Source organism: Saccharopolyspora sp. NPDC000359 (assembly GCF_040300525.1).
Lineage (GTDB): Bacteria > Actinomycetota > Actinomycetes > Mycobacteriales > Pseudonocardiaceae > Saccharopolyspora.
Map to the genome: position 1 here is coordinate 1 of NZ_JBEPDU010000036.1, position 55,852 is coordinate 55,852.

At 71.8% G+C, this 55,852-nt stretch carries 60 protein-coding genes and 1 pseudogene (1 of these 61 cut by a window edge); 50 read left to right on the forward strand and 11 right to left on the reverse strand.

What is annotated here, in order from left to right; genetic code table 11:
- Positions 1-250: 250 nt before the first annotated feature.
- Positions 251-739: a transcriptional regulator BldD gene (bldD, locus tag ABT324_RS22110; protein WP_010311046.1), complete on the reverse strand. Its 489-nt coding sequence runs from the start codon at positions 737-739 to the stop codon at positions 251-253.
- Between the two features lie 288 nt (positions 740-1,027).
- Between bldD and pyrR the strand changes: the two genes are divergently transcribed.
- The 16 genes from pyrR (at position 1,028) to ABT324_RS22190 (ending at position 16,342) form a co-directional block, all read left to right on the forward strand.
- The gene (gene pyrR, locus ABT324_RS22115) at positions 1,028-1,618 is read left to right on the forward strand and encodes a bifunctional pyr operon transcriptional regulator/uracil phosphoribosyltransferase PyrR (protein WP_351180651.1); all 591 of its coding nucleotides are present in this window, start codon (positions 1,028-1,030) and stop codon (positions 1,616-1,618) included.
- A complete protein-coding gene (locus tag ABT324_RS22120; RefSeq protein ID WP_351180654.1) occupies positions 1,618-2,550 on the forward strand; it encodes an aspartate carbamoyltransferase catalytic subunit in 933 nt (310 codons plus the stop codon). The genes pyrR and ABT324_RS22120 overlap by 1 nt, the downstream gene beginning before the upstream one ends.
- Positions 2,551-2,935: 385 nt before the next feature.
- Positions 2,936-4,234 carry a dihydroorotase gene (locus ABT324_RS22125; protein WP_351180657.1) on the forward strand — a complete coding sequence of 433 codons (1,299 nt, stop codon included), beginning with the start codon at positions 2,936-2,938 and terminating at the stop codon, positions 4,232-4,234.
- Positions 4,234-4,806: a PH-like domain-containing protein gene (locus tag ABT324_RS22130; protein WP_351180660.1), complete on the forward strand. Its 573-nt coding sequence runs from the start codon at positions 4,234-4,236 to the stop codon at positions 4,804-4,806. The genes ABT324_RS22125 and ABT324_RS22130 overlap by 1 nt, the downstream gene beginning before the upstream one ends.
- Entirely contained in the window at positions 4,803-5,924 is a 1,122-nt protein-coding gene (gene carA / locus ABT324_RS22135) for a glutamine-hydrolyzing carbamoyl-phosphate synthase small subunit (protein WP_351180663.1), read from the forward strand. Before ABT324_RS22130 ends, carA begins: the two co-directional genes overlap by 4 nt.
- Entirely contained in the window at positions 5,924-9,244 is a 3,321-nt protein-coding gene (gene carB, locus ABT324_RS22140) for a carbamoyl-phosphate synthase large subunit (RefSeq protein WP_351180666.1), read from the forward strand. The genes carA and carB overlap by 1 nt, the downstream gene beginning before the upstream one ends.
- Entirely contained in the window at positions 9,241-10,089 is an 849-nt protein-coding gene (gene pyrF / locus ABT324_RS22145; protein WP_351180669.1) for an orotidine-5'-phosphate decarboxylase, read from the forward strand. Before carB ends, pyrF begins: the two co-directional genes overlap by 4 nt.
- Positions 10,090-10,293: 204 nt before the next feature.
- Positions 10,294-10,797 carry a YbaB/EbfC family nucleoid-associated protein gene (locus tag ABT324_RS22150; RefSeq protein WP_351180672.1) on the forward strand — a complete coding sequence of 168 codons (504 nt, stop codon included), beginning with the start codon at positions 10,294-10,296 and terminating at the stop codon, positions 10,795-10,797.
- A gap of 11 nt (positions 10,798-10,808) precedes the next feature.
- Positions 10,809-11,132, forward strand: coding sequence for a hypothetical protein (locus tag ABT324_RS22155; protein ID WP_351180674.1), 324 nt, complete (start codon positions 10,809-10,811; stop codon positions 11,130-11,132).
- Positions 11,129-12,271, forward strand: coding sequence for a WXG100 family type VII secretion target (locus ABT324_RS22160; protein ID WP_351180676.1), 1,143 nt, complete (start codon positions 11,129-11,131; stop codon positions 12,269-12,271). The genes ABT324_RS22155 and ABT324_RS22160 overlap by 4 nt, the downstream gene beginning before the upstream one ends.
- A gap of 27 nt (positions 12,272-12,298) precedes the next feature.
- Complete coding sequence (locus tag ABT324_RS22165; RefSeq protein WP_351180678.1) at positions 12,299-13,003, forward strand: hypothetical protein; 705 nt, start codon at positions 12,299-12,301, stop codon at positions 13,001-13,003.
- Positions 13,004-13,013: 10 nt separating this feature from the next.
- Positions 13,014-13,700 carry a hypothetical protein gene (locus ABT324_RS22170; RefSeq protein ID WP_351180681.1) on the forward strand — a complete coding sequence of 229 codons (687 nt, stop codon included), beginning with the start codon at positions 13,014-13,016 and terminating at the stop codon, positions 13,698-13,700.
- Between the two features lie 39 nt (positions 13,701-13,739).
- Positions 13,740-14,003: a hypothetical protein gene (locus ABT324_RS22175; RefSeq protein ID WP_351180684.1), complete on the forward strand. Its 264-nt coding sequence runs from the start codon at positions 13,740-13,742 to the stop codon at positions 14,001-14,003.
- Between the two features lie 137 nt (positions 14,004-14,140).
- Positions 14,141-15,190 carry a serine/threonine-protein kinase gene (locus tag ABT324_RS22180; RefSeq protein WP_351180687.1) on the forward strand — a complete coding sequence of 350 codons (1,050 nt, stop codon included), beginning with the start codon at positions 14,141-14,143 and terminating at the stop codon, positions 15,188-15,190.
- On the forward strand, positions 15,190-15,699 hold the full coding sequence (locus ABT324_RS22185; RefSeq protein WP_351180690.1) for a hypothetical protein: 510 nt from the start codon (positions 15,190-15,192) through the stop codon (positions 15,697-15,699). The genes ABT324_RS22180 and ABT324_RS22185 overlap by 1 nt, the downstream gene beginning before the upstream one ends.
- Before the next feature lie 115 nt (positions 15,700-15,814).
- Positions 15,815-16,342: a DUF3558 domain-containing protein gene (locus ABT324_RS22190; protein ID WP_351180693.1), complete on the forward strand. Its 528-nt coding sequence runs from the start codon at positions 15,815-15,817 to the stop codon at positions 16,340-16,342.
- A gap of 73 nt (positions 16,343-16,415) precedes the next feature.
- On the opposite strand, the gene ABT324_RS22195 is transcribed toward ABT324_RS22190, so the two are convergent.
- Positions 16,416-16,631 (reverse strand): hypothetical protein, encoded by a 216-nt coding sequence (locus ABT324_RS22195; RefSeq protein WP_351180696.1) that lies wholly within the window; start codon positions 16,629-16,631, stop codon positions 16,416-16,418.
- 201 nt (positions 16,632-16,832) lie between these two features.
- On the opposite strand from ABT324_RS22195, the gene ABT324_RS22200 reads away from it, so the two are divergent.
- The 15 genes and pseudogenes from ABT324_RS22200 (at position 16,833) to ABT324_RS22265 (ending at position 27,696) form a co-directional block, all read left to right on the forward strand.
- Complete coding sequence (locus ABT324_RS22200; protein ID WP_351180699.1) at positions 16,833-17,645, forward strand: helix-turn-helix domain-containing protein; 813 nt, start codon at positions 16,833-16,835, stop codon at positions 17,643-17,645.
- Entirely contained in the window at positions 17,645-17,869 is a 225-nt protein-coding gene (locus tag ABT324_RS22205) for a DUF397 domain-containing protein (protein ID WP_351180702.1), read from the forward strand. Before ABT324_RS22200 ends, ABT324_RS22205 begins: the two co-directional genes overlap by 1 nt.
- 379 nt (positions 17,870-18,248) lie before the next feature.
- Positions 18,249-18,749, forward strand: a complete 501-nt coding sequence (locus tag ABT324_RS22210) for a hypothetical protein (RefSeq protein ID WP_351180705.1) — start codon at positions 18,249-18,251, stop codon at positions 18,747-18,749.
- Positions 18,730-19,323: a DUF3558 domain-containing protein gene (locus ABT324_RS22215; protein WP_351180708.1), complete on the forward strand. Its 594-nt coding sequence runs from the start codon at positions 18,730-18,732 to the stop codon at positions 19,321-19,323. Before ABT324_RS22210 ends, ABT324_RS22215 begins: the two co-directional genes overlap by 20 nt.
- A gap of 11 nt (positions 19,324-19,334) precedes the next feature.
- Positions 19,335-20,621 (forward strand): hypothetical protein, encoded by a 1,287-nt coding sequence (locus ABT324_RS22220; RefSeq protein WP_351180711.1) that lies wholly within the window; start codon positions 19,335-19,337, stop codon positions 20,619-20,621.
- Positions 20,622-20,640: 19 nt separating this feature from the next.
- On the forward strand, positions 20,641-21,051 hold the full coding sequence (locus ABT324_RS22225; RefSeq protein WP_351180714.1) for a hypothetical protein: 411 nt from the start codon (positions 20,641-20,643) through the stop codon (positions 21,049-21,051).
- A 19-nt stretch (positions 21,052-21,070) separates the two neighbouring features.
- The gene (locus ABT324_RS22230; RefSeq protein WP_351180717.1) at positions 21,071-22,030 is read left to right on the forward strand and encodes a hypothetical protein; all 960 of its coding nucleotides are present in this window, start codon (positions 21,071-21,073) and stop codon (positions 22,028-22,030) included.
- 67 nt (positions 22,031-22,097) lie between these two features.
- Complete coding sequence (locus ABT324_RS22235) at positions 22,098-22,871, forward strand: ESX secretion-associated protein EspG (RefSeq protein ID WP_351180720.1); 774 nt, start codon at positions 22,098-22,100, stop codon at positions 22,869-22,871.
- 436 nt (positions 22,872-23,307) lie between these two features.
- Positions 23,308-23,625, forward strand: coding sequence for an integration host factor, actinobacterial type (gene mihF, locus ABT324_RS22240; protein ID WP_150068243.1), 318 nt, complete (start codon positions 23,308-23,310; stop codon positions 23,623-23,625).
- Positions 23,622-24,224 carry a guanylate kinase gene (gene gmk, locus ABT324_RS22245; protein WP_351180722.1) on the forward strand — a complete coding sequence of 201 codons (603 nt, stop codon included), beginning with the start codon at positions 23,622-23,624 and terminating at the stop codon, positions 24,222-24,224. The genes mihF and gmk overlap by 4 nt, the downstream gene beginning before the upstream one ends.
- A gap of 120 nt (positions 24,225-24,344) precedes the next feature.
- Positions 24,345-24,638, forward strand: coding sequence for a DNA-directed RNA polymerase subunit omega (rpoZ, locus tag ABT324_RS22250; protein ID WP_093154160.1), 294 nt, complete (start codon positions 24,345-24,347; stop codon positions 24,636-24,638).
- Positions 24,635-25,885: a bifunctional phosphopantothenoylcysteine decarboxylase/phosphopantothenate--cysteine ligase CoaBC gene (coaBC, locus tag ABT324_RS22255; protein ID WP_351180725.1), complete on the forward strand. Its 1,251-nt coding sequence runs from the start codon at positions 24,635-24,637 to the stop codon at positions 25,883-25,885. Before rpoZ ends, coaBC begins: the two co-directional genes overlap by 4 nt.
- Before the next feature lie 96 nt (positions 25,886-25,981).
- Complete coding sequence (gene metK / locus ABT324_RS22260; RefSeq protein ID WP_351180881.1) at positions 25,982-27,163, forward strand: methionine adenosyltransferase; 1,182 nt, start codon at positions 25,982-25,984, stop codon at positions 27,161-27,163.
- 171 nt (positions 27,164-27,334) lie between these two features.
- Positions 27,335-27,442: pseudogene (locus ABT324_RS33425) on the forward strand (TMEM164 family acyltransferase); the annotation flags it as partial.
- 17 nt (positions 27,443-27,459) lie between these two features.
- On the forward strand, positions 27,460-27,696 hold the full coding sequence (locus ABT324_RS22265; protein ID WP_351180728.1) for a TMEM164 family acyltransferase: 237 nt from the start codon (positions 27,460-27,462) through the stop codon (positions 27,694-27,696).
- Here ABT324_RS22265 and ABT324_RS22270 read toward each other — a convergent pair.
- Entirely contained in the window at positions 27,683-28,138 is a 456-nt protein-coding gene (locus tag ABT324_RS22270; RefSeq protein WP_351180731.1) for a tRNA (cytidine(34)-2'-O)-methyltransferase, read from the reverse strand. The two genes, ABT324_RS22265 and ABT324_RS22270, sit on opposite strands and share 14 nt — an antisense overlap.
- A gap of 180 nt (positions 28,139-28,318) precedes the next feature.
- Here ABT324_RS22270 and ABT324_RS22275 point away from each other — a divergent pair, with 180 nt between their 5' ends.
- Positions 28,319-29,137 carry an MOSC domain-containing protein gene (locus ABT324_RS22275; protein ID WP_351180734.1) on the forward strand — a complete coding sequence of 273 codons (819 nt, stop codon included), beginning with the start codon at positions 28,319-28,321 and terminating at the stop codon, positions 29,135-29,137.
- Here ABT324_RS22275 and ABT324_RS22280 read toward each other — a convergent pair.
- A complete protein-coding gene (locus ABT324_RS22280; protein ID WP_351180737.1) occupies positions 29,134-29,382 on the reverse strand; it encodes an SDR family NAD(P)-dependent oxidoreductase in 249 nt (82 codons plus the stop codon). The genes ABT324_RS22275 and ABT324_RS22280 overlap by 4 nt on opposite strands.
- 45 nt (positions 29,383-29,427) lie before the next feature.
- Positions 29,428-30,441: a LacI family DNA-binding transcriptional regulator gene (locus tag ABT324_RS22285; protein WP_351180740.1), complete on the reverse strand. Its 1,014-nt coding sequence runs from the start codon at positions 30,439-30,441 to the stop codon at positions 29,428-29,430.
- Between the two features lie 211 nt (positions 30,442-30,652).
- Between ABT324_RS22285 and ABT324_RS22290 the strand changes: the two genes are divergently transcribed.
- Positions 30,653-32,680, forward strand: coding sequence for a primosomal protein N' (locus tag ABT324_RS22290; RefSeq protein WP_351180743.1), 2,028 nt, complete (start codon positions 30,653-30,655; stop codon positions 32,678-32,680).
- A gap of 40 nt (positions 32,681-32,720) precedes the next feature.
- On the opposite strand, the gene ABT324_RS22295 is transcribed toward ABT324_RS22290, so the two are convergent.
- Positions 32,721-33,974 (reverse strand): bifunctional class I SAM-dependent methyltransferase/N-acetyltransferase, encoded by a 1,254-nt coding sequence (locus ABT324_RS22295; RefSeq protein WP_351180746.1) that lies wholly within the window; start codon positions 33,972-33,974, stop codon positions 32,721-32,723.
- A gap of 196 nt (positions 33,975-34,170) precedes the next feature.
- Here ABT324_RS22295 and ABT324_RS22300 point away from each other — a divergent pair, with 196 nt between their 5' ends.
- Positions 34,171-34,536, forward strand: a complete 366-nt coding sequence (locus ABT324_RS22300; protein ID WP_351180748.1) for an iron chaperone — start codon at positions 34,171-34,173, stop codon at positions 34,534-34,536.
- Positions 34,537-34,589: 53 nt separating this feature from the next.
- Positions 34,590-35,147, forward strand: a complete 558-nt coding sequence (locus ABT324_RS22305) for a GNAT family N-acetyltransferase (RefSeq protein WP_351180750.1) — start codon at positions 34,590-34,592, stop codon at positions 35,145-35,147.
- On the opposite strand, the gene ABT324_RS22310 is transcribed toward ABT324_RS22305, so the two are convergent.
- Entirely contained in the window at positions 35,141-36,160 is a 1,020-nt protein-coding gene (locus ABT324_RS22310) for a polysaccharide deacetylase family protein (protein ID WP_351180753.1), read from the reverse strand. The two genes, ABT324_RS22305 and ABT324_RS22310, sit on opposite strands and share 7 nt — an antisense overlap.
- 209 nt (positions 36,161-36,369) lie before the next feature.
- On the opposite strand from ABT324_RS22310, the gene ABT324_RS22315 reads away from it, so the two are divergent.
- A complete protein-coding gene (locus ABT324_RS22315) occupies positions 36,370-37,947 on the forward strand; it encodes a putative glycoside hydrolase (RefSeq protein WP_351180756.1) in 1,578 nt (525 codons plus the stop codon).
- A gap of 122 nt (positions 37,948-38,069) precedes the next feature.
- The gene (gene ggt / locus ABT324_RS22320) at positions 38,070-39,863 is read left to right on the forward strand and encodes a gamma-glutamyltransferase (RefSeq protein WP_351180759.1); all 1,794 of its coding nucleotides are present in this window, start codon (positions 38,070-38,072) and stop codon (positions 39,861-39,863) included.
- A gap of 513 nt (positions 39,864-40,376) precedes the next feature.
- On the opposite strand, the gene ABT324_RS22325 is transcribed toward ggt, so the two are convergent.
- The gene (locus ABT324_RS22325) at positions 40,377-41,285 is read right to left on the reverse strand and encodes a DUF4231 domain-containing protein (protein WP_351180762.1); all 909 of its coding nucleotides are present in this window, start codon (positions 41,283-41,285) and stop codon (positions 40,377-40,379) included.
- A gap of 235 nt (positions 41,286-41,520) precedes the next feature.
- Between ABT324_RS22325 and def the strand changes: the two genes are divergently transcribed.
- The 4 genes from def to ABT324_RS22345 are packed head-to-tail and all read left to right on the forward strand — an operon-like array spanning position 41,521 to position 44,895.
- Positions 41,521-42,066, forward strand: a complete 546-nt coding sequence (gene def, locus ABT324_RS22330) for a peptide deformylase (protein ID WP_351180765.1) — start codon at positions 41,521-41,523, stop codon at positions 42,064-42,066.
- Positions 42,066-42,989: a methionyl-tRNA formyltransferase gene (fmt, locus tag ABT324_RS22335; RefSeq protein WP_351180768.1), complete on the forward strand. Its 924-nt coding sequence runs from the start codon at positions 42,066-42,068 to the stop codon at positions 42,987-42,989. The genes def and fmt overlap by 1 nt, the downstream gene beginning before the upstream one ends.
- On the forward strand, positions 42,986-44,404 hold the full coding sequence (locus ABT324_RS22340; protein WP_351180771.1) for an RsmB/NOP family class I SAM-dependent RNA methyltransferase: 1,419 nt from the start codon (positions 42,986-42,988) through the stop codon (positions 44,402-44,404). Before fmt ends, ABT324_RS22340 begins: the two co-directional genes overlap by 4 nt.
- A gap of 38 nt (positions 44,405-44,442) precedes the next feature.
- On the forward strand, positions 44,443-44,895 hold the full coding sequence (locus ABT324_RS22345) for a nucleoside deaminase (RefSeq protein WP_351180774.1): 453 nt from the start codon (positions 44,443-44,445) through the stop codon (positions 44,893-44,895).
- A gap of 3 nt (positions 44,896-44,898) precedes the next feature.
- Here the strand turns inward: ABT324_RS22345 and ABT324_RS22350 are convergent, their stop codons facing one another.
- A complete protein-coding gene (locus ABT324_RS22350; protein ID WP_351180777.1) occupies positions 44,899-46,227 on the reverse strand; it encodes an APC family permease in 1,329 nt (442 codons plus the stop codon).
- 105 nt (positions 46,228-46,332) lie between these two features.
- Between ABT324_RS22350 and ABT324_RS22355 the strand changes: the two genes are divergently transcribed.
- From ABT324_RS22355 to ABT324_RS22390, 8 genes are all read left to right on the forward strand, one after another.
- A complete protein-coding gene (locus ABT324_RS22355) occupies positions 46,333-46,749 on the forward strand; it encodes an OsmC family protein (protein ID WP_351180780.1) in 417 nt (138 codons plus the stop codon).
- A gap of 95 nt (positions 46,750-46,844) precedes the next feature.
- Entirely contained in the window at positions 46,845-48,251 is a 1,407-nt protein-coding gene (locus tag ABT324_RS22360) for an amino acid permease (RefSeq protein ID WP_351180783.1), read from the forward strand.
- A gap of 117 nt (positions 48,252-48,368) precedes the next feature.
- A complete protein-coding gene (rpe, locus tag ABT324_RS22365; RefSeq protein ID WP_351180884.1) occupies positions 48,369-49,049 on the forward strand; it encodes a ribulose-phosphate 3-epimerase in 681 nt (226 codons plus the stop codon).
- A gap of 59 nt (positions 49,050-49,108) precedes the next feature.
- Positions 49,109-50,131: a bifunctional diaminohydroxyphosphoribosylaminopyrimidine deaminase/5-amino-6-(5-phosphoribosylamino)uracil reductase RibD gene (gene ribD / locus ABT324_RS22370; RefSeq protein ID WP_351180786.1), complete on the forward strand. Its 1,023-nt coding sequence runs from the start codon at positions 49,109-49,111 to the stop codon at positions 50,129-50,131.
- Between the two features lie 35 nt (positions 50,132-50,166).
- A complete protein-coding gene (locus tag ABT324_RS22375) occupies positions 50,167-50,814 on the forward strand; it encodes a riboflavin synthase (protein ID WP_351180789.1) in 648 nt (215 codons plus the stop codon).
- Entirely contained in the window at positions 50,814-52,106 is a 1,293-nt protein-coding gene (locus ABT324_RS22380) for a bifunctional 3,4-dihydroxy-2-butanone-4-phosphate synthase/GTP cyclohydrolase II (RefSeq protein WP_351180792.1), read from the forward strand. Before ABT324_RS22375 ends, ABT324_RS22380 begins: the two co-directional genes overlap by 1 nt.
- Positions 52,103-52,600, forward strand: coding sequence for a 6,7-dimethyl-8-ribityllumazine synthase (gene ribH, locus ABT324_RS22385; protein WP_351180795.1), 498 nt, complete (start codon positions 52,103-52,105; stop codon positions 52,598-52,600). Before ABT324_RS22380 ends, ribH begins: the two co-directional genes overlap by 4 nt.
- Positions 52,597-53,028 carry a PH domain-containing protein gene (locus ABT324_RS22390; protein ID WP_351180798.1) on the forward strand — a complete coding sequence of 144 codons (432 nt, stop codon included), beginning with the start codon at positions 52,597-52,599 and terminating at the stop codon, positions 53,026-53,028. The genes ribH and ABT324_RS22390 overlap by 4 nt, the downstream gene beginning before the upstream one ends.
- Before the next feature lie 45 nt (positions 53,029-53,073).
- Here ABT324_RS22390 and ABT324_RS22395 read toward each other — a convergent pair whose 3' ends face one another.
- A complete protein-coding gene (locus tag ABT324_RS22395) occupies positions 53,074-53,448 on the reverse strand; it encodes an FKBP-type peptidyl-prolyl cis-trans isomerase (protein WP_351180801.1) in 375 nt (124 codons plus the stop codon).
- Positions 53,449-53,545: 97 nt separating this feature from the next.
- A complete protein-coding gene (locus ABT324_RS22400; protein WP_351180804.1) occupies positions 53,546-54,877 on the reverse strand; it encodes an aminotransferase-like domain-containing protein in 1,332 nt (443 codons plus the stop codon).
- Between the two features lie 127 nt (positions 54,878-55,004).
- On the opposite strand from ABT324_RS22400, the gene ABT324_RS22405 reads away from it, so the two are divergent.
- Positions 55,005-55,852: the 5' portion of a branched-chain amino acid transaminase gene (locus ABT324_RS22405; RefSeq protein WP_351180807.1), read on the forward strand. Its footprint extends 73 nt past the window's final position; the window shows 848 of its 921 coding nt (coding positions 1-848); the start codon lies at positions 55,005-55,007; its stop codon lies off the right edge, out of view.

Consider the following 55,852-nt stretch of genomic DNA (forward strand, 5'->3'; position numbering starts at 1 on the left):
CTGGCTCCGGCGCCCCGCCCTGGGCTCACCCCCCCCCCGCCGCCTCCGGCGCACCCACTTCATTCGCCCCCCCCCCCCCCCCCCCCCCCCCCCCCCCCCCCCCCCCCCCCACGCCCACACCACCCGTTCGGTCCCCTCGGCGAAGGGCACCCTGGCACCCGTTCGGGTGACGGGCGCGCGGGTGCAGCTGAACGCGAAGGGCACCTGCCACCTGTGCGGTGGAGGTGCCCTTCGCGTTGTGCGGAAGTTCTCACTCCTCGCGGGCCGGGCGGGCCTCCGGGGGAAGCACGCCCCAGTCGATGAGCTGCTCGGTGAGCTCTCCTGGCGTCATGTCGTAGATGATGGCCAGGGATCGCAGGTCCTCGGTGCGGATGGACAGCACCTTGCCGTTGTAGTCACCGCGCTGGCTCTGGATGGTTGCCGCGTAGCGGGCCAGCGGGCCCACCTTCTCCGCGGGCAGTTGCTGCAGCCGTTCCAGGTTGATCACGACTTTGGTGGCGGGCTCGGCACCGGATGGCACCCGCCCCTCCGGAAGCAGTTCCGCGACCGGAACCCCGTAGAAGTCGGCCAGCTCGGCCAGCTTCTGCACGGTCACCGCACGGTCGCCGCGCTCATAGGACCCGACGACCACGGCCTTCCACCGCCCGCCAGACTTCTGCTCGACGCCGTGCAGCGACAGACCCTGCTGCTGGCGGATAGCGCGGAGCTTGCTGCCCAGCGCCTTGGCGTAGTCGCCCATGTGGCGTTTCTCCGTTCGTTCGCCCCGTCAGCCGATAGTGCCGACCGGGGAGCAAAGCTCAGATCGATACGGAGAGTAATGTTCGCTCGCCAGCGTCACCAGGTCAAGTTGGTCTTTGTTGGCAATGGGGCGAGTCCCACCACACCACCCGGTCGATTGACCGGAGAACGCTGATAGCGTACGGGTCAGCCCGGTGGTCCGCTGGAGTTCGCGCAACGGCGACTGCGGGGCAGGTCACACACCATCCTTTAAGGATCCGTCCAGTGAGGCGGAGAAGGAGGTCGCACCGTGGCGTCACGCCAACCGGCGGGCGCGGCGGACCCGGTCGGGCAGCGGGAGCTGCTCTCCACCGGTGACGTTGCGCGCACGATTGCCCGGATCGCTCACCAGATCATCGAGAAGACCGCCCTGGACACCGGCGGCAGCGACGTCGTGCTGCTGGGCATCCCGACCAGGGGGACCCCGCTGGCGCGGCGGCTGGCCGCGAAGATCAGCGAGTTCAGCGGGGTGACGGTGCCCACCGGCACCCTGGACATCACGCTCTACCGGGACGACCTGCGCAAGCGCCCGAACCGCCCGCTGGAGCCCACCGACCTGCCGGTCGAGGGCATCGACAACGCCCTGGTCGTCCTCGTCGACGACGTGCTGTTCTCCGGCCGCACCGTGCGCGCCGCGCTCGACGCCCTGCGCGACCAGGGCCGCCCCCGCGCCGTGCAGCTGGCCGTGCTGGTCGACCGCGGGCACCGCGAACTGCCGATCCGCGCCGACTACGTCGGCAAGAACATCCCCACCTCGCGCTCCGAGGACGTCGCCGTGCAGCTCGCGGAGTCCGACGGCGAGGACCGCGTGGTGCTGCGGCGCGACGGGGGGAACGAGTGATGCGCCACCTGCTGTCGACCGAGGGCTTGGACGCCACCACCGCGACCAGCGTCCTCGACACCGCCGACACGCTCAAGCAGACGCTGCTGGGGCGCGAGGTGAAGAAGCTGCCGACGTTGCGCGGGCGCACGGTGGTGACCCTGTTCTACGAGAACTCCACGCGCACCCGGGTCTCCTTCGAGGTCGCCGGGAAGTGGATGAGCGCCGACGTGATCAACGTCTCGGCCAGCAGCTCGTCGGTGGGCAAGGGCGAGTCGCTGCGCGACACCGCGCTGACGCTGGCCGCCGCGGGTGCGGACTGCGTGATCATTCGGCACCCGGCCTCGGGCGCCGCGCACCGGCTGGCCGGGTGGCTGGACGAGGTCGGCACCCAGGTCGTCAACGCCGGTGACGGCATGCACGAGCACCCGACCCAGGCGCTGCTGGACGCCGCGACGCTGCGGGAGCGGCTGGGCGAGCTGTCCGGCCGCCGCATCGCCATCGTCGGTGACCTGCTGCACAGCCGGGTGGCGCGCTCCAACGTGCACCTGCTGCGCACCCTGGGCGCCGAGGTGGTGCTGGTGGCGCCGCCGACGCTGGTGCCCGCGGGCGCCGACCAGTGGGGCGCGGAGGTGCGCCACGACCTGGACCCGGAGCTGCCGAAGCTGGACGCGGTGATGATGCTGCGCGTCCAGGCCGAGCGCATGCACGGCGGCTTCTTCCCGTCGGCCCGCGAGTACTCGATCGCCTACGGGCTCAACCAGTCGAGGCTGGACAAGCTCCCGGAGCACGCGGTCGTGCTGCACCCCGGCCCGATGCTGCGCGGCATGGAGATCGCCCCGGCGGTGGCCGACTCCCCGCGAGCCGCCATCACCCAGCAGGTCAGCAACGGCGTGCACGTCCGGATGGCGGTTCTCTACCACCTCCTCGCAGGAGAGGAGCTCGGAGCATGAGTGCACAAGTCATGCACGCCCCCACCCCCGGGGACCGCGCAGCAACCCGCCTCGGAGAGGCCAAGCAGCGCGAGGTCGCTACCAGCCCCAGCGACTGGGCGGAGCTGGATGTGAGTCGTCCTGTCGTCGAGGGCGCCCTGCTCACCCGCATCGATGGGAACCGCGAAGCGACCCGGCCGTGGCGGGCTGCGAAGCGCGAGGTCGTCCCCGGGCACGACGACTGCTGTGCGGCGGTGCCGGCGCTGGAAGCGGGTCGTCTTGTCGCAACGGGAGGCCCGCGCAACCGCACCTCAGGGGACCGTGACGCAACCCAACCACGGACACCCCGGAACGCGAGATCGCCCCAGCCCGCAACCACCACTGCGAATCCCGGGGAGGCGGAACTGTGAGCCGCTTGCTGGTGAAGGAAGTCCGCCCGTACGGCGAGGGCGACCCGGTCGACGTGCTGGTCGAGGGCGAGGTCATCGCCCGGGTCGGGGCGGGCCTGGAGGTCGACGCCGACGAGATCGTGCACGCCGGTGGCGCGGTGCTGCTGCCGGGCTTCGTGGACCTGCACACCCACCTGCGGGAGCCGGGCCGCGAGGACGCCGAGACCGTCGAGACCGGCTCGGCCGCCGCGGCGTTGGGCGGCTACACCGCCGTGTTCGCGATGGCCAACACCGATCCGGTCGCCGACAACGCGGTGGTCGTCGAGCACGTGTGGCGGCGCGGCCGCGAGGTCGGCCTGGTCGACGTGCACCCGGTCGGTGCGGTGACCGTCGGGCTCCAGGGCGAGAAGCTCGCCGAGCTGGGCACCATGCGCCGCTCGGCCGCCGAGGTCCGCGTCTTCTCCGACGACGGCCACTGCGTGCACGACCCGCTGATCATGCGCCGCGCGCTGGAGTACACCAAGTCCTTCGGCGGCCTGGTCGCGCAGCACGCCGAGGAGCCGCGCCTGACCGTGGGCGCGCAGGCGCACGAGGGCGCCAACGCCGCGCGGCTGGGCTTGGCCGGGTGGCCCGCCCCGGCGGAGGAGGCGATCGTCGCGCGCGACTGCCTGCTCGCCGGGCACACCGGCGGCACGCTGCACATCTGCCACGTCTCCACCTCCGGCACCGCCGACATCCTGCGCTGGTGGAAGTCGCGGGAGACCGCCGGGCGGGTGTCGGCCGAGGTCACCCCGCACCACCTGCTGCTCACCGACGACCGGCTGGCGACCTACGACCCGGTCAACAAGGTCAACCCGCCGCTGCGCACCGACGCCGACGTGCTGGCGCTGCGCCAGGCGCTGGCCGACGGCACCGTGGACTGCGTGGCCACCGACCACGCGCCGCACGCCGCGCAGGACAAGGACTGCGAGTGGTCCGCCGCCAAGCCCGGCATGCTCGGCCTGCAGACCGCGCTCGGCATCGTGGTGCGGACGATGGTGCGCTCCGGCCTGCTGGACTGGCGCGGGGTCGCGCGGGTGATGAGCGAACGCCCGGCCGAGATCGCCGGGCTGGCCGACCAGGGTCGGCCGGTCGCGGAGGGCGAACCGGCCAACCTGGTGCTGGTCGACCCGGACGCCGAGTGGACGGTGCGCGGCGCTGAGCTGGCCAGCCTGGGGCAGAACTCGCCGTTCGACGGCATGCAGCTACCGGGCCGGGTGGTCGCGACGTTGCTGCGCGGACGGCTCACCGCGCACGAGGGCAAGGTGAGGCGCTGATGGAACGCACCCTGTGGGTGGTCGGACTGGTCGCGCTGGCCGCGCTGGTGTTCTTCGGGATGTGGCGGGGGTGGCACAACCGGGCCCGCCGCCAGGCCGCTGAGCTGCCGGACTTCCCCGCCCCGCCGGGCGAACCAGGCTCCGAGCTGCGCCCCGCCGCCACCGGCATGTACGTCGGCACCACCAGGGCCACCGACTGGCAGGACCGTATCGCGGTCGGCGACATCGGCCACCGTGCCAACGGCAGCGCGCACCTGCACGCCACCGGCCTGCTGATCAAGCGGACCGGGGCCAGCGACCTGTGGATCCCGGCGGAGTCGGTGGTCGACTGCCGCCTGGACCACAAGCTGGCCAACAAGGTGGTGCCCGGCGCCGGGCTCGTCGTGGTGACCTGGCGGCTCGGCGAGGTGCTGCTGGACACCGGCTTCCGCGGCGACGACAAGGACGCGCAGACCGAGTGGGTCGAGGCGATCCGCGCCCTGGCCCCCGCCGACGAGGCCGTGGACCCGGCGCCCGCACGACCCGAAGAATCGACCGGCGGCTCGGCTGAGTCGCGGCAGGAGGAGAAATGAGCGACCAGACCCCGGCCGCGCTGGTGCTGGAGGACGGCCGGATCTTCCGGGGGGAGGCCTACGGGAAGGTGGGCCGCACCCTCGGCGAGGTCGTGTTCACCACCGGCATGACCGGCTACCAGGAGACCCTGACCGACCCCTCCTACCACCGCCAGATCGTGGTGCAGACCGCGCCGCAGATCGGAAACACCGGGTGGAACGACGAGGACGACGAGTCCGCGCGCATCTGGGTCGCCGGCTACGCCGTGCGCGACCCCGCGCGGCGGCCGTCGAACTGGCGCTCCCGCCGCTCCCTGGACGAGGAGCTGGCGCGACAGGGCATCGTCGGCATCGCCGGGATCGACACCCGCACCCTGACCCGGCACGTCCGCGAGCTGGGTGCGATGCGCGGCGGCATCTTCTCCGGCCCGGAGCTGGGCCGCGACGACGAAATGGTCGCCGCGGTCGAGGCCAGCGCGGAGATGGTCGGCGCCTCGCTGGCCGGTGACGTCACCACCGCCGAGCCCTACGTGGTCCCGGCGATCGGGCAGAAGCGGTTCACCGTGGCGGCGCTGGACCTGGGCATCAAGTCCAACACGCCGCGGATGATGGCCGAGCGCGGCATCGAGGTGCACGTGCTGCCGCTGGCCTCGACCCTGGACGAGGTGCTGTCGATCGGCGCGGACGGGCTGTTCCTGTCCAACGGCCCCGGCGACCCGGCCACCACCGACGCGCAGGTCGAGCTGACCCGCCAGGCGCTGGACAGGAAGCTGCCGCTGTTCGGCATCTGCTTCGGCAACCAGATCCTCGGCCGCGCGCTGGGCCGCGGCACCTACAAGCTGCGCTACGGCCACCGGGGCATCAACATCCCGGTGATCGACGCCGAGACCGGCAAGGTCGCGATCACCGCGCAGAACCACGGCTTCGCCGTGGAGGGCGAGCCGGGCGAGCAGTTCGACACCGACTTCGGCCGCGCGGCGGTCAGCCACCACTGCGCGAACGACGGTGCGGTCGAGGGCCTGCGGCTGCTCGACGGCCCCGCGTTCAGCGTCCAGTACCACCCCGAGGCGGCGGCGGGCCCGCACGACGCCGCGCCGCTGTTCGACAAGTTCGTTGACCTGATGACGGAGACCCGCTGATGCCGAAGAGGACTGATATCAAGCACGTGCTCGTCATCGGGTCCGGGCCGATCGTGATCGGTCAGGCCTGCGAGTTCGACTACTCGGGCACCCAGGCGTGCCGGGTGCTGCGGGAGGAGGGCATCCGGGTCTCGCTGGTGAACTCCAACCCGGCGACGATCATGACCGACCCGGAGTTCGCCGACGCCACCTACATCGAGCCGATCACCCCGGAGTTCGTGGAGAAGGTGATCGCGGCCGAGCGGCCGGACGCCATCCTGGCCACGCTGGGCGGGCAGACCGCGCTGAACACCGCGATGGCCCTGCACGAGCGCGGGGTGCTGGAGAAGTACGGCGTCGAGCTGATCGGTGCCGACGTGGAGGCGATCCAGCGCGGCGAGGACCGCCAGCGCTTCAAGGACATCGTGCGCACCGTGGGCGGCGAGGTGCCGGAGTCGGCGGTGTGCAAGTCCATGGCGGACGTGCGGGCGTTCGTCGACGCGCACAGCCTGCCGGTGGTCATCCGGCCCAGCTTCACCATGGGCGGCCTGGGTTCGGGCATGGCGCACACCGAGGACGAGCTGGAGCGGATGGCCTCCTTCGGGCTGTCGGAGTCCCCGGTGCACGAGGTGCTGATCGAGGAGAGCGTCCTCGGTTGGAAGGAGTACGAGCTCGAGCTGATGCGCGACCACGCCGACAACGTGGTGGTGATCTGCTCGATCGAGAACATCGACGCGATGGGCGTGCACACCGGTGACTCGGTCACGGTGGCGCCGTCGATGACGCTGACCGACCGCGAGTACCAGCACATGCGCAACGTGGGCATCGCGGTGCTGCGCGAGGTCGGGGTGGACACCGGTGGCTGCAACATCCAGTTCGCCATCCACCCGGAGACCGGCCGGATGGTCGTCATCGAGATGAACCCGCGGGTGTCGCGTTCCTCGGCGCTGGCGTCGAAGGCGACCGGGTTCCCGATCGCCAAGATCGCCGCGAAGCTGGCGGTGGGCTACACGCTGGACGAGATCCGCAACGACATCACCGGCGAGACCCCGGCGAGCTTCGAGCCGACGCTGGACTACGTGGTGGTGAAGGTGCCGCGGTTCGCCTTCGAGAAGTTCCCGGGCGCGGACCAGGAGCTGACCACGACGATGAAGAGCGTCGGCGAGGCCATGGCGGTGGGCCGCAGCTTCTCCGAGGCGCTGGGCAAGGCGCTGCGCTCGATGGAGACCAAGGCGGCGGGCTTCTGGACCAAGCCGGACCCCGAGGGCACCACCGTCGAGTCCACTTTGGAGCAGCTGCGCACCCCGCACGACGGCCGCCTCTACAACGTGGAGCGCGCGCTGCGGCTGGGCGCCACGGTGGAGCAGGTGCGGGAGGCCTCGGGCATCGACCCGTGGTTCGTCGACCAGGTCGCGGCGTGGGTGGAGCTGCGCGCCGAGGTGGTCGAGGCCCCGGTGCTGGACGCGGCGCTGCTGCGGCGGGCCAAGCGGGCCGGGCTGTCGGACCGCCAGATCGCCGCGCTGCGGCCGGAGCTGGCTGGTGAGGACGGCGTCCGCGCGCTGCGGCACCGACTGGGCGTGCGGCCGGTGTACAAGACGGTGGACACCTGCGCGGCCGAGTTCGCGGCCCGCACGCCGTACCACTACTCGGCCTACGAGTCCGACCCGGCGGCGGAGACGGAGGTCACCGAGCAGCGCGAGCGGCCGAAGGTGATCATCCTCGGCTCCGGCCCGAACCGCATCGGCCAGGGCATCGAGTTCGACTACTCCTGCGTGCACGCCGCGATGGCGCTGCGTGAGGCCGGGTACGAGACCGTGATGGTCAACTGCAACCCGGAGACGGTCTCCACCGACTACGACACCTCGGACCGGCTCTACTTCGAGCCGCTGACCTTCGAGGACGTGCTGGAGGTCGTGCACTCCGAGCAGCAGTCCGGCACGGTCGCGGGCGTGATCGTGCAGCTGGGCGGCCAGACACCGCTGGGCCTGGCCAAGCGGCTGGCCGAGGCCGGGGTGCCGGTCGTGGGCACCCCGCCGGAGGCGATCCACCTGGCCGAGGACCGCGGCGCGTTCGGCGACGTGCTGGCCGGGGCGGGCCTGCCCGCGCCGAAGTACGGCACCGCGACGTCCTTCGAGGGCGCCAAGCGGATCGCCGACGAGATCGGCTACCCGGTGCTGGTGCGGCCGTCCTACGTGCTCGGCGGGCGCGGCATGGAGATCGTCTACGACGAGGCCTCGCTGGAGGACTACATCGCCCGGGCCACCGAGGTCACCCCGGAACACCCGGTGCTGGTGGACAACTTCCTCGACGACGCCATCGAGATCGACGTGGACGCGCTGTGCGACGGCACCGACGTCTACCTCGGCGGCGTGATGGAGCACATCGAGGAGGCGGGCATCCACTCCGGCGACTCGGCGTGCGCGCTGCCGCCGATCACGTTGGGGCGCCAGGACATCGAGATGGTGCGGCGGTCCACTGAGGCCATCGCCCGCGGCATCGGCGTGCACGGCCTGCTCAACGTGCAGTACGCGCTCAAGGACGACGTGCTGTACGTGCTGGAGGCCAACCCGCGCGCCTCGCGGACCGTGCCGTTCGTGTCCAAGGCGACCGCCGCGCCGCTGGCCAAGGCCGCCGCGCGGATCATGCTCGGCGCCAAGATCGCCGACCTGCGCGCGGAGGGCATGCTGCCGGGCGAGGGCGACGGCGCGGACCTGCCGATCGACGCGCCGGTGGCGGTCAAGGAAGCGGTGCTGCCGTTCCACCGGTTCCGCACCCGCGAGGGCATCGGGGTGGACTCGCTGCTCGGGCCGGAGATGAAGTCGACCGGCGAGGTGATGGGCATCGACACCTCGTTCGGGCAGGCCTTCGCCAAGTCGCAGGCCGGCGCCTACGGGTCGCTGCCAACCTCCGGCAAGGTGTTCGTCTCGGTGGCCAACAAGGACAAGCGGTCGCTGGTGTTTCCGGTCAAGCGGCTGGCGGACCTGGGCTTCGAGATCCTGGCGACCAGCGGCACCTCGGAGGTGCTGCGGCGCAACGGGATCCCGTCGACGGTGGTGGCCAAGCACATCGAGAAGGTCGACGGGGAGCGCGACATCGTCGAGCTGGTCAAGGCCGGCGAGGTCGACATGGTGATCAACACCCCGTACGGCAACCCGGGCCCGCGGGTCGACGGCTACGAGATCCGCACCGCAGCGGTGTCCCGCGACATCCCGTGCATCACCACGGTGCAGGGCGCGGCCGCCGCGGTGCAGGGCATCGAGGCCGCGATCCAGGGCAACATCGGGGTCCGGCCGCTGCAGGCGCTGCAGGCGGCGCTGCGGCAGGGCGGTGAGCAGCGATGACCGCCCCGCTGCGGGCGTCCTTCGGCCAGCGGCTGACCGACGCGGTGCGGGCCCGCGGCCCGCTGTGCGTGGGCATCGACCCGCACCCGTCGCTGCTGCTGGCCTGGGACCTCGACGAGTCGCCCGCCTCGCTGGAGCGGTTCGCGATGACCGCGGTGGAGGCGCTGGCCGGTGAGGTCGCGCTGCTCAAGCCGCAGTCGGCGTTCTTCGAGGTGTACGGCTCGGCCGGGATCGCGGTGCTGGAGAAGGTGGTCCGCGAGGCGCAGCAGGCCGGTGCGCTGGTGCTGCTGGACGTCAAGCGCGGCGACATCGGTTCGACCATGACGGCTTACGCGATGGCCTACCTGGACGAGCACGCCCCGCTGGCGGCGGACGCGATCACCATCTCGCCGTACCTGGGCTACGACGCGCTGGCCCCGGCGATCGGCATGGCCGAGCAGACCGGTCGCGGCGTGTTCGTGCTGGCCCGCACCTCCAACCCGGAGGCGGCGGGGCTGCAGCAGTCGATCCACGGCAGCGGTGACTCGGTCGCCCAGTACGTCGTGGACTCGGCGGCGGAGACGAACCTGGGCAGGACCCCGACGGGTCACGTCGGGGTGGTGGCGGGTGCCACGATCCAGCCCGGCGAGCTGGACTTCTCCCGGCTCAACGGCCCGATCCTGGCCCCCGGCCTGGGAGCCCAGGGGGCGACGGTGCGAACCCTGCGGGAGGTCTTCGGCGAAGCCCTGCCGAACGTCCTGCCCACGACGTCCCGCGACGTGCTCCGCCACGGCCCGACCCCGCAGGCCCTCCGGTCCGCGACCCACCGGATCCGCGACGAGGTGGCAGAACTCCTCCGCGGCTGATCCAGGGTGCAGGGCACCTTTCGCCGGCATGGTCGGCGAAAGGTGCCCTGCACGGTTCTGCGCGGTCGCCAGGGACGACCTCGCTGCGCCGGGAGTTCCCGGCACCGGGTGATTCGCTAGCGTGAAGGAGAACCGGGAAGGCCCGGGCCCGCGGTCGGCGGTCAGCTAATCTCGAACACAACAGTCGAGCCCTGGGGGTATTCGGTGACCGCTTCAGATCGCATCCAGGAGATGATGCGTCGTTTCGAAGAGCAGGCGCAGAAGGCGTCCGAGCTCCAGTCGGCAATCCAGGACATGCAGGGCACGGCCAGCAGCGCGGACCGCTCGGTGACGGTGACGGTGGCCGCGTCCGGTGCTGTGCTCGACCTCAAGCTCGCGCCGAACGCCGTCCGCCAGTCGGCCAACGAGCTGCAGCAGCAGATCATGGCCACGATCCGGCAGGCGACCTCGAACGCCGCCGAGCAGATGAACAACGCCGTGGCGCCGATCCTGGGGGACCAGTACGACCAGTTCCAGCAGGCGTTCAGCGCGCAGGCTCCAACGCTCCAGCCACCGGCCGACGACGGGGCCACCCCTGAACCGCCCGCGGCTGCGGCTCCCCAGCGGGAGCAGGCACCGGGGTCGACGGCACCCAAGGGCGCACCGCGGCGCGCCGCCGCCGTCGACGACGATGACGACGACTTCTCCTCGAATTCCTTCCTGCGCTGAAGGGGGTTGCGGTGACTGACCTGAAGATGACGCCGGAGACCCTGCAGGGCCATGGGCAGGGCTCCGAGAGCCTGGCCGAGAAGTTCGGTCAGCTCGCCGACCTGCTCCACCAGGCGAGGGTGGACGACCAGTGCTTCGGTCCCATCGGTGAGGCGGTGGGCATCAGCAGCAAGTACTTCGAGAGCCTCGACCAGTGCCGGGAACTGGCGACCAAGGCCCAGGAGTTCCTGAAGAGCACCAAGCAGGCGCTGGACGACACGATCAGGGACTACGCCGACACTGAGCAGCAGATCTCCGAGCTGCTGGAGAAGGCGGGGGAGGACCTGGCGGGATGAGCGGGCCTGGCGACTTCCAGTCGTTGAACGAGGGCGACGGCAACTCGAAGAACTGGTTCGAGCAGGCCGCCGGTCGCGGTTCGTCGTTGGTGGGGGCCGGGCAGGACCTCGCCGACGCCTCGTCCCCGCCGGAGTGGGGTGTGGCGTCGGTTTCGGCCCGCGCCGAGCTGCTCACCTCGATGGCCAGCCCGGGGCAGGCCCTGATGGACAACGGCCTGGGCTTCCTGGTCTCGATCGTGCTCAGCCCGCTGATCGAGCTCGCCGAGTACGCGGTCGGCGACCCGGAGCAGATGCGTGCCACCGGTGAGGGCTGGGAGAAGGTCGCGACCTGGCTCGACGAGGTCGCCGAGCAGGAGAAGAACCGCGCCCAGGCCACCGCCGAGACCTGGGTCGGCAAGGACGGCGACGCCTTCCGCAAGCAGATGACGGAATTCGGCGACGGTGTCACGGCTTTGGCGCAGGACGTCCGCGACCTCAAGGGCACGCTGGACATGATCGCCGACATCTTCGACATGTTCGTCGAGTTCTTCATCCAGGTGGTCACGGAGCTGATCATCGGCCTGATCGTCCAGTGGCTGGCCGCGCTGGCGGCGTCCTGGATCACCGCTGGTGCCTCGGTGGGGGCGGCCAGCGCCGGTACCGCCGCCCAGGTCGGGGTTCAGGGCGGCCGCATCAGCGCCCGGATCGCGCAGGTGCAGGGCAAGCTCTACCAGCTGTTCCAGAAGCTGGAGCAGTTGTTGGTGCGGTTGCGCGGACCGCTCAAGAGCGTGCTGGACCGGGTCCACAACGTTCGCGGTGGCCAGATGCTGACCAACCACCTGGGGCGGCAGAACCCGGTGTTCGGCGTCGCGAAGCAGTTCGACCCCAACACCTTGGCGTCGACCACGTCGAACGTGTTCATGCGGGGGGCCACCGGCGAGAGCGCGCTGGCCGCCAACGTGAGCCAGCGGGTGATCGGCAGCGTCCTCGGCGGCCAGACCACTGTCGGGCGGGCAGCCATGTCGGCGGGCATGGACGTGGGCACCGACGCGGCCATCGAGCAGGGCGCCAACCACGTCTACGACACGGGCAAGGGCTGGTTCCAGGGTGACCTGTCCGAGGAAGACCGCCGAGCAGCTCAGGAGAAGGGTTTCTCGTGACGGTCGCGATGAGTGCGGAGTGATGCGGTGAGCAAGCGGGTCGGTGGGGTGCTGGCAGCTCGGCAGGGGTGGTGCCAGCCCGACGAGGTGGTCCGCTTCGCGGTGTCGGGCAACCTGTCCAGCACCCGGTTCGACGTCCACGGCCTGTCGTGGGAGGGCCGAGCGGGCGGTTCGGCGGCCGGTCGCGTGGTCACCGCGGTCGAGGACGTCGTGAACGCGTCGTCCGACCACGACAACCGGCTCCCCCCGCCGAGGATCGTCTGCTTCGGTCCCGGTCCGCAGTCGGAGATCATGCGGGCCACCCCCGCCGACGGTGCTGATGTCCCTGCCACCTGGGTGCTGACGTCGCACCGCTTCGCCCTGCTGGCGGAGGTCCCTCCTGCGGAGGACGCCGAGGAGGCCGCGGACTCGATCTGGCAGAAGGCCCGCAAGTTCGGTGCCGGGGTTCGGGACTTCTCCCGCGACGTGGTGGACGTCCTGCAGGACAAGAAGCTTGGTGACTACGCGGCGGGTGAACCGGTTCCGGTCGCGCCAGTCGCCGTCCGCGCGGAGTGGCCGGTGCAGCAGGTCCGGGCGGTCAGCCGGACGAACCGGAAGCTCCCGATCGGGTACGCCCCGCGCCAGGTCCCCGCGCTGCGCGTCGAGCTCGCCGACGGATCCGGCGTGGAATTGATCTCGCCGACGGAGGAGAACGTCGCACGCCTCGAAGCGATGGCGTTCGGACGGCAGTAGGAAGGCTCTCGTGCTGAAAGACCCGTTCAAACTGGAGAAGCTCGCGGCGCAGACGTGGTGCCGACAGGGCGAAGGACTGCTGATGCGGATCGGGCCGCGGTGGGGGCACGTGGCCTCCGACATCGGTGGCCGTCGACGAGCTCCGCACGAGCACGGCGGGCGGATCCCCCAGCAGAGCGCTGCGGTCCCGGACTGGCCGTTGCCCACCGAGGCGATCGCCACCGGGCGCTACCACGGGGACGAGTGGGTGCACGACCCGTCGATCTGGGCTTGGGCGCACGCGCCGAACCCGGCAGCCGCCGCGGCCGGAGTCGCCGACGGGCTCGCCGCGGGCGGCGCCGATGCCTGGTTGGTCCTGTCGAACCAGCGCATCGCGGTGGTCATGGCGGCGTCCGCGGCGAAGAAGCCGGAGCCAGCGGCGGAACAGCAGTCCGGGGGCTGGTTGTCGCGCGCGAAGTCGTTGGCCAAGGACGCCCAGTCCTTGGTGCAGTCGGAGGAGGAATCGCTGCTGACGCTGTGGGAAGGGCCCAGCGCGGTGATCCGACACTTCGGCGCGTTGCCGATGGGGCGCGATCTCGACCCCGCGTGGTTCGGGCAGGTCGCCTTCCAGGACCAGTCGACCCTGCTGATCCGGATGGACAACAAGGCCGCGGCGGAATCCGTCGTGTCCGCTGGGAATTCCTTCAAGGGGGCGTAGCGGGTGGCTGCTGAGGCGTGGCGGTGGACCGCTGGACGGGTGTCCGCTGTGCTGGTGCCGTGGTTGGTGATGGCCGGTGGGCTGGCGCTGATCAGGATCGAGCGAGAGGGGGCGCTGTCGTGGGTCGGGCTGGTTGTCGGCCTGATCGCCGCCGGGTACAGCTCGTTCTTCTGGGGCAAGTTCAGCGACAGCGACGGGGTCGCACGGGTGCGGCTCTCCGCGTTGGCCTGGGTCGCGCGGATCATCTGCCACGCGTTCTCCCTGCTTTTCCTGCTGGTCGCGCTTGTGTTCGTGCTGGTGTGAGCCGCCTCCGCCGCTAACCTGCCGGGCCGCTGCTGTCAACCCGTCTGCTCCGTAGTCGCGGTCCCCCGGACGTTCCGCCGGTGGGGTTTCCCGTTCGGCTAATGTCGGTTCTGGGAGCGCGATGACCGGAGGGGTCGATGGGTGAGGCACCTCTGCTGGGCGGGCGGTACCGGTTGGGTGCCCGCATCGGCAGTGGCGGGATGGCCGACGTGCACCGGGCGATGGACACCCGGTTGCAGCGGGTCGTGGCCGCGAAGGTGTTCCGCTCTGGTGCAGACGCCGCTGGGCGCGAGCGGTTCGCCGAGGAGGCTCGGACCCTCGCCGGGCTCAGCCACCCCGGCCTGGTCACGGTGCACGACTTCAGCGCCGGGCCCGACGAGCTGTACCTGATCATGGAGCTGGTCGAGGGCCGCACCCTCGCCGACGAGGTGCACTTCGGTCCGCTGCCGCCGCAGCGCGTGGCCGAGGTCGGTTCCCGGCTGGCCGACGTGCTGGCGCACGTGCACGACAACGGCATCGTGCACCGCGACGTCAAGCCCTCCAACGTGCTGATCGGTGGCGACGGCAGCGTCTACCTCGCCGACTTCGGCATCTCGCGGCTGGCCGCAGCGACCGCGCGCCGGACCAGCTCCGGAGTGCTCATCGGCACCGCCACCTACATGTCGCCGGAGCAGGTCAGCGGCGGCGAGGTCGGCTACCCGGCCGACGTCTACGCGCTGGGCCTGGTGCTGCTGGAGAGCGTGACGGGCCGCGTCGAGTACCCCGGGTCCGGGGCGGAGAGCGCGGTCGCGCGGTTGGTGCGCGCCCCGGAGGTCCCGCTGTCGCTGCCCACCGGACTGCACCGGGCGCTGCTGCTGATGACCGCGTCCGACCCGGCCAAGCGCCCGACCGCGGCCGAGTGCGCGGACCTGCTGGCGGGCCGGTCCACCGACATCATCCCGCGCATCCAGGGGGAGCCACCGCGCCCGGCGACCCAGCTGCTGCCGAAGCCCGAACCGCCGCGCCGCCGCAACCTGAAGCCGTGGCTGATCAGCGGCGCCGGGCTCGGGGTGCTGCTGGTGGCGTTGCTCGTGTTCCTCGCGCTGCCCCCGCTCCCGGATGCGCCCGCGCTGCCGCCGGTGTCCGGCCCGGCCGGGATGGAGCGGCTGCCGGAGGACCTCGCCAACCTGGAGGGACTGATCCGCTGATGAAGCGCCTCCTGCTGCCGGTCCTGCTGGTGGCGCTCGCCGGTTGCGGCAGCGCGCCACGCGCGATGGATCCGCAGATCCGCGAGCAGCTGCTCGGGCACGTGGAAGCGGTCAAGACCGCAGCGCAGCACAACGACCGGCCCGCCGCGGAGGCCGCGCTCGGCGACCTGCACCGCGCGATCGCCGAAGCCCAGGCCCGCGGCGAGCTCGCCACGGAGAACGCCCGGACGCTGCTCGCCGCGACCGAGCGGGTCGCCCAGGACGTCCGCACCATGCCGCTGCCGGAACCCCCGGCCCCGGTCACCGTGACGGTCGAGCCCGCCCCGCCACCGGTCGTCGCACCACCCGCCCCGGAGCCCGGCCAGCACGGGCGGGAGCGGGCCGAGGAGCAGGCCAGGAAGTGGCAGGAGATGCGCGAGGCCTGGGAGCACAACCGCGAGGCGTGGCGGGAGGCCCGCGACGACCACGGCCGCCACAACGGGAAGAACAACGGGAACGGCGACGACTGAACGGGAAAGTTCCCGGACGCCGCGCAAGTGGTTGCACCAATTTCGCGGGGTGTGGCAGGGTTCGCTCGCACTGATCCGGTGCGGGCGGTCGCCCGCGACCCCGAGGAGGCGGAAGTTGCGCGAGGGACTCGCTGCGGGCGTGATCGCGGTAGGCCTGCTGCTGGCGGGCTGCAGTTCCGGCGCGACCCCGACCGACCAACCGGACGCCCCGGACCGAGCGGCCCCGGCGAAGTCCCTGAGCACGTCCGACCCGTGTGCCCTGCTCACCGACGACCAGCGCCAGGCCCTGTCCCTGGACCAGGAACCGAAGCCAGCGGACCGGGACGGCAAGCAGGGCTGCGAGTACGGCTCGGGCACCCCGGACGGCCCCGGCTGGTCGGCCTTCGCCGCGGTGGACACCGCGACGACCTACCAGCAGTTCACCGGGGACAACCAGGGCGCCCAACTGCTCGACGTCGCGGGCTACCCGACGGCCAAGGTCAACGACCCGTCGGGCTGCACCCTGGTGGTCGACGCGGCCGACTCCGGGACCCTCCGCGTCTCAGCCCTGGTCCGCCCCGGCGCCCCGGTCGAGGTAGGCGGCAGCTGCGACGCGGCGACCAGGGTCGTCGAGGAAGCCCTGAAAACCCTCCCGTCGGCGTAGCCGCCGATTTCGCGCGAAATCGCCATCCTCACGCGTCGGGTAGGTGTTGGAATGTGAGGCAGGACCTCGGAGGTCATTCCTGGCCGCAGAGGGCTTCCACGACGTCGCGGGCGTCGGAGCGGAAGGCCAGGTCGAGGAAGTAGAGCTTGTCGGCGAGGTCGGTCAGCTGGGCTCGGCTCGCCACGATCTCCGCGTCTCCCTGTTTGATCGCCACCTCATCGCGGATCAGCATGGTGACGACGACTTCGTCCCGGCGTCCGTCGGCCGGGATGTTCCAGCGAGCACACATGTTTCAGCCCTCCCGTGTCGGATGTTCGCTTGCGAGAAGGACTCTCCGGAGTTCCCGAGAGGGCACGCAACGATTCTTTCGGGTGACTGGGAGTGCTTGCCCCGCTGGAAACCAGTGATGGTGATCGGGGGAACTCAGATCGATTCCGAAACGGGGAGAGGCATGAACGGACGGCCAGGAGTCCCGGTCCGGGTGCGGCGGGTGTCGAGCGAACTGCGGGAGCTGCGGCTGCGGAGCGGCCTGCCAGCGGAGGAAGTCGCCGGTGCACTGGGTTTCTCGATGAGCAAGCTGAGCCGGATGGAGCACGGTCAACGCGGACTGCATGCGGATGACGTGGCGGCCTTGCTGGGCTTGTATCGAGTCCCGGCGCAGCGCCGCGAGGAGCTGCTCGCGCTGGTTCGCAGCGGCTCCGATCCGAACTGGTGGCAAGTGCAGGACGGCCGCTTGCCAGCGATGTGGTCGGACGTGATCAGGTTCGAGAAGGAAGCCATCGCCATCCGCAACTACGAGACGATGTTTGTCCCGGGCCTGCTCCAGGCTGCGGAGTACGTGGGGGCAATCGGTAGGGGTACCCAGCCCGACATCGGCGTTGACGAACTGGACACCCTCGTATCGGCTCGGTTGGGGCGCCAAGCGTTGCTGAGTCGGGCGGATGCTCCAGAGCTTGAAGTGCTGATCGAGCAGATCGTTCTTGAACGCCCGGTCGGCGGTGCGGACATCATGTACCGGCAGCTGCGACACCTGATGAACTCCGCGGAGTGCGACAACGTCACGATCCGCGTCCTTCCCACTGCGCTGGGAGCTCATCCTGGGATGGAAGGGCCGTTCGTGCTGCTGGAGTTCGCCAGCGAACCGACGCTTGTCTACCTGGAGCACCGGGGGAACAGTGCGTTCGTGGAGACCGCTGAACACGTCGCGTCAACAACGCTGACCTTGGAGTGGTTGCGCGACAGGGCCTTGTCGCCTGAGGATTCGGTCGGGCTCATCGCGGCCATCGCGCAGAGTCTCACCTGATGATCGACGAGGAGCGCACTGTGGTAGTCGATGACCTTCTCGGTGTTCGTTGGCGCAAGAGCAGCCGCAGCAGCATGCAGGGGAACTGCGTCGAGGTGGCGTTCATCGGCCGGGCCGTCGCGGCACGAGATTCCAAGGACCCTGACGGAGGCAAGCTGGTGCTGGACGCGGCGGTCTGGGGCTCCTTCCTCGGCGGCCTGCGGCGCGGGCGGTTCGACGCGTAAGCAAGCAGTGAAAACAATGCGGCATCCGGGCGACTCGGCCCGGGTGCCGCATTTTGTTGAGAATTCAACCATGATCTCTGGTAAGTTGACCGCCGTGCTTGCCAGGCCTGAGCGGGGCGACGGAGCTGCTGCGTGTGGGGCCCTGACCTGGTGCTTCGGGCTGGTTGCGAGTTGGTAGGGCTGAGCTGGCCTGTAGCTGACCTGCTGGAACTTCGAAACCCCTCCGCCGGTTCCGAGATCAGCTTCACTCGGATGTCGCAGTCTTCTTTGACCGACTTCGCCCCGAAACGACACCTCTGTGCGTTAACGTTTGCCCCGTTGGCAAGTGGATGGCCGTCGCCGGACCCCGCGACGGTTGGCGAACGAGGGGAGTTCGACTGTGTCCGAGGGGGACGGCGACCAGGTCCAGCTCGACGCAACGGACCAGGCGTACATGCAGCACCGGATGACCAGCGGTGGCCTCCAGGGCTTGTTCCCGGCGCATCAGGTCGGCGCCATTGCGGAGAGCTTCGCTCGTGCGGAGTCCAAGGCTGCCTTGGCTCAGTCGCAGGCGGCTGGCGGATCGATGATGATCGATCCCGACCAGGTGGACAACCTCGCCCGGTTCTTCCGCGAGGAAGCTCAGAACATGCTCGACCGACGTGACGCGGTGGCCGAGCTCGCCCTGGTCAACCCTGCTGGAGGGGATCCGGTCAGCACCCAGGTGGCCCCGGTTTACAGCCAGGTGGCTGCGGGCGGGGGCGGCGGCTATCTCGAGAACTACGAGAAGCTTGCCGAGTTCTTCTTCGCCACTGCGGAGAAGTTGACGGAAAGCGCCGGCCTTCAGCGCACGAACGATCAGAATTCTGCGGAGAGCATTGGTGGGGGAAGCCTTGCGTAAGGCTCTAGCGGTCAGCTCGTTGGCTCTTGCCCTTGTTGTCGCCGGTTGCGGTAGCAACCCGTCAGACAGCACGGGAGGTGGCGATGCCACGTCCGGGCAGGAGATGACAGAATCTTCGGCCACGTCGAAGCCCTCCGGGCCGCCGCGTACTGGGCCTGCGAAGGTGACCGATGTTGCGGACAAGTGCTCCATCGTGAACCAGCCCCAGTGGCAGAGTGAAGGGGCGGACCAGGCCCCGCGCGAGCTGGAGCTGAATGACCGGCTCGGTTGCAAGTACCAGCAGGGCCAGGCTGGCTCTGCTGGGTGGAGCGTGTTCGTCGCGGTGAACGGCGAAAGCTCCTATGACGAAGAGGTCAGCAAGCTGACCCAATCCACTGCCGCGGTGGACTTGGGCGGGTACCCGGCTGTCAAGTACGAGCTCGCTACGAACTGCATCCTGTACGCGAACATCTCTGACCAGGGTCTTCTGGTGGCGAATGCGGGAAGGAACAGCTCCAGCGCCACTGACGTGAACTTGTGTGAGCGGGCTGAGAAGTTCGCTCAGCTTGCAATCCAAAATCTTCCGGACGCGTGAGTGGGTGGGAAATGGTAGACACCAGGCACATCGAGCCTTCGGACTTCGAAGGTGCTTCGCTGGAGCAGATGCGGAGCTGGGTGGCTAACGGCTCGCCGGACGACCTGTACGGCAAGTCCGAAGGCTGGCAGGCGGAGGACAAGTTCCTCCAGGAGCTCAAGGTCCGCGTCGAGGAGAAGCTCAAGAGCGTCGGCGCGTACATGCGGTCGGAGTCGGGCGAGGCCATGCAGAACCAGGCCATGCCAGTCGTGCTCTGGACAGAGGTCGCAGCTGAGAACGCCAAGGCTCAGTCGCAGTTGATGACTGACCAGGGCGAAGCCTTCGCGAAAGTGCAGTCCTCGATCCCTAGCAAGGGCGAGGAGCAGGACGTTCCGGACAACAACTGGTTCGAGGACAAGTGGGACAGCTTCTGGAACGGCCAGACGGACGCTGAAGCTGCCAAGGAGCACAACGAGAAGCTTCGGCAGGAAGCTGTTCAGGCTTTCCGGTCGTACGACAACACCTCGCAGGGCACCGTTGCTGCGAGCGCCGTGTTCACGCCTCCTCCGGAGAGCGGCATGAATGTCGCTGTCAGCGGTGGCACGAACCACCCCACCGTCGGCGGCGTCCCGACGGTCTCCAACACTCCGTCCGGGACCAGCAGCCAGTGGGCTGGTGGTGGCGGTACTGGGGGTGTCGGTGGGGGCGGTTCTTCGACTGTTCCGTCTGGGTACGGCGGCGGGTCCGGGGGTATCGGCACGGGTGGCACGAGTGGCACCGGTGGTGGCGGTACCCCGTCGGGGACCACTCCGGTGTGGCAGCGGCCGGGGCCGTACGGGCCGGGCCAGGGTGGTCCGGGGCAGGGCGGTCCGGGGACCGGGCGGGTGCCCGGTGGGCCTGGGATGCCCGGTGGGCCCGGGATGCCTGGTGGTCCGGGCGTGCCCGGCGTTCCTGGTGGTGGCACCGGGACGGGTACTGGCCGGGGTCTCGGCGCTGGTGGTGCCGGCGGGCTCGGGGCCGGTGGCGCCGGTGGTCGTGGGGCCGGGTCCGGGTTGGGCGCTGGTGGTCGTGCCGGGGCCGGTGGGCTCGGTGGTGCCGGTGGCACCGGGACGGGCTCCGCTGCTGGTGGTGCCGGTGGCGCTGGTGGTCGTGGTGGCGTGGCCGGTGCTGGTGCTGCGGGCGGGCGTCCGCAGGGCAAGCCGGGCGAGGAGGACCAGGAGCACGAGACTCCCGACTACCTCAAGGGCGACCACGGGTTCTTCGACGACGACATGCCGAAGGTGGCGCCGCCGGTGTTCGGTGACTGGGACCAGCGCTGACGCTGCCTGACTGGAGGGGATGACGGTGGTCGACGAGGTCCTGCGGGCTCGTCCGTCCAGTGCCGAGGTCGCGGCTGGGGCCGCGGCCAAGGCCGGGCTCGCCAACGAGATGAGCGGGAAGACCTCGATGCGGGTCGACCCGGAGCGGGCCGAGGATCTGGTGCGGTTCTTCGAGGACAAGGTCCGCGAGATGCACGAGCGCTTCGACCGGGCCCGCAAGCTCGGCAACGTCAAACCCTCCAGCCAGGACCCGGTGAGCGTCCAGGCCGCCGAGTCCTACGGGCTGGTGGGCCGGGGCGACGAGTTCTCCTACTTCGCGAACTACCGCAAGCTGGCCCGAGTCCTGCAGGACACCGCCGACACGCTGCGCTCGAACGTCCGGCAGACGCGCGACGACGACGAGAACGCAGCCGAGGGCTTCCGCTTCTGAGCCGCGCTGGGGGGAACGCATGGTGGAGACCAGGGACATCGAGCCGTCGGACTTCGACGGGGTGCCGCTGCGGAAGCTGCGCGCCTGGGCGGAGAACGGCTCGCCGGAGAGCATGTACCGGCACTCGGACCGGTGGCGGGAGGAGAACGACTACCTCGCGCAGCTGGCCGAGGAGATCAAGACCGCGCTCGCCGAGGCGGGCGCGGTGCTGCAGTCCGCCTCCGGTGAGGAGATGCAGAACGCGTTGAACCCGGTCGTGCTGTGGACCGAGGCGACGGCGGAGACCGCCAGGGCGCACTCGATCCGCATGCTCGAGCAGGGCGAGGCGTTCGCCAAGCTGCAGAAGAAGGTGCCCAGCGCGGACGAGGAGCCGAAGTCGCCGGACCAGCTCTGGTTGGACGAGCAGACCTGGTCGAGCTTGGGCTTCGGGGCGTCCGACGCCGAACCGGCCCGCGCCCGCAGGGAGGAGCAGCGCCAGCAGGCTGTCGCCGCGTACGAGGCCTACGACAAGACGTCCCGGCAGAACCTCGCGGCGAGCCCGCTGTTCACGCCGCCTCCCGGCAGCGAGGACCAGCTGAAGGGGCACCGCCGCGAGGACGACGACGGAGGCGGTGAGCCCCCGGCGGGGGCCGGGAGTGCTTGGACGGGCGGCACCGCGGCCGTGGCCGGTGGGGGCGGCGGCGTCGGGGGCGGCGGCGTTGTGCCAGTCGCGGGCGGTGGAACGGAACGCCCACCCCTGCCACCCGGCGGGTACGCCGGCATCGGTTCCGGCGGGCAGCCCACGGGTGGTGGTGCCGCGCCGGGGCAACCGGCCGCGCCGCGCGGTCCCGCTGGGATGGCCGGGGCCGGTCTCCCCGGTCGCCCCGCGCCCCGGGACACCGACGACGAGCTCGACCACGAGACACCCGACTACCTCGTCGCCGATCGCGGTTTCTTCGACGACGACATCCCGAAGACGGCACCACCCGTCTTCGAGTGAGCGCACCAAAGGCACGATCCACACCCGCGGGCCGCGCGCCCGCACAAGTCCGGCTGGGGAGCATCCGGTGAAGTTCGAGTTGTCGCGGCAGGCCTTCCACGAGGCGTGGAAGCACTTCAACCTGGGGACCAAGCCCATCGTGCTCAACGTCCTGCCGGAGGGGATCCTGGAGTCCGAGCGGCGCGCCGTCGAGCGCCGGGCTTGGGACGAGCTGCACCGCCTCGGGTTCGGCAACGAGATGCGCGAGGAGGACATCTGCGGCGTCTTCCTGCCGCTGCAGCGCTACGAGCGGTCCTTCGACGTCACCTTCGGCCAGCGCACCTCGGAGGGGGAGCGGAAGACGACCGGGATGGTCGCCAACGTCCGCGGCAACGCCACGCTCGCCGTGCTGACCGAGGAATCCGTGCGGATGCAGGCGCTGCCCGCGGACTCGATGGTCCGCGCGCTGCTGAACGTGCTGCCGGACGACGTGAAGGCCGGTCCGGGGCGGGGTGTCTCGCTGCGCAGCGCGGCGATGTCGGCGGCGGCCAAGGATGCGGGCAGCTCCGACCGCGCGATGGCCGACGGCCTCGCGCGCCAGGGCGTCAAGCGCGAGGACGCCCGCCTGCTGGTGGAGATGGCCGGTGGCGAGCGCACCGCGTGGGCCCAGTTCGGCGCGGCGGTGATGGACGGCCAGGGCAAGCGCCACCGGGCGCCGATGGTCACCAACTTCTTCGCCACCGCCAAGGGCTGGTACATGATCGAGACCAACACCCGCGGCGCGGAGCCGTGGACCACGGTCGCCCCGATCGACAAGCAGCGGATGTCCGCCCGGGTCGCCGACCTCATGAAGACCTTCTGACCCACGGCTCCGCCGCACCCACGGCCCACCCGGCCACGCTGGTCGGGTGGGCACCGCTCGCGAGGCCTCCCAGGCGCCCCTGAATCAATACGGAACTTCCGCGTAGCGGAATTTTCGCGATCTCCGCGAGGTCTTGATCACTTCGCCGATGAGGGACATTTCACCCCGGTTTGACCTGCGAGGACGCCCTCGGCATGGCTCAACTGCCCGGAAATCGGACACATTTGATGAATTTCGCCGAGATTAGTGCACTTCAGCGGCTTTGTTGGTAGTACTTGCAGCGGTGCCGCGCTCGTGCACGCCTCGTACGGGCGGGCCTGGTGGCGGGCCCGGCTGAATCCGGCTCACAAAAACCGGACCCCGTTGGAGCCCGGTCGGACCGACTCGGTACCGTCGCCGCACCGATCAAGAGAAACCCCACATCACGGAGGACATGGTGGCCCTTCCCCAGCTGACCGAGGAGCAGCGGGCAGCAGCTCTGGAAAAGGCGGCTGCCGCCCGTCGCGCCCGAGCGGAGCTCAAGGAGCGCCTCAAGCGAGGTGGAACCACGCTGGCGGAGGTCCTGGAGACCGCCGACAACGACGAGGTCCTGGGCAAGATGAAGGTCTCCGCCCTGCTCGAGGCCCTTCCCGGCGTTGGCAAGGTCCGCGCCCAGCAGATCATGGAGCGGCTGGAGATCGCCAACAGCCGTCGGCTGCGCGGGCTGGGCGAGCGGCAGCGCAAGGCGCTGCTCTCCGAGTTCAGCGGCGAGTGATCGACGCACAAACCGGCGCTGAGCCGAGGACCGTCCGCCCGGACGAGCCTCGGCTCACCGTCGTTTCCGGGCCCTCCGGCGTCGGCAAGTCCAGCGTCCTCGGCGAGGTGCGCAAGCAGGCCCCGGAGATCTACTTCAGCGTGTCCGCCACCACCCGCGCGCCGCGCGCCGGGGAGGTCGACGGGGTGCACTACCACTTCGTCGACACCGCCGAGTTCGAGCGGATGATCGCCGCGGGCGAGATGCTCGAGCACGCCCGCTACGCGGGCAACCTCTACGGCACCCCGCGCAAGCCCGTCGAGGAGGCCCTCGCGGCCGGTCGGCCCGCGGTGCTGGAGATCGAACTGCAGGGTGCCCGCCAGGTCCGCCAGGCGATGCCGGACGCGCAGCTGGTCATGCTGCTGCCGCCGTCCTGGGAGGTGCTGGTGGAGCGGCTCACCGGTCGCGGCACCGAACCGGCCGAGGTCGTCGAGCGGCGGTTGGCGACCGCGCGCGAGGAGCTGGCCGCCGAACCGGAGTTCGACGCCACCGTGGTCAACGCCGACGTGCAGGCCGCGACCAGCGAATTGCTACGATTGATACTCGGCCGCGAACTGTGACGAGCCAGCGGTGAGCAGCACCGGAGTTCGGCAGCCCGAAGTCCGGCACCCCGCGGGTCGCAGCGCCGCCCCCAGGCAACGGCACCACGCCGCCGTCCACGAAGAGCAGGAGCCACTCACGTGAGCACCCCCAGCGCGCTGGCTGCGCTCAACAGCAGCCCGTCCACCAACACCGCCGAAGGCATCACCTACCCGCCGATCGACGACCTGCTCGAGCAGGTCAGCTCGAAGTACGCGCTGGTGATCTACTCCGCGAAGCGCGCCCGCCAGATCAACGACTACTACGCCCAGCTCGGCGAGGGCCTGCTGGAGTACGTCGGCCCGCTGGTCGAGCCGGGCCCGCGCGAGAAGCCGCTGTCGATCGCGCTCCGCGAGATCCACGCCGGCGTCCTCGAGCACACCGAAGGCGAGTGACGACCGAGCACACCGAGGACCGCCCACGGGTGGTCCTCGGCGTCAGCGGTGGCATCGCCGCCTACAAGGCGTGCGAGGTGCTGCGGCGGTTGACCGAGTCCGGGCACCACGTCCGGGTCATCCCCACCGAGGCGGCGCTGAACTTCGTCGGCGCGGCGACCTTCGAGGCGCTGTCCGGGCAGCCGGTGCGCACCGGCGTGTTCACCGACGTCCACGAGGTCCAGCACGTCCGGCTCGGGCAGCAGGCGGACCTGGTCGTGGTCGCGCCCGCCACCGCTGACCTGCTGGCCCGTGCCGCGCACGGGCAGGCCGACGACCTGCTCACCTCGACGCTGCTGACCGCCCGGTGCCCGGTGCTGATGGTCCCGGCGATGCACACCGAGATGTGGGAGCACCCGGCCACCCAGCACAACGTCGCGCTGCTGCGCAGCCGCGGCGTGGTGGTCGCCGAGCCGGACAGCGGCCGGTTGACCGGCGCGGACACCGGCAAGGGCCGGTTGCCCGACCCGGCCGAGATCGTCGACCTGGCCCGCCTGCTGCTGGCCGAGCCCCGGGCGCTGCCCCGCGACCTCGAGGGCCGCCGCGTGGTGATCTCCGCCGGGGGCACCCGCGAACCGCTGGACCCGGTGCGCTACCTGGGCAACCGCTCCTCCGGGCGGCAGGGCTACGCGCTGGCCCGGGTCGCCGCCCACCGCGGCGCGGAGGTGACCCTGGTCGCCGCGCACACCGCGGACCTGGTCGACCCGGCCGGGGTGCGGGTGATCAAGGTGGGCACCGCCGAGGAGCTGCGGTCGGTGGTGCTGGCCGAGGCCGACGGCGCCGACGCGGTCGTGATGGCTGCCGCGGTGGCCGACTTCCGGCCCGCCTCGCACGTCGAGCACAAGATCAAGAAGACCGACCAGGACCCGGAGCCGCTGACCCTGACCCGCAACCCGGACATCCTCGCCGAACTGGTCGAGGCGCGGGACGCGGGCAAGCTGGCCGCGTCGCTGGTCGTGGGCTTCGCCGCCGAGACCGGCGACCCCACCACCTCGGTGCTCGACCACGGCCGCGCCAAGCTGGCCCGCAAGGGCTGCGACCTGCTGGTGGTCAACGCCGTCGGGGACGGGCGCGCCTTCGAGGTCGAGGACAACGCCGGGTGGTTGCTGGGCGGCGACGGCACCGAGGAGCCGATCCCGTACGGCGCGAAATCCCGGTTGGCATCCACACTGTGGGATGCTGTGAACCGGCAGTGGCACCGCCAGTAGGGTGGCCGGGCACGTCAACCACCCCGCGCGGTGGGCTTTCGAAGTACTTCAGGGAGAGTCGTGAGTCAGCAGTCTGACCTGCGCACCGGTCGCAGGTTGTTCACCAGTGAGTCCGTGACCGAAGGCCACCCGGACAAGATCTGCGACGCGATCAGCGACTCGGTCCTGGACGCGTTGCTGGGCCAGGACCCCCGCTCCCGCGTGGCGGTGGAGACCCTGGTGACCACCGGTCAGGTGCACGTGGCCGGAGAGGTCACCACCGACGCCTACGCCGACATCCCGACCATCGTGCGGGAGAAGATCCTGGAGATCGGCTACGACTCCTCGGCCAAGGGCTTCGACGGCAACTCCTGCGGCGTCAACGTCGCGATCGGCTCGCAGTCCCCGGACATCGCCCAGGGCGTGGACGCCGCGCACGAGTCGCGGGTCGAGGGCGTGATCGACGAGATCGCCAAGCAGGGCGCCGGTGACCAGGGCCTGATGTTCGGCTACGCCTGCGACGACACCCCGGAGTTCATGCCGCTGCCGATCGCGCTGGCGCACCGCCTGTCGCGGCGGCTGACCAAGGTCCGCAAGGACGGCGTGCTGCCCTACCTGCGGCCCGACGGCAAGACCCAGGTGACCATCGAGTACGCCGGTGACCAGGCCGTCCGGCTGGACACCGTGGTGCTGTCCACCCAGCACGCCGCCGACATCGACCTGGACTCGATGCTCGCGGTGGACATCAAGGACCAGGTGGTCGGCCCGGAGGTCGAGCAGCTCGACCTCGACAGCTCCGACACCCGGCTGCTGGTCAACCCGACCGGCCGGTTCGTGGTCGGCGGTCCGATGGGCGACGCCGGGCTGACCGGTCGCAAGATCATCGTCGACACCTACGGCGGCATGGCCCGCCACGGCGGCGGCGCGTTCTCCGGCAAGGACCCGTCGAAGGTGGACCGCTCGGCGGCCTACGCGACCCGCTGGGTGGCGAAGAACGCGGTCGCCGCTGGGCTGGCGAGCCGGATCGAGGTGCAGGTGGCCTACGCGATCGGCAAGGCGGCGCCGGTCGGCCTGTTCGTGGAGACCTTCGGCACCGAGAACGTCGACCCGGCCCGCATCCAGTCGGCGATCAACGAGGTGTTCGACCTGCGCCCGGCCGCGATCATCCGCGACCTGGACCTGTTGCGCCCGATCTACGCGCAGACCGCCGCGTACGGCCACTTCGGCCGCCCGGACCTGGACCTGCCGTGGGAGCGCACCGACCGTGCGGACGCGCTGAAGGCCGCCGCCAACGTCTGACCGGCGTCGTGAGTGGCGGTGGTTGTCAGAACCACCATCGCCACTCACGACCGTGGTGCTGGTCGCCCTCGCGCGGACGTTCGCCGGGGTGGTCCTGGCGTCCAACGTCCCGCTGCTGATCTGGCTTGCGCCCTGCTCTACTACTGGGGGCTCACGCTGACGCCGCAGGCGGTGCTCACCCCGGCGCTGGACGCCCCGGACTTCCCGTCGCTGGCGTTCGTCGAGTTCTGGGGGCAGCACCTGCTGGTGCTCTGGGCTGCCGCGTTCCTGACCTGGGGTGCCGGGGTGCGGCCGACGTGGCACGGGTACTGGTTCTCGGTGGCCGTGACTGCCGCGTGGGGGTGGCGGCGCTGGCGTTCAACTCCTGGACGGGCACCAACTACGGCTTCGTCAACCGGAAGCCCGACAACCCGTCCCTGCTCAACCTCATGGGCGGCTGGCCCTGGTACCTGGCCGTGGCCGCGGTCGTCGGGATGGTCGCGTGGGCGCTGCTGACCTGGCCGTGGACCCGGGCGCGCCCTACTCCGCCTTGAAGCCCTGCTGGCGCCACGCCTCGTAGACCGCGACCGCGGCGGAGTTGGCGAGGTTCATCGAGCGGATGCCGGGCAGCATCGGGATGCGGACCTGCAGCGTCACGTCGGCGAGGACCTCCTCGGGCAGGCCGGTGGACTCCGGCCCGAACAGCAGCACGTCGCCGGGCTGGTAGCTGACCGTCTCGTAGGAGCGCTCGGACTTCGAGGTGAAGGCGATGACCCGCTGCGGTTCAAGCGCCCGCCACGCCGACTCCAGATCGGGGTGGACGTGCAGCGCGGCCCGGTCGTGGTAGTCGAGTCCGGCCCGGCGCAGCTTCGCGTCCTCCACGGAGAACCCGAGGGGCTCGATCAGGTGCAGGGCGCAACCGGAACCGGCCGCCATGCGGATCGCGTTGCCCGCGTTGCCGGGGATCTCCGGGTGGTAGAACACGACGTGAAACACCTGGGATCGTTTCACATCGGGGTGCTCGGAGGAACCTGGGGGTCGAAAACCGTTGGTACGGCAAGATCAACCGCTGCTACCCTGGTGCCGCCGGTCGAGAGGCGCTGCAACGGGCGTCGCCCGCCACGCTCGGTCGGCGCCGGTGACTGAAGGGTGCCTCCAACGACTGGAGGCGTCTTCGTGGCGACCGAAACCCCGCTGCCCGCAACCAGAATCGCGGACCTGGTGAGCTACCCGGTGAAGGGGTGCGCCGGGGTTCCCGTGCCGAGCACGCCGCTGACCGACGCCGGTCTGGCGCACGACCGGTCCTTCATGGTCGTCGACGACGACGGGGTGTTCCGGACCCAGCGCCGGTGGCCGCGCCTCGCGCAGGTCCAACCGGCGATCCGCGGGGACCGGATCGAGCTGAGCGCACCCGGCGCCGGTTCGATCACAGTGGACGTCGACGTGATCGGACCACGCCGGGCGGTGGACCTCTTCGGCACCGGGTACCGGGGCATCGACCAGGGAGATCCGGTCGCGGAATGGCTCTCCGACGTGCTCGGTGCCCGCAGCAGGCTGGTGCGGGTGCCGCCGGAGCACGACCGCGCCACCGACGGCGAGGCGCCCGGAACCTCCGGCTACGCCGACAGCTGCGCGGTGCACGTCCTGTCGCGGTCCGCGCTGGACCTGCTCAACGAGCGGTTGCCGGAACCGCTGCCGGTGGACCGCTTCCGCCCCAACATCGTGGTCGACGGCTGGCAACCGCACGACGAGGACCGCGCTGCTCGCATCAGGATGGGAGAAGCGGTCCTGGGCTTCGCGAAGCTCGCGATCAGGTGCGCGGTCACCACGATCGACCAGCGGACCGGACATCGCACCGGCCTGGAACCGCTGCGCACGCTCGCCCGGTACCGCCGGGTCCCCGGCGAGGGGATCGCCTTCGGCGCGAAGTTCGCGGTGCTGCGCCGCGGCACGCTCGCGGTTGGGGACCCGGTGGTGGTGGAGGCCTGGCGCTAGGGCGTCAGGCCAGACCGCTGGTGGCGCGGATGTTCTGCTCGTCGGCGCTGGCGAAAAGGCCTGCCACCTGGTCGGTTTCGCTCATGCCCGCGCGCACTGCGCGTGCTGACGTCCTCGGCCGCGGTGTCGTCGCTGGCGTAGCTGAACAGCACCGCCGCGCCGTCGGCGGCCAACCGCTGCACGATCGCCTGCCCGATGCCGCGAGAGCCACCGGTGACGACTGCGGTCTTCCCGTGGAGTTCCATGTCTGGAGCATGCCGACAGCCACGGCCGGTTCCTGACCGGAATCCTCAGGCGCCGGTCCGGGTCGAGTCGCGGGGCACCAGGAGCGGAGCCGGGTTGACGACCACCTGCGGGACCTCGGTGCCCTTCAGGTTCGACAGCAGGAGCTCGACCGCGCTCGACGCGGCATGGGCCAGGTGCAGGTCCACCGCGGTCAGCGTCGGGGTGCTGGTGCGGGCCCGGACCCCGTCGTAGCGGGTGGCGACCTGCAGGTCGGTCGGGATGTCGAGGCCCAACGACGCCGCGGCCCGCACCGCGCCGAGCGCGAAGGCGTCCACCGAGGCGCAGATCGCGTCGACCTCGGGGTGCTGCGTCAGCAGCTCCTCGCAAGCGGCCTGCCCGGTGTCCTCGCCGCCCGACTCGTCGGCCTCGATGACCAGCGGCGGCATGCCGTGCTCCCGGGCGAACTCGGCGTAGACCTCGGCCAGGTCGACGTACCAGCTGCGGTGGCCGCTGCCCATGAGCAGCGCGATCCGCTCCGCGCCCCGCTCGCGCAGGTGCTCCAGGAGCAGGCGGCCGACCTGTGGTGCCCGCAGGTCCACGTGCGGCAGCTCGGTGCCCCGCTGCGGTCCGATGCTCACGATCGGCACCCCGCGGGACTGAAGGCGCTTGGTGGTGGGGTCGTCCTGGTCCGGTTCGATCACGATGGCGCCGTCGATGTCCAGCGAGTCCAGCGGCGGGTCGGAGTCCAGCGGCGGCACCAGCACCAAGGCGAACCCGTGCAGCAGCGCGGTCTCGGCGGCCGCCGCGGCGACCTCCATGAAGAACCCGAGCTTGGACGGCCCACCAGCCACCGCGACCGGCATGGACGACACCAGGCCGATGGTCCGCGACTGGCCACTGCGCAACCGCTGCGCCCGCAGGCTCGGCCGGTAACCGAGCTCGGCGGCGGCCTGCACGACCCGCTCCCGAGTGCGCGGGTCAACCTTGCCGATCCCGTTCAGGGCGTGCGACACGGTCGTCCGGGATACCCCAGCAGCCCGCGCGACATCAGAGATCGTCGGCCGGATCGGACCCGCCATCGCACTCCACCCCCTCGAACCGCCGCTCAGGCTATTACGTGTGCACAACCCCCGGAACCCCACCAGCACCTTCCGCGCCACGTTGGTCAGGAGCACGACCTCGCGAGCTCCCGGTCGTGAGTGCGTAACAGTGTTCCAGCACTGTTTCGCACTCACGACCAGTACGACCTGCGTTGCGGGGCTGGGGTGGGGGGTCTGGTAGAGAAGGGGTATGGCAGGTGCACAGTCCCGGAAGCGGGAGGGGGCGACGGCAGAGCAGCGGACCGCGGCGGCGCACCGACCGGTGGCCCGCGTGCTGGTCGATGTCCCGCTGCCGGTGCACCTGGACCGGCCCTTCGACTACCAGGTGCCCGAGCGGCTCGACGCCGACGCGGTGCCCGGTTGCCGGGTGCGGGTGCGGTTCCGCGGCAAGCTCGTCGACGGCTACCTGCTGGAGCGCAACGAGACCACCGACTTCAAGGGGACCCTGTCCTGGGTCGAGCGGGTGACCTCGCCCGAGCCGGTACTGACCCCGGAGCTGCTGGAGATGGCGCAGGCGGTCGCCACCCGCTACGGCGGGATGCTCGCCGACGTGGTGCGCCTGGCCATCCCGCCGCGCCACGCCGGGGCGGAGAAGAAGGCACCGCGCGAACCCGGTCCGCCCCCGCCCCGGCCTGAGACCGAGGGTTGGAACCGCTACCAGCACGGCCAGTCCTTCCTGGACGCCGTGCACGCCGGGCGCTCGGCCCGGGCGGTCTGGCAGGCGCTGCCCGGCGAGGACTGGCCCGGTCGCCTCGCCGAAGCCGCCGCCACCGCTGCGGCGGCCGGGCGCGGGGCGCTGATCGTCGTCCCCGACCACCGCGACCTGCAACGGCTGCAGGACGCCTGCGCCGCCCTGGTCGGTGACGGGGTCGTCGCCCTCGCCGCCGAGCTCGCCCCCGCCGAGCGCTACCGGCGCTGGCTCGCGGTCCTGCGCGGCGCGGCACGCGTGGTGGTCGGAACACGAGCCGCGATGTTCGCCCCGGTGCACGACCTGGGCTTCGCGGCGGTGTGGGACGACGGCGACGACCTGCACAGCTATCCCCAGGTGCCCTATCCGCACACCCGTGACGTGCTCACCCAGCGCGCGCACGCGGCGGGCGCCGCGCTGATCGTCGGCGGCTTCGCCCGCACCGCCGAAGCCGCGCTGCTCGCCGAGTCCGGCTGGGCGCACGAACTCGTCGCGCACCGCACGGAAGTGCGAGCGGCAGCGCCGCGAGTGACCGCGATCGGCGAGGACGACACGCAGCTGGCCCGGGATCCGGCGGCGCGCGCAGCGCGGCTGCCGTCGGTTGCCTTCGAAGCGGCGCGAGCCGCGCTCGGCGCGGGAGCGCCGGTGCTGGTGCAGGTGCCGCGGCGCGGCTACGTGCCAGCGCTCGCGTGCGGCGACTGCCGCGAGCGGGCGCGGTGCCGCCGCTGCGCGGGGCCGCTGGCGCTGCCGGGAGGCAGCGAGGGCGGCGCGCCGAAGCCCGCGGCGTGCAGCTGGTGTGGAGCCGCGGAAGCGGCGTTCAAGTGTGGCAACTGCGGGTCGCGGCGGCTTCGGGCGATCGCCATCGGTGCCGGTCGCACCGCGGAGGAGCTGGGGCGGGCGTTCAGCGGCGTGGCGGTGCGGACTTCTGGGGCGGGTGAGGTGCTGGCGACGGTTCCGGCCAAGCCCGCGCTGATCGTGTGCACGCCCGGCGCCGAGCCGGTGGCCGAGGGCGGGTACGGTGCGGCGTTGCTGCTGGACGGCCGGACGTTGCTGGCCCGCCCGGAGCTGCGCGCGGCCGAGACGGCGCTGCGGTTGTGGTTCGACGCGGCCGCCCTGGTGCGCCCGGGCCGGGACGGGGGCCGGGTGGTCGTCATGGCTGAGTCGTCGCTGCAACCGGTGCAGGCGCTGGTGCGATGGGACCCGGCCTGGTTCGCCTCGCTGGAGCTCGCCGAACGCGCCGAGCTCGGCTTCCCCCCGGCGCGGCGGGTCGCGGCGGTGGACGGCACGCCGGAGGCCATCGAGGCGCTGCTGGACTCGGCGGACCTGCCGCCGACGGCGGAGATCCTCGGCCCGGTGCCGCTCGGCGCGGTCGACGAGGACGGCAACTCCGAGCGCGAACGACTGATCGTCCGCGTGGACCGGACCGAGGGGCGTGCCCTGGCCGACTCCCTGCACGCCGCCCAAGCCATCCGGGCGGCGCGCAAGGCAGCCGAGCTGCAGGTCCGCCTCGACCCGCTGGAGATGCTGTAGGTGGGGCGGCGTGCCTCCGGAGAGGCACGCCGCCGCATCATCAGACGCCGAAGGCCGCCGGGTAGCGGATCGTGCCGGTCGCGGCGGGGCGCTGCGGGTCGAGGGTGAGCGCCATCAACGCCTCGTCCGGCACCTCGAAGGACGCGCGGATCCCCAGCTGTGACGCCGGGACGAAGCCGAAGCGGGGGTAGTACTCGGGATGCCCGAGCACCACCACGGTGTTCTCACCCGCGCTGCGCGCCGCCGCCAGCGCAGCCCGGGTCGCCGCGGACCCGGCGCCCCTGCGCTGGTAGGCGGGTAGCACCGCGCAGGGGGCCAGCGCCAGGGCGGGCGCATCGTCGATGTGGCACCGCGTCAGCAGCGCGTACCCGACGATCTCGCCGTCCGCGGTCTCGGTGACCACGGAGAACCCGTCGATCCACGCGTCGTGGTCGGCGCGCAGCGCCTCGACGATGTCGGCTTCCGCGGCGGTGGGGAAGGCGGCGAGGTTGACCTCCCGGATGGCCTGCAGATCAGCGGCCGCTTCCGGGCGGGTGGTCCAGTCGTTCATGGGAGTTCCGTTCTCGGGGCGCAGGACGTAGCCCGCGTACTGGTAGTCGGTGCCGTGCTCGCGGCGCAGCGCGATCTCCTCGCGAACCGCTGCGACCGCCTCTCGCATGCCGGGCCGGTCCAGGTCGGCTCCGGTGAGGCGCGTTTCGAGCGGCGTGTAGTACTCGGCCCACCAATCGCCCTCGGGCAGGGGCCAGTGGTGGCTGGTTTGGTACCCGGCGGCGCGGGCCGCGCCGGTGTTGCCGGCGTGGTCGCGCAGCGGGTAGGTCGCGTTCCAGTAGGACCGGGCCCGCTCAGACGGGGTGCCCGTCCACTCGAGCTCGGTGACGACCACCGCACCACCTGGGACGACCAGGCGGTGCCAAGCCCGCAGCGCGGTGTCGAATCCGACGGTGTAGGCCGAACCCTCCGCCCAGATCAGGTCGAAGGTGCCGTCGGGGAAGGGGAGTTCGGTCATGGACCGGCGCACCGTGGTGATCCGGTCGGACAGGCCGCGGCGGGCCGCCTCCTGGTCGAGCTCGTCCAGGTAGGGCTGGTGGAGGTCCACGGCGGTCACGTGACCGCCGGTCGCCTCGGCCAGCAGCAGGGCGGCGCGGCCCGGTCCGCACCCGGCATCGAGGATGCGGGGGCGGGTGGGCAGCGGGCTGACCTCGCTCAGCAGGTGCCGGGTGGTGGTGTCCGAACCGGGGGCCTGCCTGGGCAGCCCCTGGTGCAGTTCGAAGAACGCTTCGATGATGTGGGACAACGTGAAGACCCTTGTTCAGGGCCCCGGGGCAGCGTTCGGCGCGAGCCGATCAGGCCGGGGCCTGGGACATGAGGATGGTCCGGGCGCTGCGCGTGGCAGCGGTGCCTGCGGCAACCATCAACTCACCTCCCGAGGTCTTCCGTGCGAAGGCACGGTAGCACGGCGACGGCCCCCCGGCTGTGGTTAGGCTCCGGGCATGGTGCGCAGTTCGGCTTCCGACGTGGACGAGTACCTGGCGGAGGCCCCGGCCGCCCGGCGGGACGCGCTGACTCGGCTCCGGGAGTTGTGCCGCGCGGAGCTGGCCGGGTTCGACGAGGTCATGGCCCACGGCATGCCCACCTACCAGCGCGACGGCGTCGCCGAGATCGCCTTCGCCGCCCAGAAGCAGTACACCTCCCTATACCTCATGCGCCCGGACGTGCGCGCGGCCTTCGCCGAGCGGCTCTCCGCGCACGACATGGGCAAGGGCTGCCTGCGCTTCCGCAAGGTCGACTCGATCGACTTCGACCTGGTCCGGGAGCTGCTCGCGGCGACGGCCGACGCCCGCGGCGAGGTCTGCTGAGCGCGGCCGGAACTCGGTTGCCCGGGCGTTCGGGGGAGTGCTGAGATCGGCGGGTGGCGGTTTTCCTGGAGACCGAGCGGCTGGTGCTGCGGGAGTTCGGGGCGGACGACGTCGACCGGCTCCTGGAGCTCGCCAGCGATCCGGCGGTGATGCGCTACATCTTCGGCGGCCCACCGCCGACCCGGGCCGAAGTCACCGAGCAGCTGAACCGCTGCCTCGCGCACTACGCGGAGTTCGGCGGGCTCGGCAAGTGGGCGGCGCTGGAACGCGGGACCGGGCGGTTCGTCGGGATGTTCATGCTGCACCCGACCGCGGACGGGCCGCGGGACGAGGCCGAGCTCGGCTACCGGCTGCACCGGTCCGCCTGGGGGCGGGGGTACGCCACCGAGGGCGCGATCGCGCTGGTCCGCACGGGTTTCACCGAGTTCGGCCTGCGGCGGATCTCCGGGCAGGCGATGTCGGTCAACACCGGTTCGCGGCGGGTGCTGGAGAAGGCCGGGCTGCGGTACGTGCGGACGTTCTTCGTGGACTGGCCGGGCCCGCCGCTCGACGGCGCGGAGCAGGGCGACGTCGAGTACGCGCTGACCCGAGACGAGTGGCTGGCTCAGTAGCGGTGGACCCGCTCGGCGACCTCCGGGGCGGGTTGGGTGGCGTGGTCCGCCGGGGCTGAGATGCGGTTCGGGTCCCCGTCGGAGGTGTAGCGGCGGGCCGGGTCGGCGGCCAGCGCGTCGAGCCAGGCCGTGGAGCCGAACTGGGCGTCCGGGCCAGCCCCTTGGGAGCGGATGCGCGGCACGTTGGCCGGGTCGAAGTCGGCCGCCCAGGGCGAGGGTGCCGGGTTGGAGCCGACCAGCAGGACGCTGTCGTGGTGGTAGGTCGTCCCGTCCGCCGAACCGTCGGCCGCCAACCGCTCGTCGTCCGGGTGCACGCCCAGCGGGAGCGCGATCGAGCGGACCTCCGCGCTGGGCACGGCCCCGGTGATGAGGCGCTGCATGCCGGCGATCTGTTGCTGCACCTCGGTCTCGGTGAGCCGACCCAGGTTCGGGTGGTCCATGGTGTGGTTGCCGATCTCGAAGCCGTGCTCGTGCAACCAGGTGAGGCTGCGCCGCCCGCCGGGTTCCTCGAACGGCGGGTTGAGGACGTAGAAGGTCGCCACCGGGCGGAACCCCGGGTGCGCGGCCGCCACGTCGAGCAGGATGCGGGTGGCCGTCCCCGGTGCGGGCTCGCCCGAACCGTCCACTGTGAACTGGGTGGCGGATCCGTCGTCGAAGGTGAGCACCACCGGGTGCGCGCCCGCCGGGATGTCGAACCGCCCGGTGGCGTACTCGGTCGCGGTCACCGGGACGTAGCCCTCGGCCGCCAGCCGCTCCAGCTCGGCCCGGAACTCCTCCGGGGTCCGGTCGTAGACGCTGCTCGGAGCCGGGGTGATCCGGTGGTACATGAGCACCGGGACGTCGCCCAGCTCGTTGGCGCCCACCGATTCCGGGGGCGGTGGGGGAGGTGGTGGTGGCGGGATCTCCACCACCTGGCGCGGTGGCGGTGGCGGGGAGCCGCAGCTGGCCAGGGCCGTGAGGAGCACCGCCGTCACCGCGGCGACGGCGCGTCCGGAGCGCACTGCGCGAAGCATCCCACCAACCGTAAGTTCCGATGTCCCGACTGGGGATACTCCAAGTGGTTACTCGCGTCGGCCCCGCGCGCACCTCCTCGAGAAGTCCGAAGGAGGTCCTTGATCCGCCGCGCTCCGGCTGCGAGGGTGGGTGGGAGTGCAATCCGCTTGAAAGGGCACGGGATTACCGTGCTGCCGCGCGAGTTCGCCTAGTCGGGGAGGCGAAAGCGATGACGGATGCTGCCACCGCCCGTGTGCGGGCGCTGCTGGCTGAACTGCCGAGGTTCGTCGTGGTCGGGGTGGGTTCCGCGCTGGTCCTGCTGATCGGTGTGCTGCTGGCCCGCTCTCTGTCCACAGAGGATGTCGAGGTGGTCGGGTTGCCGGAGCGGCCGATCACGTCGGCCGACGTCGGGTCGATCCAGATCCGATCCGGTGCCGACGAGGTGTGGGTTCTGCTGGACGGTCGTGAGGTGCCGGTGGTCCGCGCGGCGGGCGCGCACCAGGTGCTGCCGGTCGGGCTGGCCGACGGACCGCACGAACTGCGCGTCGTCGCACCCTCCTGGATCGGTTCGACCACCACCAGTCGTGAGTTCACAGTGGACAACTCGCCGCCGAGGCTGCAGGTCGGCGAATCGCTGCGCACCGAGTCGCCGAACGCCCCGGTGACCGTGGCGGGACACGTCCAGGGCGCCACCGAGGTGCTGGTCGCCGGGCGGCCCGTGGCCCCGGACCCGCAGGGTGGGTTCAGCGTGGTCGTTGAGCGGCCAGCCCGGGAGGTGCCGGTGCAGGCCGCCGATGCCGCGGGCAACCGCGCCGAACGCACCGTGACCGTCCACACCAGACATCCGGGGATGCGCGCGGTGCACCTGACCGGGCTGGCCTGGACCAGCGAAGCGCTGCGCGAACCCGTTCTGGAGATGGCGCGGCGCGGCCAGATCGACACCGTCGAGCTCGACCTCAAGGACGAGAGCGGGGAAGTCGTCTACGACTCCGCGGTGCCGATGGCGCACCAGGTCGGCGCGGTCCGGGGCTACTACCGCGCGCGGCCGGTGCTCGACCAGCTGCACGGCATGGGCGTGCGGGTGGTCGGTCGGCTGGTGGCGTTCAAGGACCCGGTGCTGGGCGAGGCCTCCTGGCGCGGCGGGCACCCGGAGCGGGTGGTGCAGACCGCCGACGGCCAGCCGTGGAGCGGCGGGTACGGCGGGTACGCCTTCACCAACTTCGCCGACCCCGCCGTGGTCCGCTACAACATCGACATCGCCGCCGAAGCCGCCGCGCTGGGCTTCGACGACGTCCTCTACGACTACGTGCGCCGACCCGACGGGCACTTCGACCAGATGCGCATCCCCGGCCTGACCAGCACACCGGAGGCGGCCATCGCCGACTTCCTGCGCCAGACCCAGCCCGAGGTCCGCTCGCGCGGTGCGCTGCTCGGCGCCTCGGTGTTCGGCATCGCGGTGGACCGCCCCACCGAGATCGCCCAGGACATCCGGCAGATGGCGCAGCACGTCGACTACCTCTCGCCGATGGTCTACCCGTCGCACTGGGCACCTGGTGAGTTCGGCGTGGCCAGCCCCGACACCCAGCCCTACGACATCGTGGCGCGCTCGCTGGCCGAGTTCGCCAAGGAGGTCGAAGGCACCGACGTGCAGGTCATCCCGTGGCTGCAGGACTTCAGCCTCGGCGCGCGGTACGGACCGGCGGAGGTGGCCGCGCAGGTCGCCGCGGCCCGCGACAACGGCATGCCGTCCTTCCTGCTCTGGGCGCCGAACTGCCGCTACCACGGGGAGGCCCTGGCGCCGCGTTGACCCGCTGCCGCTGAGGGAGCCACCCCGTCCTGAGGGAATCCCGTCCCGCGGGCAATCCGATGTTGTCGCCAGGCGGACGACTGTGCAGAGTTGGCGGGGTCCCGACGTTGGAGGTGTGGAAGATGCCCGCCAGGCCGGTCCGACTCACCCTCGCGGTGCTCACGTCCGGAGCTCTGATCGCCCCGATGGCGCAAGCGGCCCCGCAGGGCCCGCCCGAACCGCCCAAGGAAGCGGAAGCGGTCGGCATCGGCGGCGCCGTGTCCAGCGTCGACCCCTACGCGACCCAGATCGGCATCGACGTGCTCCGCCGCGGTGGCAACGCCGCGGACGCCGCCGTCGCGGTCGCAGCCGCGCTGGGCGTCACCGAGCCCTACTCGGCGGGCATCGGTGGTGGCGGGTACTTCGTGCACTACGACGCGGAGACCGGCGCGGTCGAGACGATCGACGGCCGGGAGACCGCGCCCGCCACCGCTGACGAGAACCTGTTCCTGGAGGACGGCGAACCGATCCCGTTCCAGGAAGCGGTCACCAGCGGACTCGGCGTCGGCGTCCCCGGCACGCCGATGACCTGGCAGAACGCGCTGCAGAAGTGGGGGAGCAAGGACCTCGCCGAGGTGCTGCGCCCGGCCGAGCAGCTGGCCCGGCAGGGCTTCGTCGTCGACGAGACCTTCCGCGCGCAGACCGAGGGCAACGAGGAGCGCTTCCGCGCCTTCCCGGCCACCCGCGACCTGTTCCTGCCCGGCGGAAAGCTGCCGGAGGTCGGCAGCACGCTGCGCAATCCCGACCTCGCCGACACCTACCGGGAACTCGGCCAGAACGGGGTGGACGCGCTCTACGACGGGGAGATCGGCGCGGACCTGGTCCGGACCGTCAACGAACCGCCGGTCGACCCGGCCTCGGGCCGCCAGGTCCGGCCCGGCGCGATGACCACCGACGACCTGCGCGCCTACCGAGCCCTGGACCACGCCCCGACCCACCTGACCTACCGCGGCCTGGACGTGTACGGGATGGCGCCCGGCAGCTCCGGCGGGACGACCGTCGGCGAGGCGCTCAACATCCTGGAGGGCACCGACCTCACCGCGGCCGACAAGACCCAGTACCTGCACCGGTACCTGGAGGCCAGCAAGCTCTCCTTCGCGGACCGCAACCGCTGGGTCGGCGACCCGGAGCACAGCGACGTGCCCACCGAACAACTGCTCCAGCAGGCCTACGCCGACTCCCGCGCCTGCCTGATCACCGACGACGCGGTGCTGCCCACGCCGGCCGCGGCGGGCGACCCGGACCAGCCGCAGGACTGCCAAGCCCGCACCACCGACGGCGTCGAACCGTACGAGGGGCCGAACACCACGCACCTGACGGTCGCCGACGCCGAGGGCGACGTGGTCTCCTACACGCTCACCATCGAGCAGACCGGTGGCAGCGGCATCGTGGTGCCCGGGCGGGGCTTCCTGCTCAACAACGAGCTGACCGACTTCAACTTCACCCCGGTCACGCCGGGTGAGCCGGACCCGAACCTGCCGGGTCCGGGCAAGCGACCGCGCAGCTCGATGAGCCCGACGATCGTCCTCCAGGACGGCCAGCCGCTGCTGGCGCTCGGTAGCCCCGGCGGAGCGACGATCATCACCACCGTGCTGCAGAGCCTCACCGGCCGCCTGGACCGCGGCATGTCCCTGGTCGACGCCATCGCCGAGCCGCGCGCGTCCCAGCGCAACGCGGCGCAGACCGAGGCGGAACCGGCGTTCCTGGCCCAGCCGGAGGCGGAGAAGCTCAAGGCCATCGGCCACGACTTCAAGACGACGGAGGAGATCGGCGCGGCAACGGGCGTGGAACGCCTCCCGGACGGCCGCTGGATCGCCGCAGCCGAACGCGAACGCCGGGGCGGAGGCGCAGCAGCGGTGGTGACCCCCATCCCCTGACCGGACCCCGGAGCTCTCCCGCCCTCCGGGGGCACGCGACTTCCATGGAAGTCAGCCGCCTGATTTCCATGGAAGTCGCACAACTCATCACCCACGGCGGTGACTTCCCGGTTCCCCCTGGCGTGTCGTCAACCGCAGTTTCAATTGAAACTGCGACTGGCCCCGGGACCCCGAACCCCGGTGCACCGGCCCCGGAGGCCAGCTGCCGGGTGCCGAGTGCCGGGCTCCGGACCTCGCAGTTCGGATGCCGGGTGCCGGTCATCGGGTGGTGTCACCGGGTGCCGGAGTCCTCCGGTCGTCCGCGCAGGTCGTCACCTGGGTCGGTGAGGTTCGCCCTCGTCGGCGTGTCGACCGGTCGCAGTTTCAATTGAAACTGCGGGCGGTGGTGTCGGGGTGGTCACCGGGTGTTGGGTCCCGGGCGCCGGAGGCTGGAGCCTGGGCGTCCGCCCCGGGACTGAGGTGGGTGTCGGACCTCCGGGTGGGGCGGTTGAGGCGTGTGGTTGGGAGCGGGCATCAGGTGGTGCGGGTGGCGTGCCAGGTGGGGTGGTTCCGGGTGATCGTTGCTTCTGCTTCGGCCACTGCCCTGGACCACTGGGGTTCGGTCAGGTCGGTGTCGAGGTGGGTTCGGATCGCGCCCAGTTCGTTCGTCGTGCGGCGGTAGGCCGCGGCCTTCGCCGTGTGGCGGCGGGTGGCGGTCCACGCCGCGATCGCCGCGACCGCGGTCGCGGCCACCACGACCGCCGTTGCTCCCGCCTGGTTCAGGCCGGTGGTGCCGAAGGCCTCGGTGAGCGCTCCGGCCACGCCCAGCAGCTCGACCACCAGCACCGCGGTCTGGAAGTAGCGGGCCTGCTGGAGGTGGTGCTGGGCGCGGGTTTCGCACCAGTCCTGCTGGTCGAGCACCCGGCCGATCAGGTACGCCTCCTTGCGCTCGGCCAGCGGGGCACCGCGCAGGGCCCGCATCCGCTCGGTGATCGTCTCGGTGGTGTGCTGGGTCAGCGGCACGTCGGGGAGTTGCTGCTGCAGCGCGCGCAGGCGTTCGGTGAGGCGCTGGTCGGCCTGCTCGTCGTCGACCGGGAACGGTTCCGCGCAGGTGGCGTAGCGCCAGGCCAGGGTTTTGGCCGAGGTGGCTAGGGCGCGGCTCTCCGCCCAGAGCCGGTCCGGGCGGGTGCTCAGCACGGCCAGCTCGATCGCCAGCGCACCGATGAGCGCCAGCACCGCGCCCACCGCGAACAGGTCGATGGCGGTGTCTCCGAGACGCAGGGTCAGGGTGGCGAGCACACCTGCCGCCACGATCAGCCCCAACCGGGATCGCACCGCCCGGAGGTAGGTGTGTCGGTGGCGGGCCGCGGCGGCGTTGGCCGCCTGGAACAGGCCCGGGTGGTCCGCGGGGGTCAGTGCTGGCATCTGCTCGGTGCTCGACATGGCCACTCCGTGACTCGGGGCCACCCAGTGAATCGCGTCCGGCGGGTGGTCCGAATCGGCCAACTCGGCACAACTGGGGCCCCGGTGGGGTGGTCGGGTGCCGCTGGGTGCGACCACGCGGGGGCCCCTCGACCAGCGCCGCTGGCCACCCGCACCGCCACGCGAAACGGGTCCGCGAAACCCTCTAAACTCGGCGGGTCGCCAACCAGCACCGCCGATCTCCCAGGGGGCCCACGTGACCGTCCAGCCGATCAGACTCTTCGGCGACCCAGTGCTGCGCACCAGGGCCGACGAGGTGGTCGACTTCGACAAGGAACTGCGCACCCTGGTGCAGGACCTGTGGGACACCATGGAGTCGCAGGGCGGTGCCGGGCTGGCCGCGCCGCAGCTGGGCGTCGGCCTGCGGGTGTTCACCTACCACTGCGACGGCTTCGCCGGGCACCTGGTCAACCCCACCTGGACGGCGGTCGGCGGCGACGAGCAGTTCGGCCCGGAGGGGTGCCTGTCCATCCCCGGCATGTTCTGGGACTGCGTGCGCGCCAAGCACGTGGTGGCGCGCGGCTGGAACATGCACGGCGAGCCGGTCGAGGTGGAGGGCACCGACCTGCTGGCGCGCTGCCTCCAGCACGAGACCGACCACCTGGACGGCGTGCTGTTCGTCGACCGGCTCGACGAGCAGACCCGGAAGGAGGCGCTGCGCGAGATCCGCGGCGCGGAGTGGTTCGACGGCGAGGTGCCGGTCATCAAGGAGAGCCCGCACCCGCTGTTCGGAGGCCGCTGATGCGCCTGGTCTTCGCCGGAACCCCCGCGCCCGCCGTCCCGGCGCTGCGCGCCCTGCTCGAGTCCGACCGGCACGAGGTCGTCGCCGTGGTCACCCGCCCGGACGCCCCCGCCGGGCGCGGCCGCAAGCTGGTGCGCTCGCCCGTCGGCGCGCTCGCCGACGAGCACGGCATCGAGGTCCTCACGCCCGCGCGCGCCTCGGACCCGGACTTCCTGGCCCGGCTGCGCGAGCTGGCGCCCGACTGCTGCCCGGTGGTGGCCTACGGCGCGCTGCTGAAGGAGGAGGCGCTGGCCATCCCGCAGCACGGGTGGATCAACCTGCACTTCTCGCTGCTCCCGGCCTGGCGCGGCGCGGCCCCGGTGCAGGCCGCGATCCGGCACGGCGACGAGATCACCGGGGCCAGCACCTTCCGCATCGTGCGCGAGCTGGACGCCGGTCCGGTGTTCGGCGTGGTCACCGAGCAGGTGCGCCCCACCGACACCGCCGGGGAGCTGCTGGACCGGCTGGCGTTGTCCGGCGCCGGGCTGCTGGCGGCCACCCTCGACGGCGTCGAGGACGGCACGCTGCGCGCGGAGGAGCAGCCCGCCGACGGCGTCAGCTACGCGCCGAAGGTCACCGTGGAGGACGCCCGGGTCGACTTCACCGCACCCGCGACCGCGGTGGACCGGCTCATCCGGTCGGTCACGCCCGAGCCGGGCGCGTGGGCGCTGCTGGGCGACGGGCGGTTCAAGCTCGGCCCGGTGTCCATCGTGGACGACGAACTGCCGCCGGGGGAGATCCGGGTGGAGAAGCGCCGGGTGCTGGTCGGCACCGGGACCACGGCCGTCGCGCTGGGCGAGGTGCAGGCGCCGGGCAAGAAGCGGATGGCCGCCACCGACTGGGCCCGCGGAACACGCATCGAGCAAGGAGAACGGCTCAAGTGAACGAACGCCGCCGTCGGCCGTCCCGGCCGACCAAGGCCCGCCCGCCGCGACGCAAGTCGGGACCGCCGCGACCGGTGGACGTGGACCCGGTGCGGTTGGTCGCGGTCGAGACACTGCGAGCCGTCCGGGAACGCGACGCCTACGCCAACCTCGCGCTGCCGCCGCTGCTCAAGCAGCGCCGGATCACCGGCCGGGACGCCGCGCTGGCCACCGAGCTCACCTACGGTGCGTGCCGCGCGCAGGGCCTGCTGGACGCGGTGATCGACGACTGCAGCAACCGCCCGCTGTCCGAGATGGACCCGAAGCTGCTCGACGCGCTGCGCGTCGGCGTCTACCAGCTGCTGCGCACCCGGATCCCGGCGCACGCCGCCGTTGCCTCCACTGTGGACATCGTGCGGTACGAGAACGGTTCCAAGCTGGCCGGTTTCGCCAACGCGGTGCTGCGCAGCGCTGCGGAGCTGGACGAGCAGGGTTGGGTCGAGAAGCTGGCCCCGCCGCGCGCCGAGGACCCGGTCGGCCACCTGGCGATGCGCCACGCGCACCCGAAGTGGATCGCCCAGGCCTTCGCCGACGCGCTCGGCCTCGACGAACTCGACGCGGCGCTGGCCGCCGACGACGCCCGCCCGGCGGTGCACCTGACGGCCCGCCCCGGCGAGATCAGCGCCGACGAGCTCGCCGCGATCACCGGCGGCGACCCGGCGCCGTACTCGCCCTACGGGGTGCGGCTGGACGCGGGCGCGGGGGACCCGGGCGACCTGGAGCCGGTGCGCGAGGGCTTCGCCTCGGTGCAGGACGAGGGCAGCCAGCTGGTCGCGCTCGCGCTCACCCGGCCGGAGCTGACCGGCCCCGACCAGCGGTGGTTGGACCTGTGCGCCGGACCGGGCGGCAAGGCCAACCTGCTCGGCGCGCTGATCACCATGGACGGCGGCACCCTCGACGCGGTCGAGCAGGCCCCGCACCGCGCGGACCTGGTCCGGCAGGTCACCGAAGGCCTGGCGGTGGACGTGCACGTCGGGGACGGCCGCGACCCGGGCCTGGAGCCCGGTTACGACCGGGTGCTGGTCGACGCGCCGTGCACCGGCCTGGGTGCGCTGCGGCGGCGCCCGGAGGCGCGCTGGCGGCGCAAGCCCTCCGACGTCGGCGAGCTGACGAAGTTGCAGCGGGAACTGCTGCTCTCGGCGATCAGCCTGACCCGGCCCGGCGGGGTGGTGGCCTACGTGGTGTGCTCGCCGCACCTGCCCGAGACCGAGGGGGTGGTGGCCGACGCGATCCGCCGCACCGGCGTCACCCAGCTCGACGCGCGCCCCTACTTCCCGGGCGTGCCGGACCTCGGCGACGGCCCGGGCGTGCAGCTCTGGCCGCACCGCCACGGCACCGACGCGATGTTCTGCGCCCTGCTGCAGGTCCCGAGCTGACCCCCTGCGGGAGGTCCGGTCGAGAGGAGAGGTGCTCAGTGCCTGAAGTGGACTACCAGCGGTGGTTGGCTGTGGCGGTGGACGAGGCCCGTGCCGGGCTCGCCGAGGGCGGTATCCCCATCGGGGCCGCGTTGCTCGGCCGCGACGGGGCGGTGCTCGGCAAGGGCCACAACCGCCGGGTGCAGGACGACGACCCGTCGGTGCACGGCGAGACCGCGGCCTTCCGCAACGCGGGGCGGCAGCGCTCCTACGCCGGGACCACGATGGTGACCACGTTGTCGCCGTGCTGGTACTGCAGCGGCCTGGTGCGCCAGTTCGGCATCAGCCGCGTGGTGATCGGCGAGGCGCGCAACTTCCACGGCGGCCACGACTGGCTGGCCGAGCACGGCGTGGAGGTGGTGGTCCTCGACGACCCTGGGTGCACCCGGATGATGGGCGAGTTCATCGCCGCCCACCCCGAGCTCTGGTACGAGGACATCGGCCAGGACTGAGCCTCACCCGCGCACCGCGGCGCGGCGGCGGGTGGCGTAGGTGATCAGGCCGAGCACCAGCCACCCCGCGGCCACCGCCAGGGCCAGGCCGCTGGCCGTGACCAGCACGACCACCGAGATCAGACCGCCGATCACCGGGATCACCACGGTGGCCGCGCGGCGGTCCCGGCCGGAGACCGCGAAGTAGCCGATCACCGAGGCGTGCAGCAGCACGAACGCGGTCAGTGCGCCGACCGTCACCATCGACGACAGGACCTCCAGGCCGTCCTCAGCCGAGGCAGCCCACACCGACACCAGCAGCGTCACCACCGCGGCCAGCAGCGTCGCGTTGCGCGGGACGTGCGTCCGCTGGTCGATCCGGGCCAGCGCCGCGGGCAGCTGCCCGTCGCGCGCCATGCCGAACAGCAACCGGCTCACCGCCGCCTGCGCGATCATCGCCGAGAACGCGGGCGCGATCGCCTTCACCGCGGTGACGGCCACCGCCAACCAGCCGCCCAGCGCGGCGCGCAGCATGTCGTAGAACGCCGAGTCCTGCGCGTTCGGGTCCTGCGCCAGCTCCTGCGGGGTCAGCGGGCTCAGCAGCGACGCCAGGTAGGTCTGCACGAAGAACAGCACCCCGCTCAACGCCAGGCAGAACAGCAGCGCCCGACCGACCTGGCGCGACGAACCGGTGTTCTCCTCGGCGAAGGAGGCGATCGCGTCGAAGCCCAGGAACGACAGCACCGCCACCGACACCGCGCCCAGCACCGCCAGCGGCGCGAACCCGTCGAACCCGGTCAGCGGGGACAGCCACGGCCGCGCCGGGCCCTCGCCCACCAGCACCACCAGCGCGACCACCACGAACACCACGAGCAGCACGACCTCCACCGCCAGCACCACGGTGCCGACGACGGCCGCGACCTTGACCCCGGTCAGGTTCAGCGCGGTGACCACCACGATGGCCACCCCGGTCGCCACCCACACCGGGACCTGCGGCAGCAGCGAGTTCGTCGCGATCCCGACGAACAGCGAGGCCACGCTCGGGATGAACAGGTAGTCCAGCATGATCATCCACCCGGCCACGAAGCCCGGCGCGCGGCCCAGCCCGGCCGAGGCGTAGGCGAACACCGACCCGGCCCTGGGCACCGCCGCCGACATCCGGGCGTAGGACCAGGCGGTGAACCCCATGGCGATCGTCGCCACGACGTACACCAGCGCCACCGCGCCGCCGCTGCTGGCGTCCAGCACGCCGAAGACGCCGACGGGGGCCAGCGGCCCGATGAACAGCAGCCCGGAGACGATCAGGTCGCGCAGCGTCAGGCGGCGCTGCAGGCCTTCAGCGGTGGTGGTCATGGCCTCGATCCCAGGTCGGAACAATGTGGTCGGCGGAGCGGTTGACCGTGCCAGCCTCGCAACGGAGGCTGTCACGGCAACTCCAACGAACGTCAGGTGGTACGAATGTCTTCCACTCCGGTCGAAGTGACCCGGACCGGTCAGCACGCCTTCCTCGCGACCAATCCGCGCGGCGGGCAGGTCGCGATCGGCCGGGAGGACGCCCCCGACGCGTTCACCCCCGGTGAGCTGCTGCTCGCCGCGATCGCCGCGTGCTCGGCGGTGACCAGCGAGAACCTGCTCGTCCGGCGCCTCGGGGAGGACGCCGAGCTGACCGTGCGCGCGGACCGGACCAAGGTGCCGGAGGACAAGCACAAGTTCGCCCGGGTCCAGGTCGGCTTCGACGTCGACCTCAGCGCGGTCGAGGACGACGCCGACCGCGCCAAGCTGCTCGAGGCCGTCGAGCGCGCCATCACGAAGTACTGCACCGTGAGCCGTTCGGTCGAGGAGGGCACCCCGATCGACCTCACCCTCCCGCGCTGAGGGCCACAACTGCGCAACCGAGGGCGCCGGTGGTGGCGGTCTCGTCGTAAGGTGCTCGTCGCGCACCGAGCGGTGCGCGACGAGTGGGAGGCGCAGTGGCACAGGAGACCGCACCGGTCCGGCAGTCCGGGTTGCGCCGGGACCTGTCCGGCCGCCAGGTCGGCATGATCGCCATCGGTGGCGCGATCGGCACCGGCTTGTTCCTCGGCTCCGGCCTGGCGATCTCCATCGCCGGACCGGCCGTGATCATCGCCTACGCGGTGGCCGCGTTCGCCGCGCTGGCGCTGGCCTACGCGCTGGCCGAGATGATCGTGGTGCACCCGGAGGCCGGTGGTTTCGGGGCCGTCGTGCAGCGCTACCTCGGCGGGCTGCCGGGGTTCGTGTCGCGCTGGATCTACTGGGCCGCGCAGGTGGTCAACATCGGCAGCGAGGTCATCGCGGCCGGGCTCTACGTGCAGTTCTGGTACCCGCAGCTGCCGCTGTGGATGCCGGTGGTGGCGTTCTCGGTGCTGATGCTGGCGGTCAACTTCGCCGCCGTGCGGTTCTTCGGCGAGTTCGAGTACTGGTTCGCGATGATCAAGGTCGTCACGATCGTGGTGTTCATCGGGCTCGGCGTCTGCTACATCTTCTTCGGCCTGCCGGGCCAGCAGCCCGCCGGTGTCGGGGCGCTGACCGAGCACGGCGGCTTCCTGCCCAACGGCCTGGGCGCGGTGTGGCTGGCGCTGACCGTGGTCACCTTCTCCTACCTGGGCACCGAGGCGGTGTCGATGACCGCCGCGGAGTCCCGAAACCCGGGCCGCGACGTTCCGCGGGCCGCGCGCGGCATGGTGCTGCGGCTGGCGCTGTTCTACGTGCTCGGCATGCTCGTGGTGGTCTCGATCCTGCCGTGGAACGAGGTGTCGTCCTCCGGTGACGTCACCGAGAGCCCGTTCGTAAGGCTGTTCAGCATGGTGGGCATCCCCGCGGCAGCCGGGATCATGAACTTCGTGGTGCTCACCGCGGCGCTGTCGGCGATGAACACCAACCTCTACATCACCGCGCGGATGACCCACTCGCTGGCGATGGACGGCTACGCGCCGAAGTGGTTCGCGAAGGTCAGCGGCAACGGCGTGCCGCGCCGGGCGCTGGTGCTCTCGGCGGCCGGGCTGGCGCTGGCCGCGGCGCTGGCGGTGTTCGCGGAGAACTCGGCGTTCCCGATGCTGCTGGGCCTGGCGCTGTTCGGCGCGCTGGTGACCTGGCTGCTGATCTTCGCCAGCCAGCTGGTGTTCCGCCGCCACCGCGCGAAGGAGGGCCTGCCACCGTCCCCGGTGCGCCTGCCGGGAGCTCCGGTGACGACGGTGCTGGCGATGCTGTTCGTGCTGGCGGTCCTGCTGACCACGCCGTTCACCGAGCAGTTCAACACCGCCTGGAAGGCGGGTGTCCCCTTCGTCGTCATCCTCTGCGTCGCCTACTACCTCGTCCGCCGCCGGGCGGCCCAGCGCGAGGTCGAACCCGCGGAGTAGCGGTTCGCGGAACCAGCTGGAACGCACCGCCCCGGGCGCTCGCCCGTTCGGGTGGTGAGGGCGAGCTGAGCTGGGGAATGCGCGGGATTTACACTCCCGCTTGTGTCGAACCAGCCGATGATCGCGCCCTCCATCCTCTCCGCAGACTTCGCCCGCCTCGCCGATGAGATCGCCGCTGTGAACGGTGAGCCCGGCAAGCGCGCCGACTGGCTGCACGTGGACGTGATGGACGCGCACTTCGTGCCCAACCTGACCCTGGGGCTGCCGGTGGTCGAGTCGATCCTGAAGGTGACCGACATCCCCGTCGACTGCCACCTGATGATCGATGACCCGGACCGCTGGGCCATCGGCTACGCCGAGGCCGGGGCCCACAACGTCACGGTGCACGTGGAAGCCGCCAAGGACCCGATCGCCATCGCCAAGGACCTGCGCGCCGCGGGCGCCAAGGCGGGCCTGTCGATCAAGCCGGGCACCCCGCTGGACCCCTACCTCGACGTGCTCAAGCACTACGACACGCTGCTGGTGATGTCGGTGGAGCCGGGCTTCGGCGGCCAGAAGTTCATCGCCGACGTGCTGGACAAGGCCCGCAAGGCGCGCGAGCTCGTCGACACCGGCCACCTCAAGCTGCTGGTGGAGATCGACGGCGGGATCAACGCCGACACCATCGAGCAGGCCGCCGAGGCCGGGGTGGACTGCTTCGTGGCGGGCTCGGCGGTCTACAACGCCGACGACCCGGCCCAGGCGGTCGAGGCGCTGCGGGCCAAGGCGGCCCCGAACTTCGCCCACGCCCGGCAGTGAGGCGGTGAGCGCCGGAGCGCTCACCAGCGGAGAACAGGACACGGCGCGGGAGGACGACGATGCGCGATCGTGGCGAGGAGCAGGCGATGCGCGCCGCGATCGCGGCCAGCGAGCAGGTCCGCGGCACGACCAGCCCGAACCCGCCCGTGGGGTGCGTGGTCCTCGGCCCCGGCGGCGAGGTCGTCGGGGTCGGGGCGACCCGGCCCCCGGGCGGCCCGCACGCGGAGGTCGTCGCGCTGCGCGCGGCGGGGGAGCGGGCACGGGGCGGCACCGCTGTGGTGACGCTGGAGCCCTGCGCGCACACCGGGCGCACCCCGCCGTGCACCGACGCGCTCGTGGCAGCCGGGATCAAGCGCGTCGTGCACGCCGCGTCCGACCCCAACCCGCTGGCCAGCGGCGGCGCCGAGGTGCTGCGCGCGGCGGGCGTCGAGGTCCGCGGCGGGCTGCTGGCCGACGAGGTGGCGGCCGGTCCGCTGCGCGCCTGGCTGCACTTCGCCCGCACCGGTCGCCCGCACGTGACCTGGAAGTACGCGGCCAGCCTGGACGGGCGCTCGGCCGCCGCCGACGGCACCAGCAAGTGGATCAGCTCCGCCGAGTCCCGCGCCGAGGTGCACCGCGTCCGCGCGCGGGTGGACGCGGTCCTCGCGGGCACCGGCACGGTCCGCGCCGACGACCCGCACCTGACCGCCCGCGCCCCGGACGGCGCGCTGCTGGACCGGCAGCCGCTGCGGGTCGTGGTCGGCGACAGCGAGGTCCCGGCGACGGCGAAGGTCTTCGACGACGCGGCAACGACGGTCCAGCTGCCCGGCGGTGACCCGCGCGCGGCGCTCGCGGCGCTCGCCGAGCGCGGAGTCGTCGACGTGCTGCTGGAGGGCGGGCCGCGGTTGGCCGGGGCCTTCCTGGCGGCCCGCTGCGTGGACCGGGTGCTGGCCTACGTCGCTCCGGTGCTGCTCGGCGCCGGGCCGGCCGCCCTCGGCGAAGCGGGAGTGGGAAGCATCTCGCAGGCATGGCGGTTGCAGATCGAAGAGACGACTATGAGTGGCCCGGACGTCCGCATCAGCGCGGTTCCCCAGGAGCGTTGAGCGGTCCGGGAGCGCCGGATGCGAGGAGGCAGCAGTTGTTCACCGGGATCGTCGAGGAACTCGGCACCATCGAGGCGGTCGAGCCGTTGGCCGACGGCAGTCGGCTCACCATCCGCGGTCCCGTGGTGACCGAGGACGCCAAGCACGGCGACTCGATCGCGGTCAACGGCGTGTGCCTGACCGTGGTGACCGTCGGCGACGGGCAGTTCACCACCGACGTGGTGGCCGAGACGCTGCGCCGCTCCTCGCTCAAGGGCGTCGCCGTCGGCGACCGGGTCAACCTGGAGCGCGCCATGGCCCTCGGGGACCGGCTTGGCGGGCACATCGTGCAGGGCCACGTCGACGGCACCGCCGTGCTGCGCGGCACCGAGGCCGACGGGCTGACCCGCTTCGAGCTGCCGCAGCGGCTGGCCCGCTACCTGGTGGAGAAGGGCTCGATCACCGTCGACGGCGTGTCGCTGACCGTGGTCGAGGCGGGTGCGGCGACCTTCAGCGTCGCGCTCATCCCCACCACCAAGGAGCTGACCACGCTCGGCCGCCGCGTCCCGGGTGACGAAGTGAACATCGAGGTCGACGTGCTGGCCAAGCACCTCGAGCGGCTCGCCGCGGCGCAGCTGGCCGACCAGGCCCGTGGTGCGCAGGTCCGTTCGGGGGACAATGGCGGCGTCGAGGAGGCGCAGTGATGAACCCCGAGGTTGGCGGTGCGGTGAGCACGAACAGGTTCGACAGCATCGAGCGCGCGTTGGCCGACATCGCCGCCGGTCGCCCGGTCGTGGTGGTCGACGACGAGGACCGCGAGAACGAAGGCGACCTGATCTTCGCCGCGGAGAAGGCGACGCCCGAGCTGGTGGCCTTCATGGTCCGCTACACGTCCGGCTACATCTGCGTCGGGCTGCCCGGCGAGGACTGCGACCGGCTCGACCTGCCCCCGATGTACTACTGGAACCAGGACCGCAAGGGCACCGCCTACACGGTCACGGTGGACGCCGCCGACGGGGTGAGCACCGGCATCTCGGCCGCCGACCGCGCCCGCACGCTGCAGGTGCTGGCCGCCGAGGAGTCCACCGCCAAGGACCTCACCCGCCCCGGCCACGTGGTGCCGCTGCGCGCCCGCGACGGCGGCGTGCTGCGCCGCCCGGGGCACACCGAGGCCGCGGTGGACCTCGCCCGCCTCGCGGGCCTGCGCCCGGCCGGTGCGCTGTGCGAGATCGTCAGCCAGAAGTCCGAGGGCGACATGGCCCGCCGCGACGAGCTGGAGGTCTTCGCCGAGGAGCACGACCTGGCGCTGATCTCCATCGCCGACCTGATCTCCTACCGGCGCCGCTTCGAGAAGCAGGTCGTGCGGGTCGCCGAGGCCCGCATCCCCACCGCGCACGGCACCTTCCGCACCGTCGGCTACGACAGCACCCTCGACGGCATCGAGCACCTGGCCCTGGTCTACGGCGAGATCGGCGACGGCGAGGACATCCTGGTGCGGGTGCACTCCGAGTGCCTGACCGGCGACGTGCTCGGCTCGCTGCGCTGCGACTGCGGGCCGCAGCTGGACGCGGCGCTGGCCAAGGTCGCCGAGGCCGGTCGCGGCGTGGTGCTCTACATGCGCGGGCACGAGGGCCGCGGCATCGGGCTGATCCACAAGCTGCAGGCCTACCAGCTGCAGGACGACGGCGCCGACACGGTGGACGCCAACGTCGCGCTGGGCATGCCGGTGGACAGCCGGGACTACGGCCAGGGCGCGCAGATCCTGTGCGACCTGGGCGTGAAGTCGATGCGGCTGCTCACCAACAACCCGGCAAAGCGGGTCGGCCTGGAGGGCTACGGGCTGCGCATCGTGGACCGGGTGCCGCTGCCGATCCGGCCCAACCCGGAGAACATCCACTACCTGCGGACCAAGCGCGACCGCATGGGGCACGTGCTGGACAATCTCGACGACGGCGAGGATTCCTCGATCAACGGCGAGACTGGAGTGACGGCATGAGTGGCGAGGGGCGGCCGCGGGTCAGCGTGCCGAAGGCCGGCGAGCTGCGGTTGGGCATCGCGGCGATCCGCTGGCACGAGCGGTTCGTGGAGCAGATGCTCTCCCGCGCGCTGGCGGCGGCCGCGGAGGCGGGCATCGCCGAGCCGACCGTGGTGCGGGTGCCGGGTTCGGTCGAGCTGCCGGTGGTCTGCCAGCAGCTGGCGCACCAGCACGACGCGGTGGTCGCGCTCGGCGTGGTGGTGCGCGGTGGCACCCCGCACTTCGAGTACGTCTGCGACTCGGTCACCCAGGGCCTGACCCGGGTGGCGCTGGACGAGTCCACTGCGGTCGGCAACGGCGTGCTGACCTGCGACACCGTGGAGCAGGTGGAGGCGCGCGCCGGGTTCGAGCACTCGGTGGAGGACAAGGGGTTCGAGGCCACCGCGGCGGCCCTGGAGACCGCGCTGGTGCTGCGGGAGCTGCGGGGCTGGAACGGGGAGCGTGGGTTCCTGTGACTGTCGAGGTGCGGCCGCGCAAGGTCCGCAGGGTGGCGATCCCGATCGCGGTGCTGCTGGTCGTGGTGTTCGTGGTGGTCGGCACCCTGCTGACCAACAGTCCGACCGGTGTGATCTTCTCGGTGTCCGACCAGGTCGCGATGGGCCTGATCGGCGTGCTGCTGGCTGCTGGCGTGCTGCTGCTGACCCGTCCCCGGCTGCGCGCCGACGCCGACGGGCTGGAGGTCCGAAACATCATCGGCACGCACCGCTACAAGTGGCCGCTGGTGCAGGCGGTGAGTTTCCCGGACGGTTCGGCGTGGGCCCGCCTGGAGCTGCCGGAGGACGAGTACGTGCCGATCATGGCGATCCAGGCCGCCGACGGTGAGCAGGCCATCAAGGCGATGCGCGACCTGCGGGAACTGCGGCGCCAGGTCCAGGACGACTGACGCGGGGGCCCGGCGACCGGAGCGGTCGCCGGGCCTCGTCGTCGTTCAGCGGGCCTCGAGGAGGTCGCAGACGAAGACCAGGGTTTCGCCGGGGGCGATAACCCCACCCGCCCCGCGGTCGCCGTAGGCCAGGCCCGGCGGGATGACCAGCTGGCGGCGGCCGCCGACCCGCATGCCCTGCAGCCCCTGGTCCCAGCCCGGGATGACCTGACCGGCGCCGAGCTGGATGCGCAGCGGCTCGGCGCGGTCCCAGCTGGCGTCGAACTGCTTGCCGGTGCTGTGCGAGACACCCACGTAGTGCACGGCGATGTGGCTGCCCGCGGTGGCTTCCGGGCCGTCGCCGACGGTGATGTCCCGGACCACCAGCTCGGCCGGGGGCTCGCCGGTGGGCCGGGCGATCTTCGGCTTCTCGGGTTTCACGAAGCGTTCTCCTTGGTCGGTGGAGCGCCAGTTCAGCGCTGCTGCTGCCGGATTCTCCCAGCCCGAACCGATGTGGAGCGCAACCGCCCGCCGGAGGTCAGAGCCGCTCGCCCCAGACCTGGGCCAGGACCGGGACCGCCTGGTCGAGGAGCTCGGGGGTCAGCGCGAAGCTCAGGCGGAGGTGGTCGCGGTAGCGGCCATCGGGGGAGAACATCGATCCCGGCGCCACCGCGACGCCCCGCTCGCGGGCGCGCTCGGCGAAGGCGTCGGTGTCGGTGCCGGGGAGCCGGACCCACAGCGACAGGCCGCCCGCGGGGTGCGGCCAGGTCCACTGCGGGAGTTCCCGCCGCAGGGCGGCCGAGAGGTGGTCGCGGCGGCGGGTCAGCTCGGCGAGCCACTCCGTGGAGTCGTTGTGCCGCAGCAGTTCCGCGGCGAAGCGCTGGGTGACCGTGCTGGTCGCCAGGTCGCTGGTCCGCTTGAGCTCGGTGAGCTGGCTGCGCAGCGGTTCGGGGGCGACCAGCCAGCCCACCCGGAGGCCGCCCCACAGCGTCTTCGACAGCGAGTGGACCTCGATCGTGCCGTGCGGGTGGGTGTCGGCGAAGCGGCCGGGCGCCGGGCCGTCGCACCGCACGTCGGCCAGCGTGTGGTCGGCGACCACCAGCAGCTCGGCGTCGCGGGCGATCCCGGCCAGTTCTCGCACGCGCTTGGCGTCGGCGACCGCTCCCGTGGGGTTGCGGACCGCTTGGACGTAGGCGAACGCGGGCCGGTGCCTGGTCAGCGCCTCGGACAGTGCCCCGGGGAGCATGCCGCACTCATCGGTGGGCACCGCGACGGCCCGCGCGCCGCAGCCGGTGATGGCGGCCAGCGCGCCGGGGTAGGTGGGCTCCTCGACCAGCACCGCTTCGCCGGGCCGGGCCAGGCAGCGGGTGCTCAGGTCGATGCCGTGCTGCCCGCCGCCGGTGACCAGCACGTCGCCGAGCAGCTCCAGCAGGCCCGGCTCGCCGCGGGGGTCGTAGCCGTGCCGGCTCGGGGTGCGCAGGAGGTCGGCGGCGTCCAGCCGGGGCAGCTGCAGGTGCGCGGGGTCCGGGACGACCGATGTGGACAGGTCGGCGAACACCGCGCCAGGGCTCAGCAACCGGTCCATCGCCGAGGTCGCTCCGGAGGTGGCGAGGTAGGTGCCGCTGCCGTGCCTGCGCTCGCAGATCCCGTCCTCGAACAGCGCGTTGAACGCCGCGGCCACCGCTCCCCGGCTGCACTCCAGCACGCGGGCCAGGTCGCGCTCGGAGGGCAGCCGGGTGCCGGGGCTGAGCGCGCCGGTGCGCGCGAGGTCGGTGAGCGCGGCGGCCAGCCGACGGCTCAGCGGACCGTGCTCGTGGCGGAGCCGGTCCCGGAGCAACGCGGCGAAGTGGTCCACATCGGCGGAGGGCATGCGGCCATTCTGCCGGAAGGAGGCCCACGCCCTAGTGGATTGTCGATCCACTTGTTAGCGTGTCACTCGATCGCGAAGTGGCTTGTCCCACATCGCGAGATATGCCACTTCGCTGGAGGGGACGGGAATGGCGCTGACCGAGGCGGACCACATCTGGATGGACGGCGAGCTGGTTCCGTGGCAGGACGCCCGGATCCACGTGCTCAGCCACGGACTGCACTACGGCACCGGTGTTTTCGAGGGCGTCCGCGCTTACTCCACATCGGACGGACCGGCGCTGTTCCGGCTCGAGGAGCACCTCGACCGGCTGTTCCGCAGCGCCAAGATGCTGCGCATGGTGCTGCCGCACAGCAAGGCGGAACTGCGCGCGGCGACGCTGGAACTGGTGCGCGCCAACGGTCACCGCTCCTGCTACGTGCGCCAGCTCGCGCACCTCGGCTACGGCACGATGGGCATCGACCCCACCGGGGCCGCGGTGCAGGTGTCGATCAGCAGCTGGGAGTGGGGCGCCTACCTCGGCGACGACGCCGAGCACGGCGTCCGGTTGATGACGAGCTCCTGGCGCCGCAACGACCCGGCGGTGGTGCCGACGGCGGCCAAGGCCACCGGTCCGTACCTGAACTCCATGCTGGCCAAGCTCGAAGCGCGCGAGGCCGGGTTCGACGAAGCGGTGCTGCTGAGCACCGACGGCCACGTGAGCGAGTGCTCCGGCGAGAACATCTTCATCCGGCGCGGCGACGTCCTCCTCACGCCCCCTTCCAGCGCTGGCGCGCTGGAAGGCATCACCCAGGACACGGTCGCGACGCTGGCTGCGGACCTGGGGTTCGAGCTGCGGCGCGAGAACCTGCTGCGCTCCGACCTCTACGCCGCCGACGAGATGTTCCTGTGCGGCACGGCGGCGGAGGTGACGCCGGTGCGCTCAATGGACAACCGCGAGATCGGTGCGCCAGGACCGGTGACCAGCAAGATCCGCGA

Bases quoted from the DNA above. Each gene is read 5' to 3' on its own strand.
- ABT324_RS22230 (WP_351180717.1), top strand. From the start codon at position 21,071: ATGGTGGAGACCAGGGACATCGAGCCGTCGGACTTCGACGGGGTGCCG.
- ABT324_RS22160 (WP_351180676.1), top strand. From the start codon at position 11,129: ATGAGCGGGCCTGGCGACTTCCAGTCGTTGAACGAGGGCGACGGCAAC.
- ABT324_RS22290 (WP_351180743.1), top strand. From the start codon at position 30,653: ATGGCAGGTGCACAGTCCCGGAAGCGGGAGGGGGCGACGGCAGAGCAG.
- ABT324_RS22325 (WP_351180762.1), bottom strand. From the start codon at position 41,285: ATGTCGAGCACCGAGCAGATGCCAGCACTGACCCCCGCGGACCACCCG.
- ABT324_RS22225 (WP_351180714.1), top strand. From the start codon at position 20,641: ATGACGGTGGTCGACGAGGTCCTGCGGGCTCGTCCGTCCAGTGCCGAG.
- carA (WP_351180663.1), top strand. From the start codon at position 4,803: ATGAGCGACCAGACCCCGGCCGCGCTGGTGCTGGAGGACGGCCGGATC.
- ABT324_RS22180 (WP_351180687.1), top strand. From the start codon at position 14,141: ATGGGTGAGGCACCTCTGCTGGGCGGGCGGTACCGGTTGGGTGCCCGC.
- carB (WP_351180666.1), top strand. From the start codon at position 5,924: ATGCCGAAGAGGACTGATATCAAGCACGTGCTCGTCATCGGGTCCGGG.
- pyrF (WP_351180669.1), top strand. From the start codon at position 9,241: ATGACCGCCCCGCTGCGGGCGTCCTTCGGCCAGCGGCTGACCGACGCG.
- ABT324_RS22185 (WP_351180690.1), top strand. From the start codon at position 15,190: ATGAAGCGCCTCCTGCTGCCGGTCCTGCTGGTGGCGCTCGCCGGTTGC.
- ABT324_RS22315 (WP_351180756.1), top strand. From the start codon at position 36,370: ATGACGGATGCTGCCACCGCCCGTGTGCGGGCGCTGCTGGCTGAACTG.
- ggt (WP_351180759.1), top strand. From the start codon at position 38,070: ATGCCCGCCAGGCCGGTCCGACTCACCCTCGCGGTGCTCACGTCCGGA.
- ABT324_RS22130 (WP_351180660.1), top strand. From the start codon at position 4,234: ATGGAACGCACCCTGTGGGTGGTCGGACTGGTCGCGCTGGCCGCGCTG.
- ABT324_RS22205 (WP_351180702.1), top strand. From the start codon at position 17,645: ATGATCGACGAGGAGCGCACTGTGGTAGTCGATGACCTTCTCGGTGTT.
- ABT324_RS22350 (WP_351180777.1), bottom strand. From the start codon at position 46,227: ATGACCACCACCGCTGAAGGCCTGCAGCGCCGCCTGACGCTGCGCGAC.
- fmt (WP_351180768.1), top strand. From the start codon at position 42,066: ATGCGCCTGGTCTTCGCCGGAACCCCCGCGCCCGCCGTCCCGGCGCTG.
- ABT324_RS22280 (WP_351180737.1), bottom strand. From the start codon at position 29,382: ATGGAACTCCACGGGAAGACCGCAGTCGTCACCGGTGGCTCTCGCGGC.
- ABT324_RS22310 (WP_351180753.1), bottom strand. From the start codon at position 36,160: ATGCTTCGCGCAGTGCGCTCCGGACGCGCCGTCGCCGCGGTGACGGCG.
- ABT324_RS22220 (WP_351180711.1), top strand. From the start codon at position 19,335: ATGGTAGACACCAGGCACATCGAGCCTTCGGACTTCGAAGGTGCTTCG.
- ABT324_RS22300 (WP_351180748.1), top strand. From the start codon at position 34,171: ATGGTGCGCAGTTCGGCTTCCGACGTGGACGAGTACCTGGCGGAGGCC.
- rpe (WP_351180884.1), top strand. From the start codon at position 48,369: ATGATCGCGCCCTCCATCCTCTCCGCAGACTTCGCCCGCCTCGCCGAT.
- bldD (WP_010311046.1), bottom strand. From the start codon at position 739: ATGGGCGACTACGCCAAGGCGCTGGGCAGCAAGCTCCGCGCTATCCGC.
- ABT324_RS22285 (WP_351180740.1), bottom strand. From the start codon at position 30,441: ATGGCGGGTCCGATCCGGCCGACGATCTCTGATGTCGCGCGGGCTGCT.
- ABT324_RS22400 (WP_351180804.1), bottom strand. From the start codon at position 54,877: ATGCCCTCCGCCGATGTGGACCACTTCGCCGCGTTGCTCCGGGACCGG.
- ribH (WP_351180795.1), top strand. From the start codon at position 52,103: ATGAGTGGCGAGGGGCGGCCGCGGGTCAGCGTGCCGAAGGCCGGCGAG.
- ribD (WP_351180786.1), top strand. From the start codon at position 49,109: ATGCGCGATCGTGGCGAGGAGCAGGCGATGCGCGCCGCGATCGCGGCC.
- ABT324_RS22355 (WP_351180780.1), top strand. From the start codon at position 46,333: ATGTCTTCCACTCCGGTCGAAGTGACCCGGACCGGTCAGCACGCCTTC.
- ABT324_RS22120 (WP_351180654.1), top strand. From the start codon at position 1,618: ATGCGCCACCTGCTGTCGACCGAGGGCTTGGACGCCACCACCGCGACC.
- ABT324_RS22380 (WP_351180792.1), top strand. From the start codon at position 50,814: ATGAACCCCGAGGTTGGCGGTGCGGTGAGCACGAACAGGTTCGACAGC.
- ABT324_RS22195 (WP_351180696.1), bottom strand. From the start codon at position 16,631: ATGTGTGCTCGCTGGAACATCCCGGCCGACGGACGCCGGGACGAAGTC.